This is a genomic window from Hassallia byssoidea VB512170 (genome assembly GCF_000817785.2).
Lineage (GTDB): Bacteria > Cyanobacteriota > Cyanobacteriia > Cyanobacteriales > Nostocaceae > Hassallia > Hassallia carrinoi.
In genome coordinates this window covers 1-56,466 of sequence record NZ_JTCM02000036.1, presented here as the reverse complement: position 1 = coordinate 56,466, position 56,466 = coordinate 1, and the positions used below count along the sequence as shown (strand labels likewise).

The 56,466-nt window shown below is 42.0% G+C and carries 49 protein-coding genes; 26 read left to right on the top strand and 23 right to left on the bottom strand.

Annotation, left to right across the window (positions count from 1 at the left end; all coding sequences use genetic code 11):
• Positions 1-133 precede the first annotated feature (133 nt).
• A complete protein-coding gene (locus tag PI95_RS17020; protein ID WP_039738541.1) occupies positions 134-811 on the bottom strand; it encodes an urease accessory protein UreF in 678 nt (225 codons plus the stop codon).
• Positions 798-1,229 carry an urease accessory protein UreE gene (ureE, locus tag PI95_RS17015; RefSeq protein ID WP_039738539.1) on the bottom strand — a complete coding sequence of 144 codons (432 nt, stop codon included), beginning with the start codon at positions 1,227-1,229 and terminating at the stop codon, positions 798-800. Before ureE ends, PI95_RS17020 begins: the two co-directional genes overlap by 14 nt.
• Before the next feature lie 211 nt (positions 1,230-1,440).
• Here ureE and PI95_RS17010 point away from each other — a divergent pair, with 211 nt between their 5' ends.
• The 3 genes from PI95_RS17010 (at position 1,441) to PI95_RS17000 (ending at position 5,409) form a co-directional block, all read left to right on the top strand.
• Positions 1,441-3,561, top strand: a complete 2,121-nt coding sequence (locus PI95_RS17010; protein WP_039738538.1) for an ATP-binding protein — start codon at positions 1,441-1,443, stop codon at positions 3,559-3,561.
• Positions 3,562-3,864: 303 nt separating this feature from the next.
• Positions 3,865-5,148, top strand: coding sequence for a serine hydrolase (locus PI95_RS17005; protein ID WP_039738550.1), 1,284 nt, complete (start codon positions 3,865-3,867; stop codon positions 5,146-5,148).
• 6 nt (positions 5,149-5,154) lie between these two features.
• Positions 5,155-5,409, top strand: coding sequence for a hypothetical protein (locus PI95_RS17000; RefSeq protein WP_039738537.1), 255 nt, complete (start codon positions 5,155-5,157; stop codon positions 5,407-5,409).
• 79 nt (positions 5,410-5,488) lie between these two features.
• On the opposite strand, the gene PI95_RS16995 is transcribed toward PI95_RS17000, so the two are convergent.
• The 11 genes from PI95_RS16995 to PI95_RS16945 all read right to left on the bottom strand — a co-directional run bounded on the left by PI95_RS16995 (position 5,489) and on the right by PI95_RS16945 (position 16,962).
• On the bottom strand, positions 5,489-6,403 hold the full coding sequence (locus PI95_RS16995; RefSeq protein WP_039738536.1) for a manganese catalase: 915 nt from the start codon (positions 6,401-6,403) through the stop codon (positions 5,489-5,491).
• 351 nt (positions 6,404-6,754) lie between these two features.
• Positions 6,755-8,923: a catalase gene (locus tag PI95_RS16990; RefSeq protein ID WP_039738534.1), complete on the bottom strand. Its 2,169-nt coding sequence runs from the start codon at positions 8,921-8,923 to the stop codon at positions 6,755-6,757.
• A 160-nt stretch (positions 8,924-9,083) separates the two neighbouring features.
• Positions 9,084-9,425: a cupin domain-containing protein gene (locus PI95_RS16985; protein ID WP_039738533.1), complete on the bottom strand. Its 342-nt coding sequence runs from the start codon at positions 9,423-9,425 to the stop codon at positions 9,084-9,086.
• Between the two features lie 76 nt (positions 9,426-9,501).
• On the bottom strand, positions 9,502-10,665 hold the full coding sequence (locus PI95_RS16980) for a Gfo/Idh/MocA family protein (protein ID WP_039738532.1): 1,164 nt from the start codon (positions 10,663-10,665) through the stop codon (positions 9,502-9,504).
• A gap of 96 nt (positions 10,666-10,761) precedes the next feature.
• Positions 10,762-11,931, bottom strand: coding sequence for a zinc-dependent alcohol dehydrogenase (locus PI95_RS16975; protein ID WP_039738530.1), 1,170 nt, complete (start codon positions 11,929-11,931; stop codon positions 10,762-10,764).
• A 192-nt stretch (positions 11,932-12,123) separates the two neighbouring features.
• Positions 12,124-12,447: a hypothetical protein gene (locus PI95_RS16970; protein WP_052324708.1), complete on the bottom strand. Its 324-nt coding sequence runs from the start codon at positions 12,445-12,447 to the stop codon at positions 12,124-12,126.
• A 97-nt stretch (positions 12,448-12,544) separates the two neighbouring features.
• Entirely contained in the window at positions 12,545-13,171 is a 627-nt protein-coding gene (locus PI95_RS16965; protein WP_052324707.1) for a hypothetical protein, read from the bottom strand.
• Positions 13,172-13,235: 64 nt separating this feature from the next.
• The gene (locus PI95_RS16960; protein WP_039738528.1) at positions 13,236-14,405 is read right to left on the bottom strand and encodes a zinc-dependent alcohol dehydrogenase; all 1,170 of its coding nucleotides are present in this window, start codon (positions 14,403-14,405) and stop codon (positions 13,236-13,238) included.
• A 163-nt stretch (positions 14,406-14,568) separates the two neighbouring features.
• Positions 14,569-15,267 carry an SRPBCC family protein gene (locus PI95_RS16955; protein ID WP_039738526.1) on the bottom strand — a complete coding sequence of 233 codons (699 nt, stop codon included), beginning with the start codon at positions 15,265-15,267 and terminating at the stop codon, positions 14,569-14,571.
• Positions 15,268-15,396: 129 nt separating this feature from the next.
• Positions 15,397-16,488 carry a DJ-1/PfpI/YhbO family deglycase/protease gene (locus tag PI95_RS16950; protein ID WP_039738525.1) on the bottom strand — a complete coding sequence of 364 codons (1,092 nt, stop codon included), beginning with the start codon at positions 16,486-16,488 and terminating at the stop codon, positions 15,397-15,399.
• 75 nt (positions 16,489-16,563) lie between these two features.
• Positions 16,564-16,962 (bottom strand): DUF2267 domain-containing protein, encoded by a 399-nt coding sequence (locus PI95_RS16945; protein ID WP_039738523.1) that lies wholly within the window; start codon positions 16,960-16,962, stop codon positions 16,564-16,566.
• A gap of 323 nt (positions 16,963-17,285) precedes the next feature.
• Here PI95_RS16945 and PI95_RS16940 point away from each other — a divergent pair, with 323 nt between their 5' ends.
• Both PI95_RS16940 and PI95_RS16935 read left to right on the top strand, forming a co-directional pair.
• Positions 17,286-17,747 (top strand): DUF6335 family protein, encoded by a 462-nt coding sequence (locus PI95_RS16940; RefSeq protein ID WP_039738521.1) that lies wholly within the window; start codon positions 17,286-17,288, stop codon positions 17,745-17,747.
• Positions 17,728-17,934, top strand: coding sequence for a hypothetical protein (locus tag PI95_RS16935; RefSeq protein WP_163518953.1), 207 nt, complete (start codon positions 17,728-17,730; stop codon positions 17,932-17,934). Before PI95_RS16940 ends, PI95_RS16935 begins: the two co-directional genes overlap by 20 nt.
• Here the strand turns inward: PI95_RS16935 and PI95_RS16930 are convergent.
• Entirely contained in the window at positions 17,927-19,009 is a 1,083-nt protein-coding gene (locus PI95_RS16930) for an SDR family NAD(P)-dependent oxidoreductase (protein ID WP_236117084.1), read from the bottom strand. The genes PI95_RS16935 and PI95_RS16930 overlap by 8 nt on opposite strands.
• A 121-nt stretch (positions 19,010-19,130) precedes the next feature.
• Here PI95_RS16930 and PI95_RS16925 point away from each other — a divergent pair, with 121 nt between their 5' ends.
• The 10 genes from PI95_RS16925 to PI95_RS16880 all read left to right on the top strand — a co-directional run bounded on the left by PI95_RS16925 (position 19,131) and on the right by PI95_RS16880 (position 30,131).
• Positions 19,131-19,622 carry an orange carotenoid protein N-terminal domain-containing protein gene (locus PI95_RS16925; RefSeq protein WP_039738517.1) on the top strand — a complete coding sequence of 164 codons (492 nt, stop codon included), beginning with the start codon at positions 19,131-19,133 and terminating at the stop codon, positions 19,620-19,622.
• 646 nt (positions 19,623-20,268) lie between these two features.
• The gene (locus PI95_RS16920) at positions 20,269-20,778 is read left to right on the top strand and encodes an orange carotenoid protein N-terminal domain-containing protein (protein WP_039738516.1); all 510 of its coding nucleotides are present in this window, start codon (positions 20,269-20,271) and stop codon (positions 20,776-20,778) included.
• A gap of 109 nt (positions 20,779-20,887) precedes the next feature.
• A complete protein-coding gene (locus PI95_RS16915; protein WP_039738513.1) occupies positions 20,888-21,337 on the top strand; it encodes an orange carotenoid protein N-terminal domain-containing protein in 450 nt (149 codons plus the stop codon).
• A gap of 85 nt (positions 21,338-21,422) precedes the next feature.
• Positions 21,423-21,647 (top strand): hypothetical protein, encoded by a 225-nt coding sequence (locus PI95_RS16910; protein WP_039738512.1) that lies wholly within the window; start codon positions 21,423-21,425, stop codon positions 21,645-21,647.
• Between the two features lie 12 nt (positions 21,648-21,659).
• A complete protein-coding gene (locus PI95_RS16905; protein WP_201280489.1) occupies positions 21,660-23,717 on the top strand; it encodes a di-heme oxidoredictase family protein in 2,058 nt (685 codons plus the stop codon).
• Between the two features lie 279 nt (positions 23,718-23,996).
• Complete coding sequence (locus tag PI95_RS16900; protein ID WP_039738511.1) at positions 23,997-24,650, top strand: hypothetical protein; 654 nt, start codon at positions 23,997-23,999, stop codon at positions 24,648-24,650.
• 86 nt (positions 24,651-24,736) lie between these two features.
• Positions 24,737-24,898: a hypothetical protein gene (locus PI95_RS16895; RefSeq protein ID WP_163518952.1), complete on the top strand. Its 162-nt coding sequence runs from the start codon at positions 24,737-24,739 to the stop codon at positions 24,896-24,898.
• An 81-nt stretch (positions 24,899-24,979) separates the two neighbouring features.
• Positions 24,980-27,136 carry an OmpA family protein gene (locus PI95_RS16890; protein ID WP_052324706.1) on the top strand — a complete coding sequence of 719 codons (2,157 nt, stop codon included), beginning with the start codon at positions 24,980-24,982 and terminating at the stop codon, positions 27,134-27,136.
• Between the two features lie 81 nt (positions 27,137-27,217).
• Positions 27,218-27,751, top strand: a complete 534-nt coding sequence (locus tag PI95_RS16885; RefSeq protein WP_039738510.1) for a Rab family GTPase — start codon at positions 27,218-27,220, stop codon at positions 27,749-27,751.
• Between the two features lie 28 nt (positions 27,752-27,779).
• On the top strand, positions 27,780-30,131 hold the full coding sequence (locus PI95_RS16880) for an ATP-binding protein (RefSeq protein WP_039738509.1): 2,352 nt from the start codon (positions 27,780-27,782) through the stop codon (positions 30,129-30,131).
• Positions 30,132-30,236: 105 nt separating this feature from the next.
• Here PI95_RS16880 and PI95_RS16875 read toward each other — a convergent pair whose 3' ends face one another.
• Both PI95_RS16875 and ybiA read right to left on the bottom strand, forming a co-directional pair.
• Positions 30,237-33,008, bottom strand: coding sequence for a GAF domain-containing sensor histidine kinase (locus tag PI95_RS16875; RefSeq protein WP_039738507.1), 2,772 nt, complete (start codon positions 33,006-33,008; stop codon positions 30,237-30,239).
• A 270-nt stretch (positions 33,009-33,278) separates the two neighbouring features.
• Positions 33,279-33,740 (bottom strand): riboflavin biosynthesis intermediates N-glycosidase, encoded by a 462-nt coding sequence (gene ybiA / locus PI95_RS16870; RefSeq protein WP_039738505.1) that lies wholly within the window; start codon positions 33,738-33,740, stop codon positions 33,279-33,281.
• Between the two features lie 162 nt (positions 33,741-33,902).
• Between ybiA and PI95_RS16865 the strand changes: the two genes are divergently transcribed.
• The 6 genes from PI95_RS16865 (at position 33,903) to PI95_RS16840 (ending at position 39,853) form a co-directional block, all read left to right on the top strand.
• Entirely contained in the window at positions 33,903-34,379 is a 477-nt protein-coding gene (locus PI95_RS16865) for a DUF2243 domain-containing protein (protein ID WP_039738504.1), read from the top strand.
• A gap of 190 nt (positions 34,380-34,569) precedes the next feature.
• Positions 34,570-35,181, top strand: coding sequence for a DUF4129 domain-containing protein (locus PI95_RS16860; protein WP_039738502.1), 612 nt, complete (start codon positions 34,570-34,572; stop codon positions 35,179-35,181).
• 163 nt (positions 35,182-35,344) lie between these two features.
• The gene (locus tag PI95_RS16855) at positions 35,345-36,430 is read left to right on the top strand and encodes a DUF4350 domain-containing protein (RefSeq protein ID WP_039738500.1); all 1,086 of its coding nucleotides are present in this window, start codon (positions 35,345-35,347) and stop codon (positions 36,428-36,430) included.
• A 122-nt stretch (positions 36,431-36,552) separates the two neighbouring features.
• Complete coding sequence (locus PI95_RS16850) at positions 36,553-37,500, top strand: AAA family ATPase (RefSeq protein WP_039738499.1); 948 nt, start codon at positions 36,553-36,555, stop codon at positions 37,498-37,500.
• Positions 37,501-37,649: 149 nt separating this feature from the next.
• Complete coding sequence (locus tag PI95_RS16845; RefSeq protein ID WP_039738497.1) at positions 37,650-38,378, top strand: AIM24 family protein; 729 nt, start codon at positions 37,650-37,652, stop codon at positions 38,376-38,378.
• Positions 38,379-38,533: 155 nt separating this feature from the next.
• The gene (locus PI95_RS16840) at positions 38,534-39,853 is read left to right on the top strand and encodes a DUF58 domain-containing protein (protein ID WP_039738496.1); all 1,320 of its coding nucleotides are present in this window, start codon (positions 38,534-38,536) and stop codon (positions 39,851-39,853) included.
• Positions 39,854-39,960: 107 nt separating this feature from the next.
• Here PI95_RS16840 and PI95_RS16835 read toward each other — a convergent pair whose 3' ends face one another.
• The 6 genes from PI95_RS16835 to PI95_RS16810 form a co-directional block, all read right to left on the bottom strand.
• A complete protein-coding gene (locus PI95_RS16835) occupies positions 39,961-41,259 on the bottom strand; it encodes a hypothetical protein (RefSeq protein ID WP_039738494.1) in 1,299 nt (432 codons plus the stop codon).
• 3 nt (positions 41,260-41,262) lie between these two features.
• The gene (locus tag PI95_RS16830; RefSeq protein ID WP_039738493.1) at positions 41,263-41,967 is read right to left on the bottom strand and encodes a flagellar hook assembly protein FlgD; all 705 of its coding nucleotides are present in this window, start codon (positions 41,965-41,967) and stop codon (positions 41,263-41,265) included.
• A 248-nt stretch (positions 41,968-42,215) separates the two neighbouring features.
• Positions 42,216-42,575: a hypothetical protein gene (locus PI95_RS16825; RefSeq protein WP_039738492.1), complete on the bottom strand. Its 360-nt coding sequence runs from the start codon at positions 42,573-42,575 to the stop codon at positions 42,216-42,218.
• Positions 42,572-44,197, bottom strand: a complete 1,626-nt coding sequence (locus PI95_RS16820; RefSeq protein WP_052324704.1) for a tetratricopeptide repeat protein — start codon at positions 44,195-44,197, stop codon at positions 42,572-42,574. Before PI95_RS16820 ends, PI95_RS16825 begins: the two co-directional genes overlap by 4 nt.
• A gap of 427 nt (positions 44,198-44,624) precedes the next feature.
• The gene (locus tag PI95_RS16815) at positions 44,625-45,446 is read right to left on the bottom strand and encodes a DUF4114 domain-containing protein (RefSeq protein ID WP_039738491.1); all 822 of its coding nucleotides are present in this window, start codon (positions 45,444-45,446) and stop codon (positions 44,625-44,627) included.
• 124 nt (positions 45,447-45,570) lie between these two features.
• Positions 45,571-46,524, bottom strand: a complete 954-nt coding sequence (locus PI95_RS16810) for a stage II sporulation protein M (RefSeq protein ID WP_039738490.1) — start codon at positions 46,522-46,524, stop codon at positions 45,571-45,573.
• A 79-nt stretch (positions 46,525-46,603) separates the two neighbouring features.
• On the opposite strand from PI95_RS16810, the gene PI95_RS16805 reads away from it, so the two are divergent.
• A complete protein-coding gene (locus tag PI95_RS16805; RefSeq protein ID WP_039738489.1) occupies positions 46,604-47,452 on the top strand; it encodes a DUF7847 domain-containing protein in 849 nt (282 codons plus the stop codon).
• Positions 47,453-47,472: 20 nt separating this feature from the next.
• On the top strand, positions 47,473-48,273 hold the full coding sequence (locus PI95_RS16800) for an RDD family protein (protein WP_039738486.1): 801 nt from the start codon (positions 47,473-47,475) through the stop codon (positions 48,271-48,273).
• Between the two features lie 212 nt (positions 48,274-48,485).
• Here the strand turns inward: PI95_RS16800 and PI95_RS16795 are convergent, their stop codons facing one another.
• Positions 48,486-52,070, bottom strand: a complete 3,585-nt coding sequence (locus PI95_RS16795; RefSeq protein ID WP_039738484.1) for a tetratricopeptide repeat protein — start codon at positions 52,068-52,070, stop codon at positions 48,486-48,488.
• A gap of 384 nt (positions 52,071-52,454) precedes the next feature.
• On the opposite strand from PI95_RS16795, the gene PI95_RS16790 reads away from it, so the two are divergent.
• The 3 genes from PI95_RS16790 (at position 52,455) to PI95_RS16780 (ending at position 56,317) form a co-directional block, all read left to right on the top strand.
• Positions 52,455-53,621, top strand: coding sequence for a pyridoxal phosphate-dependent aminotransferase (locus PI95_RS16790; protein WP_039738482.1), 1,167 nt, complete (start codon positions 52,455-52,457; stop codon positions 53,619-53,621).
• Between the two features lie 477 nt (positions 53,622-54,098).
• The gene (locus tag PI95_RS16785; RefSeq protein ID WP_039738478.1) at positions 54,099-54,713 is read left to right on the top strand and encodes a class I SAM-dependent methyltransferase; all 615 of its coding nucleotides are present in this window, start codon (positions 54,099-54,101) and stop codon (positions 54,711-54,713) included.
• A 59-nt stretch (positions 54,714-54,772) separates the two neighbouring features.
• Positions 54,773-56,317 carry an FGGY-family carbohydrate kinase gene (locus tag PI95_RS16780; protein WP_039738476.1) on the top strand — a complete coding sequence of 515 codons (1,545 nt, stop codon included), beginning with the start codon at positions 54,773-54,775 and terminating at the stop codon, positions 56,315-56,317.
• Positions 56,318-56,466 lie beyond the last annotated feature (149 nt).

The following is a 56,466-nucleotide window of genomic DNA, read 5'->3' as shown; positions in this document are numbered from 1 at the left end:
AAAATATCTAATGAGTTATTTAAATAACTCTTTATTTCCATACCTTTACCCTTTCCCCTTTAACCTTTTCCCCTCATAAAATTCCCCATTCCCCATTCCCCATTACCCATTACCCATTACCCATTACCCAATCCTAACTGCGAAATAATCTTGTATACTGGGTTTCATGCGCCATGCTTGCTAAAGATAGACCCCAACTACAACAACTGAGGTTATCATCTTCTAAGGCGAGAATGGACGCTGTTGCATCGTTAATTAGTGGTTGTAAGTTTAGTAATAACTGCTGTCCTGCTGTTTGTCCTAAAGGTATAAGTTTCACGCCAGCAGTGATTAAATTACTTACCCAGCTATGCAGATATCCTAAGATTGCTGCTTGTATATTTATATTCCAGTAAGCAGCCGCAATGCCGAAAGCGATCGCATAATTGCAATTACCCACAGCATCGGCAATCGGCTTGATTTGTGGTTGTAGTTTAGCAAATAATTGGATAAGCGATCGCCCCATCTGTAAACTAGAATTGCGTAATTCCTCAGTTTCGCGAACCGCAGATAACCACATATTCCAACGAGATAGCGCCTCTAAATCATTCATTTTCGCACAATTGTACGCTCTTACCATCACTGCCGCTTCTAACCGAATCGCTCCATAACGCAATTCTGCTTTCAACCAATGCTGTAAACTTTCTTGATTATTAATAACGTTATTTTCTACCAGCGTTTCCAATCCTTCAGAATAACTATATGCTCCCACAGGTAAAGCCGGACTCGCTAACTGTAAAAGACATAAAAGATGACTATCAGTGATGTCCATAAGCACCGATTTCGGGCTGAAACGGTAAAATTTCCTCTTTGATTTCTAGCCCTAGTTGTTCCAACATAGAGCGTAAAACTGAATCTGGTAATAATCGTAAATAAGTCGTTGTAATTTCTACAGGTACATGGCGATTTCCTAAATGATATGCCGCTTGTAGTAGTAATATCGGTGTTTGTGCCGTTACAGTTAAAACTGCTTCTGGTTTGGCAGCAATTCTAATTAAATTGCTATTTGTTTCATCTTGGAGAATATCGCCATCATGTAACACCGTTCCTCTCGGTAAACGCAAAAATACCGCTTGTCCATCTATTTCAAAGCGATGACGACTGCGAGTGCGTTCTTCTGCGGTGAGTGCAAGAGTTAAGGTGACTGCTGCATTACTGTTTGGCGGTTTACGTTGCGTACAAGTGAGCATAAGGAATTAAAAATTTCAAATCTAAAATACAAAATCGCAATCTCCATATTATCACTCATCAGCGCATAAACTCTCTCAAACTCTCCCAAACCTTGGCGTACTTGGCGTACTTGGCGGTTCGTTAATTAGTCTTAAATTTCGTTAATTAGTCTTAAATATGTAATAAAGTATTGCTATATTTATCCACATAAAGATAAATTTAATATAACTCATGTCAAACAAACGTGTATGGCATCGTTTAACTTCATTGCGGCATCAGCGTTTTGTCGGACGTAGCGATGAAATTTCGCTATTTAAATCGATATTATCAGAAAAATTCCTACAAATTCAGATTTTATATATTTATGGCGCTGGTGGTGTGGGCAAAACTACATTGTTGCAAGAATTTTCTCACATCTGCACTCAAGAGAACACACCCGTTATTTATATTGATGCGCGTAACATTGAACCTACTCCCGACTCATTTTTAAATGCGATCAAACTTAACGCCAACCTTTCATTAACAGATAATTTACTTGATGCGATCGCTCAGTGCAACAGTCATTATGTAATTCTCATTGATACCTACGAAACGCTACAACCCTTAGAAGACTGGCTTTTACAAATATTCTTGCCTCAGTTGCCAGAAAATGCTCTCATCGTGCTTGCTGGCAGAATAGGGCAGAATAAAGTTTGGCGAACTGACCCTGGTTGGCAAGCTTTAAGTCGCACAATAGAATTACGTAATTTTACTAAGTCAGAAACTCGCAATTATTTAACTAAATGCCAAATTGCTTCTTTGCATCATGAGAGCATTTTAAACTTTACTCACGGACATCCTTTGGCACTGTCTTTAGTTGCAGATGTATTTGTTCAACATGATACCCAAGACTATACCCAAGACTATAAATTTGATTTGCAATCTTTAGCTGCCACTGATGTAGTTAAAACATTATTATCACAATTTGTGCAAGAAGTACCAAGCGCTTTGCATCGTGCAGCGTTAGAAGTTTGTGCGTTGGTGCGTCTAACTACGGAAACATTGCTAGCGGAAGTTTTGGGTTTAGAAGATGGTTATGAATTGTTTGATTGGTTGCGCGGACTATCTTTTATTGAATCAGCTTCGCTGTGGATTTTTCCGCATGATATCACGCGAGAAGCGATCGCCGCTGATTTGCGTTGGCGAAATCCAGAACGTTATGCTGAAATATTCAGCCGCGCTCGTATTTATTACATCAAGCGCATCCAGCAGACTAACAATGAGGAACTAGAACGCGCTTTATTTGATTATCTCTTCAAAAGTCAGCATGTACGCCATTTTTTTGTTTGGCAAGATAAAAGTAACCTGGTAACTGACAGCTTGCGGGAAACTGATAAATCAGTGCTGTTAAAAATGGTAGCAGTTCATGAGGGGAAAGATTCTGCTAAAATTGCCGCACACTGGTTGACAAAGCAACCAAATTCTGTATTAGTCTTCCGAGAAAATCAGGATGGAACACCTTTAGGATTTATGATGTTATTGGCTTTGCATTCGGCAAGCGTTGAGGATTTACAGTTAGATCCGGCAACACAAGCTGTATGGAATTATATCCAGCATCAAACGCCACTGCAACCACAAGAAAAAGTAAGTTTCTGCCGTTTTTGGATGGCTTTTGATAGTTATCAAGCGGTATCGAGAATTCAAACTCTGGTCTATATTAAACTTTTTCGTCACACTATCACGACTGCGAATTTAGCTTTTTTATTTATTGCGATCGCTAACCCCAATTTTTGGGAATATTTATGTACGGCTGCGGAAACACCTTTGTTAAAACAAGCTTATTTTACAGTAGGAGGACGACAATATGGTGTTTCTGGATGCGATTATCGAGTGATATCGTCAATTAACTCGATGATGCAATTACCAGAATGGATATTGGCGATGAATCCTAATTTAAGTAATGTTAATTACACAACATCTATTGAATCATCGGTAGTAATAAACCAGTCTGATTTTACCGAGGCTGTAAAGCAAGCTTTGCGAGATTTTATATTTGCAGATGCACTCTCAAACAATGTACTTTTGAATTCGCGTATTGTGATTAACCGCATCGGCATTAATTCTCAAACATCCGAGCGCATTGCTACTTTACAACTAATATTGCAAGAGGCGATGGAATCGTTGCAAAAATCGCCCCGCGAAGCCAAATTTTATCGCGCTTTGTATCACTCTTACTTGCATCCCGCAGGCACGCAAGAAAAAGCCGCAGAAATATTAGATGTTTCGATTGCTACCTTTCATCGCCATTTAAAAGCCGGGATTACACGAGTAACCGAGATTTTATGGCATCAGGAAACGCAATGTGAGGAGTGAGGAGTTGGAGCGTTGGAGCGTTGGAGCGTTGGTAGTTGTTGGTTGCTAGTTGATAGTTGTTGGTTGTTAGTTGATAGTTGTTCGTTGCTAGTTGAGAGTTGCTAGTTGTTAGTTGATTCCACTATCGACTATCCACTAACCACGCTCCCACTAACCACGCTCCCACCATCCACTATCCACTATCCACTATCCACGCTCCTCCTAACTTGAGAAGAAATTGAGAGCTTTTTGATAGATTTTTGCTCTGGAATGCGATCGCTATTTTCGCCAAACTGAAACTAACTTATTTTCATAATGATGAATATGCGCTATTTATATCAAACAGCTGCATCGCTAACTATTGCTACAACTGTTCTTCTTGGCACAGCAGAAAGCGCAACAGCAGCATCGTTAGTTTCCACCCCATCGATAAATTCTCCGGCTTCATCAACAAATGACAAATTAGCCCGTAAACTGCAACAAACGCTAGATAAGACTGTCAAAGATAATCGCATTACTGGTGCAACAGTAGGTATAATCGGGACACAAAAAACATGGTTTGGTGCTAGCGGTGTTTCTAGCTTAGAAACCAAAACGGCAATGCGTCCTCAAGATAGATTTCCCATTGGTAGCACCACGAAACCTTTTACAGCAGTCACTGTATTGAAACTGGCAGAAGAAGGAAAACTAAGTCTAGAAGATACTTTAGATAAATGGCTGCCAGCGTCGATTTTAGATAATATCCCTGACAGCAAAAGTATCACAATTCGCCAACTGTTGAACGGTACGAGCGGCATCTACGATATTTTATATGGGGATGACTCTCCGCTTCAGCAGGAAATTCCCAAAAATCCTACCAAACAGTGGACTCCAGAAGAACTTGTTGCCTATGCTTACGGCAAACCGCGATTTGCTGAAGAACTACAAGGAATTACTTGTACGCCGAAATATTGTTATCCGAACACGGGTATGATTTTAGCTGGGATGATTATCGAAAAAGCCACAGGTTCAACCTTTGCTGATGTCCTTCGCAGTCGAATTCTTAATCCTTTGGGGATGAATAATACCTTTTTTGCTGCACAAGAGCAAATTCCCGATGGATATGTTAACGGCTACTTAGATTATGACAACAATGGCACCTTGGATAATGTTACTGGTGTGAATCTCTCATTTGCCTCGACTGCTGGCGGTATAGTTTCAAACACGCAAGATTTAACACGTTTTGCAACTGCGCTGTTTGGGGGTGAGTTGCTTTCAGCCGACAGTCTCAACCAAATGCTTGATTTTCAGGATATAGGAGTTGGGGATAGCTTGAAGTACGGGTTAGGCTTGGTTAGTACTGAGTTTGAGGGCATCGGTAAAGCGTGGGGACACAATGGCAGTGTTACTGGATATGGCTCTCAATGGTGGTACTTTCCCGACTTGGGTATTACTTATGTGGATTTGCAAAACCAGCAGCCCGCAAGCGATATCCTCTCTGGGATACTCAAGAGTTTGCTTAAAGAACAGTCTAAGCCTGTACCAGAACCAAGTGCGATCGCAGGCTTAATAATGTTGGGTGCAGCAGGAATTGTACTGAAGCGCAAACGTATATTTACTCAAAAATGAGAAGTTATGAACGAACAATCAATTAAAAAATCAGGTAAGAGAGAATTGCTGACTCGCTTTGTTGTTGGTGCAATCATCGGAGGAGCGATCGCACTCGTTTATTGGTTATACATTACCAGCTTTACTCTTGGATGGACAAAAACAGCAACAGAATTCAGCATTGCTTGGATTCTATTATTTACAGTTGGTTGTGGTTTCATGGCGGTTAAGGGGAAAAAATTGCTTTGGACATTTTTAGATTCTCTTCCCCCAATGCCGTAGATAAGAAAACTGGCAGGTACTATCAGTACCTGCCAGCTAATTAGCTGTCATTTGCTGTTGGGGATTAGGGGTATTGATATTAGCCGCCAATTTCTCTGCGCTCAATTACACTACCATTACCCGTACCTTGCATCTGTTGGGTTTTCGGTGTACCGTGCAGTCGGGGATCGGGTTGTGGTGGTGTGGGTTCGGGTCCTAGCGGCTGGGGATTTGCCACATACTCGAATTCGCCTTTGCCGTCCATTGAAGGACCTTTTGCCCAGCGTCCTTCAGCGCTATCGGTGCCTTCAGAGTGATTCCAGAACTGATACGCATACTCGCGCTTCTCCAAATCCAGCGGGAAGGAACTAGGAACAGGAGTACTTTCCAGTCCATCTGCTTTTAATTCTTCAATCGCTGCTTCCCACTGATTTTGGTGCATCGTATCACGAGCGATCATAAACGAAAGAGTATCTTTCACGCCAGGATCGTCAGACATCTCGTACATCCGTACTGCTTGCAAGCGTCCTTGAGATTCAGCGTGGAGATTTGAACGGAAATCTGCCATTAAGTTACCGCTGGCAACGATGAAGCGACCGTTCCAGGGAAAGCCTACGCTGTCGGCTGGCATGGCACCCAAACCTGAGACAATGGCGTGTTGGGGGTTCATCGCTGCCGCCATAATTACATCTCGTGGGTTACTACCACCCATCACCGCACCCACTACTTGGTCTAAAGCACCTTCTTCTTGCATTTTCACCGGTGCTTTATCCAGCAGATGGGCAATCATCGTTGCCAACATCTCGATATGACCGATTTCTTCAGTACCGATATCTAGCAACATATCGCGGTATTTCGCAGGTCCGCGACAATTCCAGCCCTGGAACAGGTACTGCATCATCACAGTCATTTCCCCAAAGGTGCCACCGATGAGTTCTTGAATTTTCTTCGCGTACACTGCATCGGGTTTTTCTGGCGGTTTGAAGTACTGTAGTTGTTTTTTATGGTAAAACATAAGTGTTCCTCATTTATTGCATGTGGAGCAGGCGATACAAATTCAAATTTTTCTGAGATTTGGAGCGTGCAGCCGCTTCGGCTGGTACCCGGTGGCTGCTCGTCGCCTATACTTCTAGGAAACCTATTTAATCTGTTGTGTACATCATTCTCAGGTCACATAAAAAATACTTAAAAAATAAGTATATTGACTGTGGTTGTTTAATTCTTCCGACTGAGATTGTTAGTGCATTCTGATAATCAGAATCAAGGGTACAAAAATCGTAGAGACGTTCCGGCGGAACGTCTCTACAATAATTGTGGATTTGGCGACATGATATTAGTTATCATGCCGTCTTTAGCCTGTATAAATTTAGTTAGCCATAGTTAGGCGATCGCCAATCGGTTCTTGTACTGGTGGTTTGATTTCGTTGATTGTTCTAGTCCAATGACGATGTTGAGCGATCGCCTTGACGAATTCTTGAGCAACGTTTTTGATGTTGTCAGCATTACGGCTAGCGATAACACCGTTATCAGATGTTACATGTCCATTTGACTGTGATTTCTCCAACGCCATCGCTTTGCTTTCAGGTGCCATCATTAGTAGATCGACTGCCTCACCGGTTGCAGCGATCGCCTTATAATGCTTGAGAGTGTCATTGATAAACTCAACCACATCTCCTTCTTTCTTCAGCGTTTCGATGCTTTCTTTGCCACCAGGAATGTAAACAGCATCATACATCACCGATGCAGCAGTGAGGAAAGTCTTATTTACCTCAACTTCTTTACCATCAGCACTCTTAATCATCCCCTTAAACTTTGATACAACCTCAGCTTGCGCTCCACCACTCTTCAACGCTTGCTTGATTTCCATCAATTGGGAACCGTCGAACCCATCAGCCGCTAAGATAGCGATGCGCCGCCCCTTGATTGTCTTTTCCGGCTGATTAGGGTTATTTTCCATACTCAAAGCTGGGGAGGTGCGTCCGTGGTTTTGCGTAACTGCCTTTGGAGCCGCAACACCGATGCCCATTGCCACAAGCTTTGCTAGTTCGTTATCAACTTGGTTGAAAAGTTCAACCATGCGTTGCCGAACTTCTTTAGTTTCCACCTTACCTAACTCGAAGTGAGCAGCTTTAACTAAGTGTTCCTTCTCAGGCTTAGATAGACTATTCCAGAACAGAGTCGCTTGGCTGAAGTGGTCGCTGAAGCTATCGCTACGTTCGCGGATTTTATGCCCTTCAACTTTTTCCATGTAGTGGGCATATCCACCCATCGACTCTGGAGACATCATCGGACAGCCACCACCAAGGGAATTGGGGAAGTAGTTAGTTTTACCCTTGTTGATTTTCATTTGCATAATACCATCGCGATCGTTATTATGCACCGGGCATACCGCACGATTGATTGGCAGTGACTCGAAGTTGGCGCTACCGAGTCGATGAATCTGTGTATCGTGATATGAAAGCAACCGCGCTTGCAGCAGTGGATCGTTACTGTAGTCAATACCAGAAACAACGTGTGATGGTTGGAAAGCAACTTGCTCGGTTTCCGCAAAGAAGTTGTCTGGGTTGCGGTTCAAGACCATTTTTCCAATCGGTCGCACGGGAACAAGTTCTTCTGGGATAATCTTTGTGGAGTCGAGAATATCGAAATCAAACTTAAATTCGTCTTCTTCCTCAATAATTTGTACACCCAACTCGTACTCTGGAAAGTCCCCCATCTCAATTGCTTCCCAAATGTCGCGTCGATGGAAATCAGGGTCTTTACCTGCGATTTTCTGTGCTTCATCCCACACCAAAGAGTAAACACCGAGTAACGGCTTCCAGTGGAACTTGACAAAACGTGCTTTACCCTGCTCGTTGACAAAGCGGAAGGTGTGGACACCAAAGCCCTGCATCATTCGGTAGCTTCTGGGGATAGCGCGATCGGAAAGCACCCACATAATCATGTGCATCGATTCGGGCATCAGCGAGATGAAGTCCCAGAAATTGTCGTGTGCTGCTGCGGCTTGCGGCATTTCGTTATCGGGTTCCGGCTTGATCGCGTGGACAAGATCCGGGAACTTAATTCCATCTTGAATAAAGAAGACAGGAATATTATTACCTACGAAATCATAATTACCATCTTCGGTGTAAAACTTAACCGAGAACCCGCGTACATCCCGTACAGTATCTGCTGAACCACGAAACCCCGTCACAGTCGAGAAGCGGGCAAATACTGGCGTTTTTACAGAAGGGTCTTGTAAGAATTTTGCCTTCGTATATTCAGCCAGCGATTCGTAAACCTGGAAATACCCGTGCGCTCCAGATCCACGCGCATGAACGACTCGCTCCGGAATGCGTTCCCGGTCGAAGTGCGTCATCTTTTCACGCAGGTGGAAGTCCTCCATTAAAGTGGGTCCGCGCTGCCCAGCATGAAGCGAATTGTCGGTATTGTTTACACGTATCCCTTGGTTCGTCGTCATGTACTCACCAGGTTCTTCGCGAAACTGTTCTAAACTTTCGTTTTTGCTTTGCTCGTTGATGTTGGGTTCGCTCATGGTGGGTGTTACTTGAGGAGTAGTTCTCTATATGAAAATAGACTCAAAAAAAACTATAAAACCTCAACCCTGAGTCATATCTTTTTTGCTGTGAAAAAAGTTATGGGGTTGAGGCATGAAGAGGTTTACGGATTCTCAGGGTGGTAAGATTAAGGAAAAACTAATCTTCATCGCGTCCGTGGACTTGAGCCGGCGGACTGGTTGCTTCAACTGCGGTGAATGATTCCAAGATTTTGTAAGTGTGGGATGCGCCTTTTGGCACTACCCAAGAGTTTCCCGGTTCAAGCACAACTACTTGACCTTCAAGATGTAACTCAGCACGACCGTTGATTACATAACCGACAGTTTCATATTCTCGTGCTGCTGGTTCTTTGGGTTCACCTGGTTCTTCATTTTCCCACAGACGCATAGAAACAGTTTTGCCAGAAGCAAGATATTTCTGACCGAGTTGACCTTTGGGAGAATTGGCAGAGTCTATTTTTTGAACGCTAGTATCAGTCATATTTTCTTTCCTTTTTTTACTGTAGTAAGCGCTAAAGCGCTTAATTAAGCGCTTCAGCGCTTACTACGAAACACTTTTAAACCTTAATAGTTCTACCTGTGCGAGCGGCTTCATAAATCAGCTGCATCAGTTTGACATCTTGCAAACCTTCTTCACCTGGGGTTTTCGGCTGTTTGTTATTCATGATGGACTCAGAAAGGTGATCCATCTCCAAAGCGAATTGATTCTGTTCTTGAATATTGCGTTCCTCGTTACCGTTCTTGCTTTTAACAGTCAAGCGGTGTTTGTAGTAATCGGTAGCTGGGTCTAACTCCAAGGTAGCGTCACTTCCAAAAACTTGGATGCGTTTGGTGTCTGAGTAGCCGTAGCTGGATGTACAATTGGCAAGCACGCCGCTAGGAAAACGCAAAGTGAAGTTGACATTTTCCTCAACTTCCCGAAAGCGGGGGTCGTTGGGGGTGCTGTACATCATGGCGCTGATTTCTGTGGGTTCCTCACCCGTGATGTATCTTGTGGCTTGCAAGCTGTAAATACCGATGTCATAAAGAGAACCGCCACCAGCGAGTTTTTTATTGGCACGCCAGCGGTCTGCGGGGTCTTTGGGGTCGAGGTTGCGTCCGTGGTCAGAGACGATGGATTTCAACTTGCCAAGTTTACCACTTTGTGCTAATTGAATCGCGGCGAGGTTGAATGGTTCATATTGAGCGCGGTAGGCAATCATCAATTTGCGCCCTGCTTTTTTCGCAGCATCAATCATCGCTTGACATTCGGCGACGGTGATTGCCATCGGCTTTTCACACATGATGTGCTTGGCAGCTTGTGCGCCGCGAATGGTGTATTCTGCGTGTAAGGCGTTGGGTAAGATGATATAAATAACATCTACCTCTGGGTTATTGCGGATGGTGTCGTAATTTTGGTAGTTGTAAATATTTTTCGGGTTAACGCCGTATTGCCGTGCATACTGTTCGGCTTTAGGGCGATCGCCACTCACCAATGCTACCAACTTTGAACGCTTACACTCAGCAAACGAAGGAATAATTTGTTGGGTAGCAAACTTTCCCAAACCCACAACTGCCCATCCTAACTTTTTTTCTGGCGGCATCGGTGGCTCTTTTGCGGCTTGAGCTAAACTACGGCTGGGTTTAAAAATCGCTGGGACGATACCAAGTGTAATTAACCCAAAACCAGCTTTATATAAAAGAGTACGACGGCTAAGTTCTGATTTTAGTAAGTCAAACATGAAAGGTTAGTAAGAGTTAGGAGTTAGGAGTTAGAAGTTAGGAGTTTAGATTTTTAATTCAAAACTCCTCACTCTTAACTTTTAACTCCTAACTTTTTAAGGTTTGAGTACAACTTTGATGCAATTGTCTTTTTTATGTTTGAAAATCTCGTAGGCGTGGGGTGCTTGTTCTAGCGGTAGGCGGTGGGTGATAATAAACGATGGATCGATTTCGCCGTTTTGGATGCGCTCAAGTAAAGGACGCAAGTATCTGTGGACGTGAGTTTGTCCCATCTTGAAGGTTAAGGCTTTGTTCATGGCTGCACCCATCGGGAATTTGTCGAGGAAGCCACCGTAAGCACCTGCAACTGATACGTGACCACCTTTGCCACAAGCAACGATCGCGTTTCTTAATGCGGTGGGTCTGTCTGGTTCTAGACGCAACTCTTGTTTTACTCTGTCGTATAAGCCCATCAAGTCATTGCCGTGTGCTTCGAGTCCGACTGCATCAATCACAGCGTCGGGACCGCGACCGCCGGTCATTTCTTTGAGGACTTCCCCAACATCAACTTCTTCGTAGTTAAGGACTTCTGCCCTACCATATTCTTTCGCCATTTGCAAGCGTTCGGGAACGCGATCGATGGCAATGACACGTTCTGCACCGAACATAAAAGCGCTTCTGATGGCGAATTGTCCAACTGGTCCGCAACCCCAAACGGCGACGATATCACCGGGTTTAATGTGGCAGTTCTCCGCTGCCATGTAACCGGTGGGAAAGATGTCAGTTAAAAATAATACTTGGTCATCTGTTAAGCCATCGGGAATTTTGAATAAACCCACATCGGCAAATGGTACGCGGGCATATTCTGCCTGACCGCCTGCGTAACCTCCGAAGATATGAGAGTAGCCAAATAGACCTGAGGGAGAATGACCCATGATTTTTTCTGCTAGCCAACCGTTGGGGTTGGAGTTGTCGCACAGCGACCATAAATCAGTATTGCAGAAATAGCAGTTACCACAGGCTATTGTAAAGGGAACAACGACGCGATCGCCTACTTTGACATTATTAACTGCGCTACCAAGTTCGACGACTTCCCCCATGAATTCATGACCAAGGATATCCCCTTTTTCCATCGTCGGGATGTAGCCATTGAAAAGATGCAAATCAGAACCGCAAATTGCCGTTGATGTAATTTTGACAATCGCATCACGCGGGTTAAGAATTTTTGGGTCTGGCACTGTATCAACTCTTACATCAGTGGCGCCGTGCCAGCATACTGCTTTCATAATAGTTGTTAGTTGTTGGTTGTTAGTTGGAGCGTTGTTAGTAGGTAGTGAGCGGTTTACCGCTCATATCTTCGGTATTAAAGCGGGTTTACAGCACATTGCAAGTAACTGAAGTAGAATGCTGAAGTCTAAAAGCTAGACATAAAACCTTTTTTACTTCTGACTTCTCAATTCTGCTGTATCTATATCCATTTACTTAATTGGTTCAGCTTTTTCTTTAATTGAGTCCAAAAACTCTTTGGTACTTTCAGGTAAAGGTTCATCAAGATTAAGTTTTTCCCGAACATTCTCACCAATGTCTTTCAAGTTATTTTTGGCATTGTCAACCAACTGTTTATCTTTCTCAGTCGGTTGTGCGTTGTAATATTTAGCTTCTGGTGTTTTCGCGGTATCAGCCTGCGCTGGCAATACATTTATGTCACCAAAACATTGCATAAACAAGACTGCAAATACTACCAAAATAGCTTTAAAAATCTGATTTAATCGTAAATTTATCTGCAAAAAAATTACTTTCATAAAATACCTTATTATCCAATTTTTGAGTTAGAGTTATGAGTTTTAATTTAACTCATAACTCTTTTTTAATCAGAAAGGATAAATCCTCTCAAACTGATTATTTGACTTGGTGATAACCTTCTTTAGTTCCAGTTATTGGTTCAACAGCCTTTTCAACTCTCTTCTCTGTTTCACCCAAAAACTCTTTTGTGCTTTCCGGAAGTGGTTCATCAAGATTGAGTTTTTCGCGAACATTATCAGCGATACTTTGCAAAGGATTTTTCGTATCAACAGACTTTGTGTCTGTTTCTAATGGTAAAGATGCGTGCGGTGTACCTTTATAATAAGTGCCGAGTGGTGATTTGACAGTTTCACCTGTTGATTTCGCAGCGTCATCAATTCCTTTCTTGGTTGAATTCACAGCATCTTTGGCAGTTCCTTTGATATTATCAGCAGTTTGCTTCAGCTTATTTTTAGCACTATCAGCTGAATTCACAGCATCTTTAGCAGTTCCGCGAAGATTATCAAAAGTACTTTTTAGCTTACTTTTACCACCTTCTACCGCTGTGTTGGTTTGGTTGGGCGCCGATTCATCTGGGGTTCCTTTGTAATAAATACCGATTGGTGATTCGACGGTATCATTAGCAAACGCTTGCAATGCATTGCCGTAACCAAAAGCTTGAGCACCAATAAATATAAATGCAGCAAAAACAACTGTCAAAACTCTGTGCAAAAATTGTTTCACGAAAGCCTCCGATTGAATTATTTAATTGAACAATATGGGTAGGGAAACCCCATCCCTACCGATTTCATGGTTTGAGAACAACTTTGATGCAGTTATCCTCTTTTTGTTGAAAAATGTGGTAGCCGTGAGGTGCTTGTTCCAGGGGTAATTGATGGCTAACAACCACAGATGGATCTAATTTTCCATCTAAAACTAGCTCTAGCAACTTGTGCATGTATTTTTGACCATGCATTTGTCCCATCCGGAAAGTCAAGCCTTTGTTAAAGGCTGCACCAAAGGGAATTTTATCAACAAAACCACCGTAAACACCCATAATTGAAAGGGTGCCTCCTTTACGACAAGCAAGCATCATTTGCCGCAGTACGTGGGGACGGTCTGTTTCTAACCGCAGCTTTTGCTTTGTCTGGTCGTAAAAGTCTTCAAAACCGACACCGTGCGCTTCTAATCCCACAGCGTCGATACAAGCATCGGGACCGCGACCGCCGGTCATTTCTTTTAAAGCTTCGCCGGCATCAACTTCTTCATAGTTGATAATTTCGGCTTTGGCGAAATTTTTAGCCATTTCTAAGCGTTCCGGAAAGCGGTCAATGCCGATAACTTTTTCAGCACCCATCATGTAAGCGCTAATCATGGCGAATTGTCCGACAGCACCGCAACCCCAAACGGCTACAGTATCACCAGGTTGAATATCGCATAATTCTGCACCCATATAACCGGTAGGGATGGCATCGGAGATAAAAAGTAACTTTTCATCGGGTATATCTTTGGGGACTTTCACCACACCGACATCGGCAAAAGGTACGCGGACATATTCTGCTTGTCCGCCGGCATAACCACCGAAGGTGTGCGAGTAGCCGTAAATTGCTGAAGTGATACTGCCAAACAACTTTTCTTCCATCCAACCGTTTTGGTTGGAGTTGTCGCACAGCGACCACATATCACGCTGGCAATAATGACAGTTACCGCAACCGATCATCGAAGGAACGACAACGCGATCGCCTATTTTTAAATTACTTACTGCATTACCAACATCAACCACTTCCCCCATGAATTCGTGACCGATAATGTCACCTGATTGCACAGTGGGAATATAGCCACCATAAATATGCAAATCCGATCCGCAAATTGCCGTTGAAGTAATTTTGACAATAGCATCACGCGGGTTGATAATTTTCGGGTCTGGCACCGTTTCCACCCGCACATCATTAGCACCATGCCAGCAGACTGCTTTCATATATATATTTTGGAGTAGGGAGTAGGGAATAGGGAGTGGGGAGTGGGGAATGGGGAATGGGGAAGAGAAGGTAGAAGGAAAAAGGTAGAAGGCAAAAAATATGAATTCTTATTTTTACCTTCCCCCTACTCCCTACTCCCTACTCCCTACTCCCTACTCCCAATTACCCACCTTTTGGTTGTCCTTCAGTTGTGGCAATTTCGCCAGCTTCCATTAGCATTTTGAAACGGCGTAAATCATCACCAATTTGTTGTTCTGGTTCTTCACCAAAAAGTTTGGCAAATACAGATGCGATCGCTCCACCTGGCGGGCTATATTCAAGAACAACCTTTACTTCAGTACCGCGATCGCCTGGTGCTTTCTTAAAGCGAATAAAACCAGAATTCTCCACATCAGCACCTTCCACCGAAGCCCAAGAAATAAACTCATTTTCTCGGTCTTCCAATATATCTGCATCCCATTCCACACTACTATCCAAAGGTGCATTCGCAATCCAATGCGACCTTTTATCATTTTGCACAGTCACAGATTTGAGATGCTTCATAAACCTCGGCAGATTCTCAAAATCGTGCCAAAAGCGATAAAGTTCATCCGCAGGCTTATTTATCGTTACCGTCTTTTCAACCTTAATAGATTTACTTATACCAATCGCCTCCTGTGCTTGCTGAATCGTGCTTTGCTTAGTTACACCTTGATACACCAAACCGCCCCCAGCTACAGCCATCAGCACCCCGCGCAAAGAACGCTGACTTAAACCCATCAGCACCATCGCCCCACCACCCAAAAGAGACGCCCAACGCTCAGTTTCACCAGCCTGGGCGCCTTCACCCTTACTCAACTCATTTCCCGAACTCGAAGCCATATTTTTATCCCCTTCTCTCCGTAAAAATAACCACCAAAACCCAAAGACCCTCTTTTTATCTCTTTCTTGGTGCCCTTGGCGTCTTCTCCCGAAGGGAGAGGCTAGCGCCAAGGCGGTTCGTTAAAAACACTACATCGACATAGCCGCACCCGTCGTCGGCTTCGCAGGCTTCACATCCAGCCCCATCCGCGTTTGATACAACTCTACCAATCGCTGTTCAGAAGTCACCAAATCATTGTAAATATCCGTAAACAGCGCAGTAGCTACCGGGTCAGTATACATAGCACACAAATTGCCAATATCACCGATACCCGTTTGCACATCACCCAAAGCCGATCGCAATTGAAAAATATCATCACTTCCGGTCATAGCCGTTTTCACCTTCGCGTATTGATTCGCGATATTAGCGGCTAAAGAAGGTTTCTCACCCAACCTGTCAAGATAAGTTTCCAGCTTAAGAATGTGACGTTGTTTATTAGTAATTATCTCTTGAAACAACGCCTTAACTTGAGCATCTGACTCTTTCTCAAAATACTTCTCCAAAGCTTCCAACGAATAACGCTCACCAGCAAGAGCAGTATTTACACCCTTGACAATATCACCCTTAGTTGAACCACCCCAAGCATCAGCCAGCTTCCACCATTCCGCGCTTGTATCATTCTCTTGAGGTAACGCAGCATCCTTGCCACCGTAACCCAAACGACTCAAGATAGCTGTGGTGAAAATTGCCAAATCTCCAGGTTGACGCGAGGTAATCAAATTTCCGTCAACAACCAAAGGTTCATCAACATACTTTGCACCCGCATTAATCATATCCTTGCGGATAGCGCTAAAACCAGTGGCTTGTTTACCTTTGAGCAAATCACCTTCAATCAAAACTTGCGGTCCGTGACAAACTGCCGCTATCAATTTACCTTGCTGCATCGCTTGTTGAACAAAGCGGACAGTGTTGGGGTTGCGTCGCATGTGGTCGGGTGCCATTCCACCGGGAATTACCACCGCATCAAATTCCGAGGCGATCGCTTCCGTAGTAGTTCCATCAGCTTGCTGAGAAACTTTCCCTTGTTTGCCCTTATACTTTTCATTCATCCGGGCACCGAGGACAACAACCTCCATCCCCGCTTGTTTTAGCCCATTATAAGGAACTTGAAATTCCGCATCCTCCACCCCATTCTCAATCAGGATAGCGACTTTTTTCTTACCATTATTAAAATTTGCCATTGAATCACCTCTTAAATTTTTTATTACCGTAGTGAGCGCTTCAGCGCTCAAATCTTCTCAAACCTTCTCAAATCTTCACTGCGAAACCACAGTTGAACCCGCTGCAAATATCTCCGCATAATCTGGTGAAAAATTAGCTTGCAAATCTGCAAACTCACCCGGACTTACAGCACTTTGCAACACAGTAAAAACAGCCCGGACATGCATCGCAGCAGCAGTGGGTTCTACATTTTCCTTCTCACTCACCATCTTGATAAACTCTTCCAAGCCAAAATGCTGACCATTTTCGCCTTCACGACCGCGCAAAAATTCGCCTAATTCCTTTGGCAACTGTGAAGCCAAATCCTTACCTTCATCACCCACAATCCGTTCTCGAATAACTTCCAACGTAGCACGAGTAGCACGTTCTGCCTCTTCACGGGAATCTAATTGAGCAACGCTTTGGACATGTTTAATAAACTGGTCGTATTTCACTTTCTTCCTCCACTTCTAAAAAATAATCAATGCTTTTTGGAATTTTTAATTATTCAAAATATGATATCTACTACTTGCTTACCATTCGCAATTTTCAGCTAATCAGCTCGGTTTTATTTTGTCAAAAAATCTAATTTTCCTTAATAATTCTTTAATTTTCAATGACTTGAGCAGGAATTCACATTTTTAATAGTATGCAGCAACAGTTATCTTCACTTCACTCCAAAGGGATAGATTTTTTTCCATCTCAAGTAATACATCCCTAGGGAGACAAGCCAGATGAGGGAAAGCGTTATTTTGGAGATGCAGAAATATTTATAATTATGGCGGATCAACAACAAGTAGATTTAGAAGCTCAACTCAACCGTGTAGATCCAGATAAGGAACTTGAATCCGAAGATAATTTACCAGAAGAAATTTCCGACCTACCACAGGAAATTACCGAATCCTATGGTACTGGTGTCAAAGAATCACCAGGGTATAATGTCGGCGGACGAGAAATGGAAGAGGAGTTGGATGAGTATGCTACATATGCCAGTCCAGAATTAACTGGAGGTGATGTTGATGCCGGTTGGCAACAAGCAGCAATGGTAGGTGATGAAGCTGTTGGTGGTACTGCTTCCACTCCCGATCAAGATATTGTAGACGAAATTGGTGCAGCTGTAGGAATAGAAATGGATGATGCCGCGTTTCTACGGACAAGCGAAATCTTAGAACAGCGCGACGATAGTCGCTGGGAGTTAGATCCCACATCTTCTGAAGATTATGGAGACAGGAGGGAGTAGGGGGACAGGGGAGACAGGGAGACAGGGGGACAAGGGGACAAGGGCACTCTTTGGAGACAAGGGGACAAGGGGACAAGGGGACTCTTTGGAGACAATTCTTTCTCCCCCTCTCCCCATCTCCCCATCTCCCCCTCTCCCCACTCCCCACTCCCCACTCCCCACTCCCCACTCCCCACTCCCTACTTAAGTGTCTGAGTATCTTTATTCTCTAATCCTTCTTTAGAGTGATCGAGGCGTAATTCACCTTTGGGTGCAAAGCGCATCCACAATGGAGTTTCTGAACCGGCAGATCCTTTGGCGACGGTGACGCCACCATCAGCTAGCCAGAGTGCGCCGGTGACGTAGCTGGCTTCGTCGGAAGCGATGAAGGCGTACACATTTGCCATTTCTTCTGGTGTACCGCGTCGCGCTAGTGGTGTACCTTCAATCAGGGATTTTTCCATCTTCGCGTCCATTGGACCGGTTTCTTTGTGCGTCCATGCAGTATCAATTGCACCGGGACAGACACAATTAGCACGGATACCGTGTTTGGCTTGTTCGACGGCTACACCTTGCATGAATGAATGCATCCAACCTTTGGTACCGCCGTATGTTGTGTTGTATGGTAAGCCGTTGAAGCCGGCTTCGGAACCCGCTGAGACGATGTTTCCCCGCGTTTTTTGAAGGTGGGGAAGTGAGAATTTTGTCATCAAAAACGCTGAACGAAGATTCATGCGAATTGTGTCATCAAATACATCGATGGGGTAATCTTCTGTTTGAGCCGTAGCCAGAAAAACTCCAGCGTTGTTGATTAAGATATCTAACTTGCCGTAAGCATTGATTGCAGTTTGCACGCAGTTTTTAGCGTGAAACTCTTGGGAAACGTCTCCCGCGTAGGCGATCGCTTTACCGCCATAATGTTTAATCGACTGCACTACATCTTCAATCGGATCGCTTGGTAATCCGTTGACAACCACCGATGCACCTTCTTTTGCAAATTTGTGAGCGATCGCTTCTCCAATACCAGCACCAGCACCAGTTACTATCGCAACCTTACCCTCTAAACGTCTATCCATCGATATATCTCCTAAAACTAGGGCATGGGGAGTGGGGAATGGTGAGTGGGGAGTGGGGAATAGGGAATTGGTAATAGGGAATAGGGAATTGGTAAGAAAGGAGGGGGAAAGGGGAAAGGGGAAAGGGAAAAACTCTTCTTCCTTTACCCTTTTCCGTTTTCCCCTCTTCAAAAACCCATTGCCCATTGCCCATTGCCCATTCCCCATTCCCCATTCCCAATTATTCTTCTCTTTGATTTAGATACATCTGTCTTCAGTAGGGTTAAACCCTCGATGTACCTTTGATAGGGTTGCAATAGCAATCATTTAATCGCAATCGGAGTTTGTTATGACATATACCCAAACCAACGATCCAACAATTCGCGAACATGTCCAAGCATGGCAAGCCTTAGACGTAGACGATCAGCTTGCTTTGTTCTGGTTCGTTTACAAAGAAATGGGTAGCTCAATCACCCCAGCAGCACCCGGAGCAAGCACCGTTTCTACTGAAATTGCCGAAGGTTTGTTTAATCAAGTCAAAGAATTATCCCACGAAGAACAACTACAACTTCAGCGCGATTTGATTAATGGTGTAGATAAGCAATTAACTCGTGAATATGGTTCTTTGGGTGAAACCACCAAGCTGTTATTTTGGTATCGGTTAGCTCAAGGCATGGAAAACGCTACTATCATTCCTATGCCTGCTAGCTATCAGCTTTCTTCTGCACCCCAAGAACTGTTGAATAAAATTAAGCAACTTGGTTTTGAGCAGCAAATCACTCTCTTCCGTGATTACGTTGCCCCATTCGGTGCAGAAGCCAAAGGTGGCGCAGAAGTCTAAAGCTTTGAGATTTTCGATAAGTAGCCCAAGCCGCGCTACCTAACAAGTTTCAGACAAGGTTTAATTCCCCCCTAGTTTCGAGCGGCAACTTAAGCCGCTCGGACTTTTCCTTTGAGGCAACATACCTAATTCTCCGAGCTCATAAGTAGACCAAATTAAACGTCAAACCACAGATAATAAACACTCGATGTTTATCTATGATTTTCAGTTTCGTATTCGCATTTGATATCATGTCCGCATAATTAGTTATGATTCCCAGAGTCATTGCACCCCACCCCGATCAGCCCCTCCCCGCTTGCGGGGAGGGGAGACAAAGCTACGATGAGAGCGGGGTGGGGTTCTTCTGGTTTAATAAGTAATCAACCGGACATGATATGACAGCCGGATTACCCTTTAGTTAATGTTCAATATTATCGGTGAGGTTTGACAAAAAGTTACCTCTCTCTTATGGCTGGATTATAAATAATAATCTTTAATTACGTTTCTACCTTTTAATAGGGAAATAACTAGGAATTAATTTTTAACCTGTATAGAAGCATAACTGAGAAGTTGCAAATATACGTTGTAGATTTGTTAAAGTTTTTTTCCAAACACACAACCAAATTACAACAACCACAGATGCATCACTAACAAGCTCGGAGGGTCTATGACTTCTACAAATGTTAATCCATCACAACAAGCTGTATCAGCATTTCAGCGATTGAAGATAGACGATCGCCTAACAGTACTGGGGTTACTTTTAACCTCTTTTGCTGATAAAATACCTGCAAATGTTACAAATTCCTTGCCAACAGAAAAGGCTGCGGAGTTAGTAGCACAAGTTCAAAAACTGTCCTCGGAAGAACAGCTATTCGCTTTGCGTGACTTGCTACCAGCAAACAGACGCGACCAGGACGAAGTAATGCTCGATCCAAATCCCAGCAAAGCGATGGCTGAACTCGCTCATGGTGGAAATAAAATTTCTACTGGTGAATATGGTAACATGCAACCTGAAGCTAAATTAGCTTTCTGGTATCTACTAGCAGAAAGATTAAGAACCGCAATCATGGGTTTATCAAGTCAATCTCAACCTTCTCAACAAGCAACAGAAGTGTTGAACTCTCTGAAGTCATTAAATACTGACGATTTAGTATCTTTCCTGACAAAAGTGCTGTAATCCGAAGTTTTAACTGAAGTGTAGGGTGGGTATTGCCCACCTCTACAAATCAAAATATAATACTTTTTTGAAGACCATTTTTCTAAATTCTAGTTAATTTGAGGTGTTTATGACTTCTACGAATACCAATTTTATCGAAGTAGCTGTATCAAAATTTAAAAATTTAAATGCAGACGATCGCCTAGCTGTACTAGCATTGCTTTTTACTCAAGTTTCTGAAGAAGTTCCCGCCAGCGCTCTCAATTGTATGCCGAGTGACGGAACCGCAGATTTGGTAGCAGAAATTCAAAAAGTATCCCACCCAGAACAAATAGTAGCTTTGCGTCAGTTACAAAATCAAGAAGGCGGAGAAACAGCAATTTCTACTGATAGTTATACCTCAATGGATGCTGAATGTAAATTGGCTTTTTGGTATCACTTAGCCCAAAATTTAGGCGGTTCAGTTGTGGGTATACCACTTGATTATATACCTTCAGAACCAGCAGCAGAAGTGTTGGATTTATTGCAAATGGCTAGTACCGAAGAAATAATGTCTTTTATGCAGCAAGTACTTTCATAAGCTGAAGTTATCATATCCTCGTTCCCGGTCACTGACTGGGAATGCACTCAAGAAAATAATTTAATTAAATACACAGTAAAAGATTATGGTGCAAACAAAAACTGTTGAACGAGAAAATATTAAAAGAAAGCATTTAGTTTCCAGTCTGATAACTGGTTTAGTAATCGGTACAATCTTAGGTACACCTATCGGCTGGTTTGCTCATCGATTTTATTATCAGCAAAATTTAGCTCGGACATTGATTTGTCGAGAACAAAATAGCAATAAACCAGCAGCAATTGTTGATGAAATTTGCGGTTCCAGATTCTAACGAAAGTGAATTATGGTATATTCTCCCGAACAGACGAAAAGCGCAGATGAAAACCTCAAAGCGCAAAGGGAAAATTTAGGGTTACGTCGGGTTAGTATACTGCTAGCTTTGATTGTCTTTATTAGTTTCTTGGCATATCAAATTGATATCGCTATTCCCGGAACACCAAGTATTAACAATACATATACACCAATTACCCAACCGACAGCACAAGAAATAAATTCTTATGATGTGTTGGGTAAAGTTGTCAGTAAAAATGAAGCTGCAAGTTTACTGAAAACAGATGAAGGCAAACAGCAACTATCAGCAGATAATGGTGCTGTAGCTATCACTGAAGATTTGATTAAACTTGGTCGCAAAGCTTTTTATACGGAAACCTTTGGAAATGAGGTTTTCTTTACTGATGTAACTGGTGTTTTGAATGGACCGTTGAATGTTGGGAATTTAGCTTATGCGATCGCCTCTCTTGGTGGCAAGTCTACCACAAATCTGCAAGTGACGATGGATCGAGATATGCAAGTAGGCGATCGCACTTTCAAAAAAGGTGATATCCTCAACACCGGACTTGACGTACCCGCAAATTCTCTCTTCCCCTTGGGAATTGTTACTCATATCAATCAAGGTAAAATTCGCGTTGGTGTTACTTGTGCTGCGTGTCATGCGGCTGTCGATCAAGTCACCGGACGCATCTTAGAAGGCGCACCAAATAACGACTTAGATACCGGTTTAATTATCGCATTAGCCAGTAATTCAGCCGCTTGGTTTCGGCAAACTGGTGTAAATCCGCAAACAATGCGCCGTGGTGAAACTACTTATATGAAAGCGGATGGTAGGCGATACCGTCTACCGGATATCAAAGCCTTAGAAAATGCCGTTGATGCAGAATTATTAACTTGGTCTCCCGGCAACTTTGACTCAACCGGCGACAATGTTAACAATCCTTCGCAAAATCCATCTTCCTATACTTTTGCCGCATATCCTTACGGCTGGAGTGGTAACGCGGCAATTGGTTGGTTTCACGGACTCACCACACTTAACAGCAACGTTCACGCCACAAACTCAGATTTGACAACCGGTGCTGATGCTAGTCAAAAGTTATTAGGTATTGACAAAGAAACCTACTTAGGCATCATTTTGCAAAACTCCGCCAATCCAGCCTTCAGATTACCACAAAACGCCAAACCATCAGAATTCTTTGAGAAAATCGATCCGACTCCTGGCACACCTGCAATGAACGAAGTAATTAAAATGCCAGGATTTCCCAAAGGTTCACCATTCATGCTTGATGGATTGATGGCAAGTTCACCTGGTTTGCCAGTTGCAGCACAACTTAACGGCATGTCAGCGTTTCAAAACTCCCTCGCACCACCGCCAAATCATTCTACCAACTCAGAAGCAGTCAAGCGAGGGGCAGCGATTTTCACAAAAGCGGGGTGCGTTGAGTGTCACAGCGGCAGGTATTTCACCAACAATCACGTAATTGCCGAATCAGAAATCAAATCTCAACCTTCACGCGCTAAAGCACAAGCAGCTTTCGCCGGCAACTTCACAGAACCGCAGACTTACCCCAGCAACGTGCGGGTTCCCTTGCCAGAAAATCCCTTAGTGCTGAATGTTCCCAATATCATATCCGAAGAAGACTTCAAACTAGCATTTGCCATTGGTAACGCCGGCGGTTACAAAGTTCCTAGTTTGATAGGATTAGCCGTCACCGCACCATATTTGCATGATGGTGGTGTTGCAGCCACAAAAGAAGCAGTCCTAGTAGATAAAAACGGCTTAAAAATCGTTAATTCCGAGCAATTGGGACTTACAGGGACTTCCTTAAAAAACATTGCCCCAGATCCAAGTGCAAGTTTGCGCGTGCTTGTAGATCGTAACTTGCGTAGGCAGGTAGTTTTAGCCAATCATGCTAATTCCAACTTGCAAAAGTCCAACGCAGACGGTAGCGGACATAATTACTGGGTTGATAAACAGGCTGGTTTTGATATTCAAGACCAAACCGACTTGATAGAATTTCTTCTTTCATTAGACGACAATCCCGAAATTATTCCACCTCAAAGTCGCTAGACAAACAAAATACCTCTGCAAGCAGCCCACAGCCTAAAAACCTGTGGGTTTCTCGTATAACCGTAGTAAGCGATTTATCGCTTATTTGAGGCACTAAAGTGCCCACTACGAAAAAAACTACTCCAGAATCTGATAGAAACCTGACAAAGCTGGGAATAATAAATCTGTCTTAAAAAACTAGGCTGGGTGCGTTTGTAGCGTCTGAGATTTGGAAATCTCCAAACATCAGTAAAACAAATCACTTTTTTAGTTAATATTACAGAGATTGAGGTATTCCCGATGAGTCAGATGAGTAGAGACGATGTGCGTGAAAGACTTGGAAACGTCGATCAGATCCGCGACATTATTTTTGGAGCGCAAATCAGAGACTACGACAATCGATTTAGCAAGATGGAGTCAGACATACAGTTGTTTCAAAAAGAGATGCGTAGCCATGTCGAACAACTGAAAGCTCATTTTACAGCAGAGTTAAAAGCGGCAGTTGAGTCACTAGATAAAAAGCACAAGTCACTTAGTCTTACCACCCAAGAAGAAGCTGCTGACTTGCGACAATTAATAGATCGCTTAAACAAAAAATTTTCCGGTAGCGTTCAATCTCTTGACGAAACGCTAGATAGCCAAACTACCTCAATTCGAGAAGAACTGTCTCAAGCCAAAGACTTACTTCAAGATGATATCTCAGCTTTGCGAGATTTAATTTTAGAAGAACTAGAACGACGCTTTTCAGATTTGAGAGACAACAAAGTTTCCCGTGATGATATGGCAGAAACTTTGTTTGCTTTGGGAATGCGATTGAAGGGAACAGAATTTATTCCCAAGCTACAAGAAGCAGTGGAAGAAAAGAGCGAGTATCCCTCAATTCCACTATTAGAAACTACAAAACTTTCAAAGGTGTTAACTCACTCCAACGGTAATGTGGAAATACATTCCTAATTTAAACCTGAAATCAAGCTATAGCTTGATGCAAAATCTGTGTTATTTCAAATTGCTTAAATAATATCATGTCCGCATAATTAGTTATGATTCCCACAGTCATTGCACCCCACACGCCAGGTGCTTCAAGTCGGCAGAGCCGACGGCAGGTGCTTCAACGGAGGGAACCTCCGCAACGCACTGCCTCCCCAACGCACTGGCTCCCCTTTATCCCCTCCCCGCAAGCGGGGAGGGGAGACGAAGCGTAGCTTTGACGGGGTGGGGTTCTTCTGGTTTAATAAGTAATCAACCGGACATGATATAACACACAGAAGGCAAAATTTACAAACATGACTCAGGTGGAATCGATGACTCAAGATGAAGCTGTACAGCTTGATAACTTTCTGAATTTGCTTGTTGAGCTTAATATCATCGATCCACATGAGTCAAGTTATTCTATACTACCCGAAACTGTTGAAGAGGATTTTTATCCAGACAAACTCGAATCAGAATCTTCTGTTATTTATTTAGAAGCAACTCTTGAGCATCCTAATTCATTCGAGCAACCACATTTGGATAATGAATTGGAAAAAAATACTCCACTAATTGCAAATTGGGAGCCACATTTAGACGAAACGAATCAAAATAGCTCCCAAAACACAATTGATGCTTGGCAAAAATTACAAGAGCTTTTAGTCGGGACAGAATTAACAGATTTAAACAATATTGCGGCAAGCATTCAGCAAAACTTAACTAAGCTGGAACATCAAATTTATGACCCCAAAGAGTTAATTAATCTACTGCTTCCATCGATTTCTGAGCTTTTGAGGCTGAAAATTAGCGAATCAAAAGAGGAAATAGCACAAATAATTGCCCCAATCGTCGATCAAGCTATTCGCAGTCGGAGTGAGGAGGATAAAAATAGTATGGGTTCAGCTTTAGCTTCGGCTGTTCCTATCGCTATTACCCAGCAGATTATGATTGCACCAGAGGAAGTTTCAGACGCATTTGCTCCGACAATTGGACGAGCGATAAAGAAGCAAATCGAAATTGAGGAAAATATCGTTGTCGATGCACTTTACCCAATTATTGGTAGTACCATATCTAAATATATGGCGGAGACAATTCACGCCATTAATCAACAAGTTGAAGAAACTCTTAGCGTTGAAGGAATAAAACGTAAAATTCGCGCCAAGTTACAGGGAGTTTCTGAAGCAGAATTAATCCTCAAAGAAGCGCTACCGTTTACTGTTCAAGCCATTTTTTTGATTCATAAAGAATCCGGTTTGGTTATCTCAGATATTCAACCTGAAGATGGACAAAGGTTAGAGTCAGAGATGGTAGCAGGAATGCTGACAGCGATTCGCACCTTTGCCAATGATTGTATCACTCAATCTGGAAGCGTTTCCGAACTAGATGCAATTAACTACGGTACATCGAAGATTATTTTAGAAGTTGCTGGATATTGTTATTTGGCAATTGTTATACAGGGAGAAGCAACTCAAGAATTTATCTGGAAAATGCGAGAAACTCTCGCTAAACTAGTTAAAAATTACGGAAAATTAATAGAACAATTTGACGGCGATTCAGATACAATTCCTAGCCAGATTCATACAACTTTGTCAACGCTAAAAGATGATTATCAAGGTAAAAATAAAAAAAATAAACCATCGTCTCTACTTATATTAAGCTTAACAATTATTAGCGCCATTTTCATTCCTTGGGGCATTTGGCGATACAATAATCAAGTAATTCGTTCTATTGAAAATAAAGCTTCCTTGGCTTTAGCTTCGACACCAGAATTAGCCGTCTATCGTTTAACAGTAAAGGAGAATCACGGTAAACTAAAGCTGACTGGAAGATTACCCAATCAAGTTTTGCGGAGTAAAGCCGAACAAATTACTAAAGCAACTGCTCCCAAATGGTCGATTGACAATCAAATTATCTCAGTAAAAGTACCACCAGACCCTGTATTAGCTGCTGCTGAGGTGAAACGAGTCACCGCAGTTTTAAATCAAATAGACGGTACAACAATTTCTGCTCAATACCTCGCTGGTAAAGTTTATGTTCAGGGTACTGTCAACCAAATTGCAGATGCAAAAATCATTACTCAGGCATTTGAGCAAATCCCTGGTATCAATTTTGTATCTAGTGCAGTGCAAATAGAAAAAGTGGGGGTTGCAGTTCGATTTTATTTTCAACCAAATTCAGCAACTGTAATATCTGCGGATTTAGAAAACAAGGTTAAGCAAGTCAAATTTTTCTTAGAACAACATCCGATGAAGCATTTAAAAATTATCGGTTATAGTTATTCAGTTACTAATACTATTCTAGCCCAACAATTAGCACTAGCACGAGCAAAAGCTGTACAACAAGCATTAATTAATCAAGGTGTTGAACCATCTCGTTTACAAGTGGTGGCAACCACAAATTTACCACCAGGAATTGATATGACTCAACCTTCTTGGCTAAATCGCTGTGTTGTTTTAGAACCGATAGACAAGTAACTTGAGATTTAAAATTGAAGATTTGATTTATAGTAGTTTTTATTCCTGTAAGATATATTCTATTTTTGGTTTGGTAAAAATATGTCCACAATAGCTAAAAAAATCTGTCTAATAGGTGATTATGGTGTAGGCAAAACTAGCCTGATTCGCCGATTTGTAGAAGGACAGTTCAGCGATAAGTATCTTTCGACTGTCGGAGTCAAAATATCTCGTAAATTAATTGATTTTTCCGACAAAGACGCAGAAAATACGCAAAACTTACAACTGATTATCTGGGATATTGAAGGTAATAATAAATTTAAGTCAATTGCTCCAAGTTATTTTCAAGGAGCTAAAGGAGCGGTGATAGTTGGTGATGCAACAGTACAAGAAACGCTCAATCATCTCTCTGAACATATTAAAAACTTTTTAGCTGTAAATCCGAAAAGCTATATTATCATTGCCTTGAATAAATCAGATTTAATTGAAACCGAGTATCTAGAAACTCTCCGACAACTATATCAATTTAGCGAACAAAATTATGTAATAGCCACCTATTTAACTTCTGCTAAAACTGGCAATAATGTTGAGGAACTTTTTCAAGTTTTGGCTCAAGCTTTAATGCAAGTAAATTGAAATAACTTAATGCTCCCGCGAGGTATTTATGAATTCATTGTTGACAAATCTGCTGTCTTTGCGTCGTATTGAATATTTGGTTATTGACCAGAACTTAAAGATTTTGGAGATGTCTTTGGGAGTAAATCGTTTTGTTGATATTTACGATGAAGTGCAGTTAGGTAAGGATATTCGGCTTGTTTTTTCGGAATTAGAGGGACTTGAAGATGTTTTTGAAGCGATTCTACAAGGAAAGCAAGATAATTTTGAATTAAAAGGAATCATGCGATCGCTACAGCATGACCATCCTTTATATATTAATATTTGTATTATGAATATACAAGAATATTCTGAGAATAAGTTAATGATTATTGTCGAAGATGTCACAGAACGAATGGTTCTGGAACAATCTTTAATACAAGGAACAAATGAGGCAAATCTTTTATTACGTACCTTAAAAGCTTCTAAGCAATATATTGACCAAATTGTTACATCAATGGCAGATGCTTTGTTAGTAACAACACTATCAGGCAACATCAAAAAAATTAATCTTGCCGCACAAGCTTTATTGGAATATTCCGAAGCTGAACTTATCGGTCAACCTATCTTCAATGTGATTAAATTAGTTAATGATTTTAATTTTAAAATAGAGGAAGAATCAAATATTTGTAATGCCGTACTACCTATTCCCTTAATGAAAGAGGTAGAAACTGTTTGTCAAACCAAGAGTGGAAAAACAATTCCTGTTGCCTTTTCTTACTCAATAGTTCAAACAGAAGTTGAGCATTTCCAGGGTTACGTTTATATTATTCGAGACATGACCGAACGCAAGCAAGCAGAACTTGCTAAACAGGAATTCTTAGCCATGATTAGCCATGAAATTCGCACTCCCATTACATCAGTTACTGGGATGGCTAGTTTACTATTAAATAGTGAATTAACAACACAACAGCAAGAGTTTGTTAAAACTATTTACAGTAGTGGTGAGGCTTTACTTAAAATTATTAACGATATCCTTGATTTTTCTAAAATTGAATCAGGCAAACTAGAACTAGAGGAGCAACCTTTCAATCTGCGAAGTTGCATTAATGAGGCTGTTTCTTTACTTTGGTATAAAGCTCAAGAAAAAGGCTTAAAACTCATTTTTATAGATAATCCTGAGCTTCCTCAAATAATTGTCGGAGACATTACGAGACTGCGGCAAATATTGATTAATTTACTTAATAATGCGATTAAATTTACCGAAACTGGGAGCGTAAAAATATCAGTAATAACTCGGAAATTAATTACTAAAAATACTTATGAAATTCAGTTTGCTGTCACAGATACAGGAATGGGGATACAGCGCGATCGCCTTGAGCGTTTGTTTCAAGCATTCAGTCAAGTTAATGCTTCAATCACCCGTCAGTACGGTGGTACCGGTTTGGGACTTGCGGTTTGCAAACAACTTTGTGAGTTAATGGGTGGCAGAATTTGGGTAGAAAGTGAGCAAAACTTAGGTAGTAAATTTTACTTTACGATTATTGCTGCTGCTGTTGAAGAAAAAGTGGAAAATAACAAAAATGTAGCAAATGATGCCCTAATTAATACTCACATGGCAGAGGAACATCCTTTGAGAATACTGTTAGTAGAAGACCACGTTATTAATCAAAGGATGATAAAGATGATGTTGCAAAAAATGGGCTATCAGCCAGATGTTGCAAACAATGGTAAGACAGCACTTTCTGCGCTGCGTCATCAACTTTATGACGTGGTATTAATGGATGTGCAAATGCCAGAGATGGATGGTTTAACAGCTACTGAAATTATATACCAGGAGTGGACACCGGATACCCGTCCTCGAATTATCGCACTCACAGCAAGTGCAATGTCGGGAGAACGCGATCGCTGTTTGGCATCTGGTATGGATGATTATCTTACCAAACCAATCCGCATTCAAGAACTGATGCAGGTACTAAAAAAATGTCAGCCACTGATTTCTGAGAAAAAGATAATGAAAGAACTAGAGAACCAAGAAACAATCAACAATCCGATTCATCCTGCTGCTTTATATGAAATTTTACAAATAGCAAGTTTCAATTCATCTATTGATGGGCTGGAATTTCTCTTTGAAACTATTGATTGTTATCTCGAAGATACCACTAGACTTTTGCTAGATATTCATCTTTATTTAGATCAAGCTAATTATAAAGCACTTCGGCGAGCTGCTCATACACTTTCTTCTACTAGCGCTACATTAGGTGCAGTTAATTTAGCAACATTATGTACAAAATTAGAAATAATGATGGTAAATGAAGAATTCATAAAAGCAGCAGCGCAAATTTACCTGATTGAAGAAGAATATCAACAAGTTAAAATTGCTTTAGAGAACGAGCGGCAAAAATATCAAAATCGAAGATAATTGGCAGCATCCCAAATGTGCGTTTTTTAACGTAGTAACGGCTGAAGCCGTTAAAATTTTTGTTTTGAGCGGTAAACCGCTCACTACAAACAAAGGAGTATTTCATCAAGTTTGTTGAAGGGGAATTTCAATCCAGAATTCTGTGCCTTTGCCTGGTTCTGAAATACACTTCATCACACCACCATGCTTTTCAACAACAATCTGGTAACTGATTGCTAGTCCTAATCCCGTACCTTTACCTACAGGCTTGGTTGTGAAAAATGGGTCAAAAATCCGCTTTTTTACATCTTCACTCATTCCTAAACCATTGTCGCCAATGCAAATTACTACATGAGATAACTCTTTTAAAAGTTTAGTAGAAATCCGAATCGTGTTACTTGGAATTGGTGAATTATTTTTATGTTCTATTTCCCCTAACTTCAAAGCGGAGATTTCTTCTACTTGCATTTCTCTTGATTCTCTATTCTTGTCTGCTAAAGCATCAATGGCATTGCTGATAATATTCATGAAGACTTGATTCATCTGTCCGGCATAGCATTCTACTAGTGGCAATTCCTGATAATTTTTGATGACCTCAATCCCCGAAAAGTCAGCATTTGCTTTCAATCTATGTTGCAAAATTAATAAAGTACTATCTATGCCTTCATGCAAATTAACCGGCTTCATTTCCGAATGGTCTAGGCGCGAAAAATTGCGTAAAGACAGCACTATTGAGCGGATGCGTTCTGCGCCTACTTGCATTGATGACATAATTTTCGGTAGGTCTTCTGCCATAAATTCTAAATCCATCTCTTCGGCTTTAGAATCAATTTCTTTGTTAATTTGAGGATAGTGCAACTGATACAAACTTATCAGTTCGAGCAAGTCTGTAGTATATTCGGTGGCATGAGCAAGATTGCCAAAGATAAAGTTAACAGGGTTGTTAATTTCGTGTGCTACACCCGCTACTAATTGCCCTAAACTAGACATTTTTTCGGTTTGAATTAGTTGTGTCTGGGTATGTTTCAGTTCATCCAATGTCTGCTCTAACTCTACAGCTTTAGCTCTGGCTTTAGCTTCGGCGCGACGGCTTTGTTCATAAAGTTGTGCTTGCCCGATCGCGATCGCTGCTTGATCTGCCAGTTGTTGCAATAGTTCTATTTCTGCATCCTGCCAATTTCTCGGAGTATTACACTGATGGGCAACGAGTAAACCCCAAAGTTGCGTACCCATCTTAATTGGTACAATTAAGTTTGCTTGCACTTGCATACATTGCAAAAAGTCTTGATGGCAAGCACTCAAGGAAGCTGTTGAGACATTGTTAATTGCTCTTACCCTTCCGCGCAAGTAAAGACGGGCATACTCATCAGGAAAGCATTCTGATGGCATTTCTACATTCAAAACAGACTGCCAAATATCGTTGACATCTTCTACAATTATCGTACCGCTATTATTATCTAAAAGCTGATAAATCAGCACCCGGTCTGTAACTAGCAGCTTGCGGACTTCCCGGACGATGGTTTGCAGAATTGTCTTGAAGTCGAGTGTGGCACGGATTTGGTCTGTAATCTGCTTGAGTGCTTTGGCAAGTTGCAATGATTTTTGCAATTCAGCAGTTTGTTCTTGCACTTTTTGTTTCAAGTTAATATTCAGCGACTGCACTTGTTGGTAGGTTTGCTGCTGCTGAATTGCCATTGAAAAGTGATGAGATAAAGCTTGCGCTAATTCGATTTCTTCATCTTTCCACTCAGGTGCTTGCCCTTTTTTTTGCTCTCGCCAAACATCAAAGGAAATCTGAGGTAGCAATTGTTGCTGGTTTTGGTCGCGGTGTCCTGCCCAGAGAATTTCTGTGTCAATTTCATTGCGGAAAATACTTAAGACGCCAATAAAGTTTTGCCGATAACGCAGGGGAATTACTAAGAGTCCGCGAATCTGGGTAGAGCGAAAGGCAGCAGATAAAACTCGCAAACCCGATACTTTGTAAATATCGGTAATTGCCAATATTTCGCCGTTTTTGGATTTACTTAGCCAATTTTGCCAGACGGGATGCTGTTCGAGCAAGCTGTTTTCTAAGTTAAACAGTTGTGGCTGGTCGCCCCAAGTGTATAATTCTTCACTCTGCTCAATGTAAAGTCTGCCACCTGCCCCATCAAAGGTAGTAATGACGGCTTCTAGCGCTGCTTGCACTTGGATGGTGGGTAGTGTATGCAACAAGGTGGTAACTTGATTTACCATCGCTTCTCGCTGTTGTTTGGCACGAGTCTGGGTGAGTAAGTTACTTTGGGCGATCGCGATCGCAACTTGATCGGCAACTTGTTGTAAAACTTTCAGTTCCCGCTTCAAAATTGTTCGCGGTGTACTGTGGTGCGATACCAACAAGCCCCACAGTTGCGGCTTTGCTAATTGTGTTAAGTCTTCATGTATGATTGGTAGTACCAGCGAAGACTGCACGCCCATTGCCGTTAAGTATTGAATATGGCAGGGATCTACCCGTCGATAGTAGATATTCTCGCTTTCGGGGGATTTGCCAGTTATGGATGATTGTAGCGACGATAGCCCAATCCTGCCGCTTGGCACATCGACAATCGAACGTTGTCGCGCCGAAAGAAACAACTCCCTCGCTTCTGGTGGAATATCACTTGCGGGAAAGTGTAAACCCAATAGCGACGGCAAGCGCTGCTGGTGTATCGATTCGGCAATAACTTCACCATTGCCATCAGCATCAAATTGATACACCTTTACTCGGTCTGTTCCTAAAAATGAACGAACTTCTTCAACCGCAGTCGCTAGTACCTCTTGCAGGTCGAGCGATCGCCTAATCCGGTTTGTCATCCGGTGCAGTAAATTTTCTTGGTCAAAATTTTGCTGTAAATTAGTCGATTTATCCGTATATGACATTGCTTATATACACCCATTCTAAAATATAAAAATATTTTTAATTGTATTGTGTCAAAGGAAAATGTAGTCCATAATACTATTATTTTTTCTTATTCTTCTTTAAAAAATTACATTTGTATAAAGATTTACTTAATTTACATTTTTTTAGAAGCAAAAAAGCCGTAAATATAACTAATATACTCAAATCTTAACAGGGGAAAGTTACCATTCCCCTCTAACAATTAAGTTACTTATATTTTTGTGAAAAAGTATGATTTAGCTAATCGGAAATTACTGATAACGACACAATAAATTGCGGATTTCTTCACGCACATTCATGAGGATTTTACCAAGACAGTTTTCACCAGTTTTATCTGCACCACAGCCCCAAAAATAATCGTTAGGGGAGTTTTCTACAAGTAAATTATCGCCTGTAGCCAGCAGAGTATCTCTAATTTCGGCATGAGTGAGAAACTTTTTGAGTACAGCTTCTTTCATAACTTGAGTTTTGACTGCATCCCAATCAGAACGAAGTTGACGCGTGCTACACCGTCCCAAGGCAGCAGCTTGTTCTGGCGTTTCGGCGGCATAAATTGAAGGTATAATCGCTGCATCCACGCTACCAACAAACTTTTGCGCTTGATAATAATGCTCCACCGTTGACCAGTAAGTACCCCGGATTTCGATTCCGTGGGGAGAAAAGTTAGAAAAGCAGCCGTAAGGCTCCCAAACCTTGTAAAAGTAAATAGTCATTTCAAAATTGCTATGATTATGTATCAATTTCCATCATGCCTGTAGATGCAGAGTTTCAGGTACTTAATTTAAATTAAAGAGCAGTACTTGCCTCTGGGCAGAGGAAATCTATCTAAAGACAGTTATATTGTGTAACCAAGTCTGTCTATAAGGTTTGATATTGTGCAAAGTAGTGAGACAAGCAACCGACAATCACCTGTCATTACAGCCGGGATTGTCCTTGGTATTGGTCTGGGAGGATTTTTTGATGGCATCGTCCTACATCAGATTCTTCAGTGGCATCACATGCTCAGTAATGTTCGACCGCTGACAACAACCTCCAATATAGATTTAAACATGGTTTGGGACGGATTGTTTCACGCATTCGACTGGGTGATGACCGTCATTGGAATAGTATTGCTATGGCGTGCTGGAGGACGCGATGATGTTCGTTGGTCATCAAAAACCTTTTTCGCATCTTTGCTCATCGGTTTTGGGTTATTCGACGTTGTTGAAGGATTAATCGATCATCAAATTCTCGGTATCCATCATGTTAAACCAGGTCCGAATCAGTTAGCCTGGGATTTGGGATTTCTTGCCCTTGGTGCGCTTCTTGTTGCCATCGGCTGGATAATGATACAACAAAATAAGCAAGAGTAATTGGGCATTGGGCATTGGGCATGGGGCATGGGGCAATGGGTATTGGTAATTGGGCATTGGTAATTGCTAATTGGTAATTGGTAATTGGTAATTGGTAATTGGTAAGGTGTTCTTTCTCACTCCCCACTCCCCACTCCCCACTCCCCACTCCCCACTCCCCATTCCCCACTCCCCATTCCCCATTCCCCCTATGTCTACAGAATCGTTTGAAAAAACAAGTTGGAGTTGGCAGTTGTCTGTGTTGCGGCAACAGGTAGGAGAATGGGTGGAGTACCAATTGTCTCGCTTGAAGCTGGATTTTCCACAATTGCCCTACGGATGGTCGATTGATAATTCTTGGCTGGGTAAGTTGCTGAACTTTGTTTTTTGGCTTTTGCTAGCTTTGTTTTTAATTTGGTTAGGTTGGCGATTGTGGCGAGTATTTAGCCCTTATTTGTATGCGAGGCTTAGAGCTAGAAATAGTGCTAATTCTCAAGTAAAAATCGGCGACAGTGATTTGTCAGTGTCTGGGTGGTTGGCGCGATCGCAAGAACTCTATCATCAAAATAATTACCGTGAAGCTATTCGTTGTCTTTATTTGGCGATGTTGCAACACTTGCATGATACTACCATCGCGCCTCACAAATTCAGCCGCACTGATGGAGAATATCTGCAATTGCTACAATATAAAGTTACTCCGATGCAGCCTTATGAAACTTTGATTACCACCCATGAGCAATTATGCTTTGGTAATACTGAGATATCCTTAGAAAATTATCAGCAGTGTCGGGAAGCATATCGGGAAATTGCGAGTGGGGAGTAGGGAGTGGGGGAGTGGGGAATGGGGAATGGGGAATGGGGAGTAGGGAGTGGGGAATGGGGAATGGGTAATTGCTAACCACTAACATTTAACCACTAACACCTAACCACTAACATTTAACCACTAACCACTAACCACTAACCACTAACCACTAACACCTATAAATATGAAACGCTCAAATCGCGTTGTTTGGTTTGGAGCGATCGCCGCTTCGGTCATAATTTTAATTAGTTTAATCGCTGCTCCCAGCAATAGCAAAATTAATATTGGTTCTACTTATAACCGCGCTCCTGATGGCTATGGGGCGTGGTATGCTTTTATGCAACAGCGGCATTCTATCCAACGCTGGCAAAAGCCTTTTAAAGAATTAGAGACACAAACACGTCCTGTCACTCTTTTACAGGTAAACAGCTACCTAGAAACACCAATTATTTCGCCTCAAGAGCGAAAATGGTTAGAAAAAGGCAATAATTTGGTAATTTTAGGTGTGCGTTCAGATGTTACAACAGCCAAATTTAGCACGATGCAAAAATCACCGTTTGGCGATGTCAAGATTGATACCGGACGGCGGCAGCAATTGTCAGCAGGGGAAGAAGTTGATTTAGGCGATCGCTTTGGTGCTGTAGTCTGGGAAAAGCAATATGGTAAAGGAAAAGCGATTTTTGCGACTACTCCTTATTTAGCAGCTAATGCTTATCAAGATAACTTAAGTAATTTCCAGTATTTAGCTGATTTGGTAAGCAGTAAAGGTAACATATTATTTGTAGATGAATATATCCACGGCTACAAAGATGCCAGCGTGAGAAAAAGTGAAGGAGAAGGAGACTTATTTAGTTATTTGGCGAAAACTCCTTTATTACCGATGTTAGTGCAAGCGATCGCCTTTCTTGGGGTGTTAATTTGGGCACAAAATCGCCGCTTTGGTAAACGAGAAACTGACGATACACCAGAGATTAACAATAGCCAAGCATACATCCAAGCTTTAGCAGGAGTCTTGCAAAAAGCCGATAAAAACGACTTTGTTGTTGAAATGGTAGGCAAACAAGAACAACTGCAACTGCAAAAAGCCTTAGGATTAGGGCAAGTACCTATCGAACATCAAACTTTGATAGACGCTTGGGTGGAAAAAACAGGTGCGACTGCGGCAGAACTACAAGCAGTTTTGAAGGTACAATCTCGACAACAACCCATGAGTGAGCGAGACTTGATAAGCTGGTTGAGGAAATGGCAAAGCCTTCGGATTAAAAATTAAGGCGTTGCATATTGGGGGATGATTTGACAATACATGTTGATAAATTTTACACATTGTAGAGACGTTCCAGCAAAACGTCTCTACGATTCATCGCAAGATTATGCAACGCCAAAATTAACAATATGAATAATCATCCTGCCTTAACTCGCCTCGAACAAGGATTAAATCGTATAATTGTCGGACAATCCACCCTAATACAGCAGATATTAATAGCACTGCTGGCAGGTGGACACATAATTTTAGAAGGAGTACCGGGAACAGGTAAAACACTTTTGGTGAAAGTGCTGGCACAATTGATTCAAGCCGACTTTCGCCGAATTCAACTAACCCCCGATGTCTTACCATCAGATATTACTGGTACAAATATTTTTGACTTGAATAGTCGCAATTTTACCCTGAAAAAGGGACCAGTATTTACAGAGGTGCTATTAGCCGACGAAATCAACCGCACTCCCCCGAAAACACAAGCAGCGTTACTCGAAGCAATGGAAGAAATGCAGGTAACGCTAGATGGTGAAAGTTTGCCTTTGCCTGAGTTATTTTGGGTGATTGCAACCCAAAATCCCCTAGAATTTGAGGGAACTTATCCTTTGCCAGAAGCGCAATTAGACAGGTTTTTGTTTAAGTTGGTGGTAGATTACCCGGATCAAGCTGCGGAAAAGCAAATGTTGCTGAATCGTCAAGCGGGTTTTACAGCGCGACGCTTGGATATTGCACGTTTGAAATCAGTCGCAACGGTAGGCGAAATATTAGAGGCGCGACAAGCGGTAAAAGAAGTTAAAGTATCGGAAGCGATCGTTGATTATCTTTTGGCATTAGTTAAAGCATCGCGTCAACATCCCGATTTAGCTTTGGGTGCATCTCCTCGCGCTACCGGCGCTTGGTTGCAGACATCTCAAGCAGCAGCATGGTTGAGTGGAAGAGATTTTGTTACCCCAGATGATGTTAAAGCAGTTGCAGCACCTTTGCTGCGTCATCGCCTCATTTTGAAACCAGAAGCAATGCTGGATAATTTGCACATTGATGCAGCGATCGCCTCAATTATTAATAAAGTATCAGTACCAAGGTGAAAAAAGTAGAGACGTTCCAGTGGAACGTCTGTACTAGAAAAGCAATGTTGTGAAGAAGTGTTTAATTTAAAAAACAAAACTTCAAACTCATAATTATCAATTAATTTATAATTTATACTCAATTGATTTAAGTAAACGAGATAAAATTTATGCGACACGAAGTAAAAATTCTAGAACCAACTGATTTATGGTATCTACAAAACAACATCAATAAAGAAACTAACAAATATTACCATCCCACCAAAGATATTCCATTTGTTCAGCAAGTGGAAATTAAACTAGAAAATTCCGGAGTCGTCATTCAAAAAGGTTCGTTGCACAGGTGTGTGGGAAAATTAAATTATGGTGTTTATAAAACTGATAGTCGTCTCAAAGATATATGGATATCTTTGACAACAGAAGTTGATTACAACGCTCCTGTTTATAAAGGTACTGGTATGGTGTATCTTGAACCTCAACAAAAAGGATATTTTTTACATTACACATCTATTGATTTGTCAGAACAAGAACAATGGGAATTTGATGATGGGATATTTCAATTTTGTTCTGACAATGTAGTTATCGGTACCAAACGATTAAAATTTCGCCAAATGTCTGGTTCTACTGATGGCAGATGGAGAATTGCTATTAGAGCTTTATCTGGGCAAGAAGCTAAAGTTATTACAGGTACAATTGCACCAACTAAAGTTATTGAACTAAAAAGAGGTGAAACTTTAATTGCTGATTATGACATGGTTAAAGGATTTACAAACGGAATTGAAGAAGATTACCGAAAATTAGGTCATTTTGGTAAAGGAGGTGGAGAAGGTTTTGTTTGGATTTATAGCGGTGAAGGTAAAATATTAGTCTCGGAAACTGATGGAATGAATCTCGGATAAATGAATGTCGTTTTTCGTCAGAAAAATTTACTCTTATTTCTCATATCCCCGACTTCGCGAAGTTGGGGATATTGATTTAGGACTGTTATACTTACTCTTAATTTTAGATTTGATTTGAAGCTGTCAAGCCGAAAATTTCAATCATCAATAAATTTATGGTTCCTGCAAGAAGAGTTTATTTTTTATTACTTTCGGGAATTGCGATCGCACCCATTATCGCAATGTTTCTTAATATATCAAGTAGCATCGCCATAACTTTACTATTTGATGTCATAATTTTGGCGTTAATGATTGTCGATGGTAGGCGATCGCGTCGTCACCGTGTAGAAATAAAACGCGACTTACCACCAAGACTATCAATAGGACGCGATAACCCGGTGGTGTTAACGGTAAAAAGTCACACAAACGGCGTAATTCTTATCCGCGATTATTACCCATCCGGGTTTGGTGTATCTACACCAACAATCCGCGCTGCTGTGCAAAGTGACAGCACCCAAGAATTAAATTATACCGTTAAGCCAACGCAGCGAGGAGAGTTTTCTTGGGGCGATATTCAGGTGCGACAATTGGGACTTTGGGGTTTAGCGTGGGATGATTGGAAGATTCCGCAAAGTCTGCGGGTGAAGGTTTATCCAGATTTGATTGGATTGCGCGAACTTTCAATTCGTTTGACACTACAATCATCCGGTTCGATGCGTCAGCGTCAAATGGGTATGGGGACAGAGTTTGCTGAACTGCGAAACTATCGCACAGGAGACGATTTGCGGTTTATTGATTGGAAAGCTACTGCACGTCGCGTAGGTGCGTATGGAAATGCATCGCCATTAGTGAGGGTTTTGGAACCAGAACAAGAGCAAACCTTACTGATTTTACTCGATCGCGGGCGGTTGATGACATCAAAAGTACAAGGTTTGCAGCGATTTGATTGGGGTTTGAATGCAACATTGTCCTTAGCTTTGGCGGGTTTACATCGAGGCGATCGCGTCGGAGTGGGTGTATTTGACCGCCAGATACATACGTGGATTCCCCCAGAACGCGGACAACATCATTTAGGTAATCTCATAGATCGCCTGACTCCGATTCAACCGATATTACTAGAATCTGATTATTTAGGTGCAGTCACCAATGTTGTGCGACAACAAACCCGCAGGGCGCTTGTAGTGGTGATTACTGACTTAGTTGATGTCACCGCTTCTGCCGAACTCCTCGCCGCACTTTCCAAACTTGCACCGCGCTATCTGCCGTTTTGCGTCACCTTGCGCGACCCGGAAGTTGATAATTTAGCACACACCTTTACAGAAAATGTTACACATGCTTATGCCCGTGCTGTCGCTTTAGATTTATTAGCCCAACGACGAGTTGCCTTTGCACAGTTGAAGCAAAAAGGTGTATTAGTACTTGATGCACCAGCTAATCAGATTACAGATAAATTAGTTGAGCAATATTTGCGACTAAAAGCGCGAAATCAACTTTAGCAGGACTTACGCAAAAATTCTCTCTCTTCCTCATTCCTCTGCGTCCTCTGCGTCCTCTGCGGTTCGTTTTTCCATGACTTTGCGTAAGTCCTATTTAGAACTGTTAATTATGGCGAATTAGCATTGTTGGAATCTTCTTCATCAGATTTTGCAGCCAGTAACAAGGGTAATAAAGCACCTGCAACACCTCCACAAAAAGAAATTAAGGCAGAGATAGCATCTTTTGTGAGATATTTGGCTAAAAAGCTGGGACGAATGCTATCAACGATAAAATTGGGGTCTAACCCGATTTCTATACCTTCACTTCTTCCTGAGAAACGTACTTGCAAACCTTGAGGTGCTTGCGATCGCACTCGCATCTTAGCCAATAACTCAATTCCTGGCTTGCCTGTGATAAAAAACTGATTGGGTTTCAATTCCAACTCCTGTTCTGCCATGCGGACTTTACCTTCGAGGATGGTGGAAATTTCCAAATCATCTTCCACATTGCCAGTGCGATCGCTGCGGGTAAATCTCACATTTTCTACAGCTAAGTTTCCTCGCAACCATTGGCTGGAAACTTCCGGAGTTACTTTTGGTAAGTTTATATACAATGTTGTCGGTGGAGTTAAATCGAATTCAAACTGAGATGATTGCGGAGTAAAGATAAATTCAATTGGGTTGGGATTTTCGGGAGTATCTTTTTTACCTAACTCCGCAATACTGTAACCTTCTAAATTAACTTTTAGGGGTTGACTGCCAATTTCGAGATTTAATTTACCGAGTTTTGTTGCTTTGGTTGGAGAAGATTTAGCAGCATCTATAGAGTTTGTATCTGTTTGCAAACATAATTTTTCGGGATTATTACCTTTGTCTAAACAAAAAGATAAAATATCTCCATAGGAATTATAAGTGAGTTGATTAATTTCTGTATTTGGTTGTATTCTGATTTCAGTCAGTTCTATTTCACTCGGCTTTTTGGGTTCGGATGGTTCGAGAAGTAATTTACTTTTGGCGTTGGTTAATTTTACTGTGATTTGCTGTAGCTGGTTTAATTTTGCGTCAGATGTGCTACTAAATTTACCTTTCAAAGTTAAAGTTTGCTGGCTTTGTAGTTCAATTTTTTTAATTTCCCGAATCGAGTTAAGAAATAGCTTATTATCTTGATTGCCTGCATAAATAAAGCTGATTTTCTCGGTAGTGAAGTTACCTTCAAAGACGTGAATACCGCGCCAAAATAATGATGTGAAAATCAAGGAAATACAAATTAGCAGGATAACCAGACCCAAAATAAATGTAGTTTTTTGGGTTAAATAGTCTTTGATTTTTTGGAATTGATTATTTTTCGGAAACTTCTTAATTTTATTTAACTGTTGTTTCAGCTTGGTAAAATCGATTTTTCGCCGTGGTTTTTGCCTGCGTACCATGATTTATCTCAGCCAATTTGGGTTGTGTTCAAAGGCAATTTGTTTAGTGATTTTCTCCGGTGATCTGCCGATTTGCTCTTGTTCAGCAATTACATAAAGCTCGTAGCGACCAGCAGGAATATTTCTGCCATCCCAATTAAAAACCACTTCCCCACCCTGGAAATTATTGCGAGGGGTGGTGTGAATAACTTTACCATTACGCCGGATTTGAACAGTAGTAAATTTTGCCCGACCGGGAGTATAAAACACAAATTGATATTGTCCTGAGGTTCGTTCTAAAATTACTGGAACATACACCACTTGGGAATCCAGATTCACATCAGCTAAGGCACGCAGACTAGTTGGGAGAATTTGCGCTTGATTTAAAATAAAAGGATTCCAGGAAAAAACAAATAGAGAATTATTTGAGGTGAGAGACACGTTATCCAAAATATAGTTTTTGCCCAGAGATTGCACCCTAACATCTGGCTTCGCGTTGGCAATACTGGGAATTTTTAATGTGAGAGTATTGGGATAGCTATTGATGCCAATAGTCGCAAAAGAAATCAAGCGCAAACCCCTATCGCTATTTCGCTGTTTAATTCCCTCACAACGATTGTCATCTCGGCGAATATATACGGTAGATTTCGGGTCTCCTGACGGACAAGCTTGGGCTGGAATGCTAAGACCGAAAATAAATAGGCTGGTAAAGAAGGCAGTGTATTTCATATTGTTCGTGTTTTTTATATTATTAAGAAACGAAATTAAGAATCTGGTAGGGTGCGTTATGGACGGAACGTCCTAACGCACCGAAAGTCTCGGATGGTGCCGTACCCTCAGCAATAACACACCCTACTGGCGTGGCAAGACTAAAATGTTGCAATAGATTTTTGATAAAATTGAGATAAATCAATGTTTTCTGCTTTTTTGTTAATGCACTATTTTAGCCTTGCCACGCTACTACTAGCGTGACAAGCCTAAAATGTTGCAAAAAAAATTTGTAGGTTGAGGGTAAGTAACTGTAACTTAATATCTAACCAAATCTCCCATTTATCCTTATATTTGGGTAATCCAACACCAAGAACCTGTCGTTTATTGAATTCGGGCAGTCGTTTATCGAATTCGGGCAGTCGTTTATCGAATTCGGGCAGTCGTTTATCGAATTCGGGCAGTCGTTTATCGAATTCGGGCAGTCGTTTATTGAATTCGGGCAGTCGTTTATTGAATTCGGGCAGTCGTTTATTGAATTCGGGCAGTCGTTTATTGAATTCGGGCAAGCACGGATAATGCACGCATTTAGCCAAGCCACACCCTACAAAGCTAAAAGCTAATTTCATTGATTTAACGAAATCCCCCAACTACGCAATTGTTCGACCACAATATCCATGCTGTAAGCAAAACCAAATCCCCCTGTCGCGGAAATTTGCGGTTGGTTCGTACTGACTGGTTCCTTAAAATTTTGACTGGGGTCGCTAATTTGAGTCATCAAACCGACAACAACCTGCTTTTGCGGGTCGATTACAGGTCCACCCGAATTACCTTGTGCGAGGGTTGCTTGTATTTGCAACTTTTGGTCTTGGGAGAGGAAATTGCTAACTTCCCCAGAAACAACAGTCCAGTCAGCACCATTGCTGGGATGACCAATGACGCGCACCTGGGTAGTACGGGGAACTCGACCAGAAGCAATTGGCAAGTGTTTGATATCATCCGGGATGCCAGTAACTTCGAGTAAGGCTAAATCTAAGGGGTTGGTGGTATCGGTGATATTAACAATTTTGGCTGCGTAACGAGGTTTAAATTTACCCTTAGGAGGTTCGCTATAAAATTCCAACTCGATTTTTTCGCTTTGTCGTCCGCTTCTTTCAAAATCTGTCACCACATGACGGTTTGTGACTATCCAGGCTTTATTTCCCTCGCGTTTGACTACCCAGCCAGCACCAACACTATTACCAGTGGGGATTTGGGCAATAACCCGCACCACAGAACGTAATACACCAACTAATGGTTCGTCTTGGGGAGTGGGCAACCATTGGCGATCGCTTTCCACTTTGGGTGGGGGAGGGCTTTTTCGCAATGCTAAAAGTCGCTGTGCTTCCTTGAGATTGTTTTGGGCAGTTGCATATTTGGGGTCTAGTTTAATTGCTTGCTGATATTCCTGGATTGCTTCTTCTAACTTGCCTTGTTGTTCTAATACTAACCCTAAACCATTGTGAGCTAAAGTATGAACGCTTGCAGGACTACCAGAATTATTTTCCGGCAATTGTAGGGCTTTGCGGTATGCTGCGATCGCTGAGTCTAATTTCTTCTGCTGGGAGAGCGCAGTACCCAAATTGTAGTAAGCACCGGCATAGTTGGGGTTGAGTTGGATGGCTTTGCGGTATGCTGCGATCGCTGAGTCTAATTTCTTCTGGTCAGAGAGCGCGTTACCCAAACCGTTGTAAGCTAAAGTATGAGCGCTTGCAAAAGTAATAGATGTATCTTCCGGCAATTGTAGGGCTTTGCGGTATGCTGCGATCGCTGAGTCTAATTTATTCTGGTCAGAGAGCGCAACACCCAAATTGTAGTAAGCTTTGGCATAGTTGGGGTTGAGTTGGATGGCTTTGCGGTATGCTGCGATCGCTGAGTCTAATTTCTTCTGCTCAGAGAGCGTATTACCCAAACCGTTGTAAGCATAAGCATAGTTGGGGTTGAGTTGGATGGCTTTCCGCAATGCTGCGATCGCTTGCTCTAATTTCTTCTGGTAATAGAGCGCCTTACCCAAATTGTAGTAAGCATTGGCATTGTTGGGGTATTGTTGAATTATCCTGCGCCAGATATTTTCAGCCTGGGTGTAGTTTCCAGCTTCTTGGGCTGCATTACCCTGTTGAAATAACTGTTCGACACTTTGGGCAACTGCCACCAAAGGTGTTGCTGCCAGAGATAGACTTAAAAATAAAGCAACAATTTTTAAACACCGCATGTCTCTTATAAAAATGGGGAGCTGGGAATGGAAAGACCTCAGAACCCCAACTTTTTAAAAAAGTCGGGGATATTGTTCTTTAAATCTCTAACTTTTGATAGATGCGGAGAATATAAATTAAGTAATTTTTCATAAAACTCAGATTTAAAACTCTTTGTCAGTTAAAAGAAAGAAGGCTTTCTGCTCTTTTGTGGTTGCAGGATAGAAGTTGGTTTTGAAAGCATTAGTAAAAGGCAATAATTTTGACGATTATGCTGAAAAATAGTTCTTTCTGAATACACATATTCTACAAATATAAGTAGCCAACAAGTTCCTGCATACAGCAGAGTTTATTAGACACAGGCGTAAAAAAGAATGTAGAGACGTAGCACTGCTACGTCTCTACAAGGGTTATGGATAATGTATATTTAAATTGAGTCGATGTCTCTTACCGAACAGCTTGACGCCGACGAGTTTTCATTAAGCCGAATGCAGCGATCGCAAACATTGCCGCAGTCGCAGAAGGTTCTGGTATCTTAGCAGCTCCACGAGCATTTGCTTTACCAATATCAATCGCAAACACTGTATCGTTATAATCTTGATCGCCACCACCCCATATATCCTCGAAACCTAGCACCAGATAGTCTTTATAGTAGTAAGCTATAGCGTGTTGCAAATTATCTGGGTTGAGAGCTTGATCTAAACCAAAGATAGCTTTAACTCCATTTTCGTAGATGCCGCCGTTAATATCGTTAGCAACTAACTGGAAATCCAATTTTGTACCAGCTTGAAACGAGCCTAAATTCACCCAGTCACCTACATTCAAGGGTTTATAGGGTGCAACTTTGCCTGGTAGCGCGTCGTTCGGGTTTGGGCAAAACTGGCTAAAATTAGGGAAACTGCGATCGCCAGTATTACAAGAGGTATCGCCGAAAATTATTTGACCTGTCTCGACTTGAGAGCCGGTAGTAGCTTTGAAATCTAAGCGATCGCGATATATGTCAGCCGTTTCGCCGATAAAGAATACTTTGGGATCGTAGTCAAATTTCAACGTTAGGTCAGACAAATTAACCTGTTTTGCCTGAATGGTATCAGGAGACAAATAGCGACGTTCTTCGCCAACAAAAGCTCTAAAGTCTTGAAGAATATTTTTGAAATCAGCTGGAGCTTCATCTCGGCTTTTGATTTCAAAAGCGCTTGCAGGTGCAGCGGATAATAAACCAGTTCCTAACGCAGCAGCGAGTAAGCTATAAAAAAATTTCTTTTTCATAATTGCCTTTATTTCAATACCAAATCGATTTTGTTTGCTAAATACATTTATATGTAACAATCTAATTTTTTATGCATAGTCAAAAGACATGAAAGTGGATATGGCTGTTTTCCGGTGTGAATACTTAGCCCCGCTTGCGATTAGAATACACTACCAAAACCACAAACAAACTCATCCCCAGGAGATATTTAAAAGGACTTGCTACACTAGGATTGGGAGAAAAAAATCCTTCGATAGTACCAGCAATTATCAACATTGGGATAATGCCAAATAGTAACTGCACTGCCAGAGAACCGTAAAATTTCAGTGCGTCACGACGGTTATATTTACCGGGAAATAAAATTGCCCTGGCGAGTAAAAAACCTGCACCACCAGCAAAAAAGATGGCGGGTAATTCTAAAGAACCGTGGGGAAATACAAACGCCCAAAACGGATAAGCAAGATTATTTTGACTGACTAGGGTGGCAAGGGCACCAATTAATAAACCATTGAACCATAACAAAAATGTGGTGTAAATTCCTCCTGTCATGCCACCTGCGATCGCTCCAAACGACACTGATAAATTATTAATCGTAATATTGCTCGATGCTAAAGGTTCAATTCCAACTATTGACCCCATCCACAATTTATGCTCATCTCGCACCTGGGTAATTAAGCTTTCCGGGACGAGAAGTGATATGAAGGTGGGATCTTGCCACGCATACCACCAAGCGATTAGCGCTCCTAGCAGAAAAATAGTAGTGGCTGTGGCAATATATGGAAATGTTTGCTGCACCACTGCTGGTAATCCCCAACTATAGAATTCTACCACTGCTTGCCATTCTTGTCGCCGGGAACCCTGATAAATCTGCGTATAAGCGCGAGTTGTCAATAATTGTAAACTTTGCGTCAAAGTATTGCCTACTTTCTGAGTCTGAGCGCGGGCTAAATCTGCTGCCACCGAACGGTATAAACTCGCTAGCTCTCTAATTTCCGTTGCTTGCAGTGACTTGATTCCTTTTTTTTCTACTTGTCTTAATAAAGCATCTAGACGCTGCCAGTTTGGTTCTCGTCGAGAAATCCAACGTTGAATATTCATAAACTTTGGGAATACTTTATTGAAGTTATCTTAAGATAGCCTCAAATTCCAAACTTACTTTACAACAGAATTTGGCATCATGTCTCCTAATCACGGTTCTCCCGGAACAATACAACCACTTAGCCTCGGTAATGTCGTCAGTGCCGGAATCCGATTATATCGTTCTCACCTCAAGTCTTATCTTAAACTGGCATTTAATGCTTATTTGTGGATATTTGTACCAATTTATGGTTGGGCGAAATGTGGAGCAATTTTAGCTTTAATATCCCGGTTAGCCTTTGGTGAATTGGTGGATCAACCGGAATCTGTAGAAGGAGGTCGCAGAATCGTAAATTCGCGCATGTGGCAGTTTTTCATTATGGGTTTGTTAATGTTTGGAATTGGTCTGGCTTTAATCATTCCCTTTTCTATTTTTATCGGGATTGTTACCGCTTTTTTTGTTGGCAGTATTGCCGCAGGTGTTACCCCAAATGCAACTATTCTTTTGGTTGTTTCTCTGTTAACACTCATTTTGATACCAGTTTTATTCGTTGTTTTTCTGTGGGTACAAGCTCGCTTTTTTGTAGTTGAAGTTCCACTTGCTATTGAAGACAATATTGATGGAACCTCAACAATTGGTCGCAGTTGGGAATTAACAAAAGGACATGCTTGGCGAATTGTCGCGATTTTATTAGTCGGTTATTTAATTACAATACCGATACAAATTCCTTTTACTATTCTTAGCAGTATCATTCAGGCAATTTTAGCATCTTTAGCTCAAGAAAATCGAGGTTACGCCGTTCTTTCACAACTGGTAAGCCTAATTATTGGTTTAATAAGTGCCGCGTTGATTGTACCGTTTTGGCAGTCAATCAAAGCAGTAGTTTATTATGACTTGCGGAGTCGTCGGGAAGGGATGGGATTGAAGTTACGAGACCGGGATATTTAAACATTAGTACAAAAACTGCTATGCACTTATTCAACAAAATTAAATTCCGCACACCAGAAAGTGTAGAACTAGAATTTACTCTTGCCGGCATCGGTAATCGCGCTTGGGCACTGCTAATTGATTATCACGTTTTGGCTGCTTTTATGACGGTGTTTGTTGTTGTCTGGGTGACAGTTGCAGTGCAGTTGGCGGATTTGTGGACAATAATTTTTGGCAAGCAGGTGAGTTTGTGGTTAATAGCGATCGCCTTGATCACCGGCTTTGCTATTTACACAGGTTACTTTGTCTTCTTTGAAACTTTATGGCATGGTCAAACCCCCGGCAAACGCTTTGCGAAAATTCGCGTTGTTCGAGATGATGGTAGACCTGTTGGTTTGCAACAAACAACATTACGCGCTTTACTTAGACCGATTGATGAGTTTTTCTATCTTGGCAGTTTATTTATCATCTTTAGCGATCGCGAAAAGCGTCTAGGTGATTTAGCCGCCGGCACAATTGTCATTCAAGCTCAAAGACCGCTTGCATCAACGACTTTGACAATTTGCGAACAAGCAAAGCCGATATATGAGCATTTGCTGCAAGTCGCCGATTTATCAGCATTATTGCCCGATGACTTTGCCGTTATTCGCGAATATTTACTCAGACGCACGCAGATGTCAACAAAAGCAAGAATGAAGCTGGCTTTAGAGTTGACTCAGCAAGTTCAAGACATTATCGATTTAGAAAAGTTACCAGAAGCCGTTGTTCCGGATGTCTTTTTGGAAGCTGTTTATTTGGGTTATAAACAAATTGGGGAGTGGGGAGTGGGGAGTGGGGAGTAGGGAGAGGGGGGGAGGGGGAGAGGGGGGGAGGGGGAGAGGGTTTTGAATAATTTTACTTTTCTTTACATATAGGACTTACGCAGAATGATGATGAAACGAACCGCAGAGGCGCAGAGAACGCAGAGGTTGAGAGTTTGGGAGAGTTTTTGCGCTCATTATTGACATATTTCAGTTTTTTTGTGCCTACTTAATTACAAATTCTTTTTCCCCCTCTATCTCCAATCACCTTGCAATGTGAAAGCTGCCCAATAGTAAGGATTTTGCCACTGCTTCTGCTGCCACAGTTGCAGTTGTGCATCCCGCAAAGCAGATGTGGGAGATTCTCCTTGCAAAATCGCTTTATAAAATAACGGCATCAATTGCGATGTGCCTTCGTCGTCAACCTGCCACAAAGACACCACAGCCCGCTTTGAACCAGCAGACATCAATCCTCTTGTCAACCCCATCAACCCTTCACCTTTGACATTTTTACCCAAACCGGTTTCGCAGGCACTCAAAACGACTAACTCGGCGCCCAAATCTAAGTTGAAAATGTCACCCAAACGCAGATAACCTTTTTCAACTTGCTTACCTTGTTTATCGATTTGCGAGAGGACAATTCCCGATAACTCAGGGTTGGTAGTATCGACAATACCGTGGGTAGCGAATTGCAAGAACCGATATTGTTTGAGTTCTGGGTTGGTTGCGAAGTTGTAATTGGCATCAAAATCATAGGCATGTATGCTTTGGGAAGGTGATACAAGTTTGAGGATTTTTTCGGCTTCTGTGCGTGTACCTGGTAGGGACATTAATCCGTTACGCTTGAGGTTTTTCATCGCACGTTGCAAACTCGAACGGTCAAAGTTGGAGTCGGGTACTATGGCAGGTTCTTTGCCTGTGACTCGCTTATCGTCAGCGGCAAATACGGGGTCAGCAAGGATTGCCAGGGTTTTGGGTGCGGGTTGACGTTTGTTTAGTTGTTGTCGCTGGGTAGCGATCGCTGTCACGGATGGTAGATTGACGATTTGGTGGTTGACTAAAAGAGGCTGATATGTTGTAGTTAATTTAGCGGATGGGTCTGCTAATGCTGCAAAGGGAATGTTTTGCAAAACTCCATCAGCGACAATTACTAATCGCTTTTTCCCTAACTTGTTAGCGACGGGTGCGAGAATTATTTGGGTGAGTTGGGAAGCTGGCTTATTTATTGCATTAGGATTATTTCTGTTGATTAGCTTACGACCGAGAACTATAACTTCTCGGAAATTATTTGCAGCATCCTCGATTTGTTTCTGTCCGGGGAGTTCGTAGGAGTCGAGAGAATCGGGTGTGACTGCCCAAAGATAGCTGCGGTCTTTTCCTAATGAATATTGCAACAGCACGGTGTCTTTATCGAGTTGTTGCTGAATTTGCGACAGTTTTAAAGGTTGTGGATATCTGATTGCAGCATATTCTGGGTTGGTGGTGCGGATTTTGGTTTGCAGTTCGCGGTATTGGTCGAGGAGATTTTCGCGTTCTTTCTTGCGTTGTTCGATAGAATTTTTCAGGATAAGGTCTTTCTGGCTTTGTGATTCTAAGTTGTTTAGTAGTTTCTCTGTGGCTTCAATTCGTTGTAATAAGCTAGTTTCCTGTTCTAGTAGTTGGGGGTTTGCACCTTTGCGGATCTTGGCATTTGCTTCGGTTAACAGTTCGATTAGTACCCTAGCACGCGATCGCTCGTTGGTATCAACAGCCAAAGCATCGTATCTTTTGGATGGGTCTTTTTTATGCAGTTGCATCAACAGGTCAACTTTGAATTGGTAATAATCCTGCACTGATGCAAAATAGGAAGTGCGTAAATCTTGTCTATCGATTTTAGTGCGTAAATCTTCAATGATAGCGATCGCAGCTTCGATATAAGTGAGTGCTGGTTGTAAGTTGTTTTTGCTGCGTTTTAGGGAAGCTAGATTGAACAGAGTGTTAGCTTCACCACCTTTGTCCCCCACTTGACGACGCAACGGCAGTGCTTGGTCGAAATATGACAGTGCTTTCTGTTTTTCTCCTAAATTAGAGTAAACTTTCCCGATATTATTGAGGGTAGTAGCTTCTCCACCTTTGTCTCCCACTTGACGAAGCAATGGCAGTGCTTGGTCGTAATACGAAAGTGCCTTCTGTTTTTCTCCTAAATTAGAGTAAACTAGCCCGATATTACTGAGAGTATAAGCTTCACCACCTTTGTCCCCTACTTGACGAAGCAATGGCAGTGCTTGGTCGTAATACGAAAGTGCCTTCTGTTTTTCTCCTAAATTAGAGTAAACTGCCCCGATATTAGTGAGGGTTGCAGCTTCAACACGTTTGTCCCCCACTTGACGAAGCAATGGCAGTGCTTGGTCGTAATACGAAAGTGCCTTCTGTTTTTCTCCTAAATTGTCGTAAACTTTCCCGATATTATTGAGGGTAATAGCTTCACCACCTTTGTCCCCTACTTGACGACGCAACGGCAGTGCTTGGTCGTAAGATGTGAGCGCTTTCTGTTTTTGTCCTAAATCATCGTAAACTACCCCGATATTAGTGAGGGTACTAGCTTCACCACTTTTATTCCCCACTTGACGAAGCAACGGCAGTGCTTGGTCGAAATATGACAGTGCTTTCTGTTTTTCTCCTAAATCTGAGAAAACTAGCCCGATATTATTGAGGGTAATAGCTTCACCACCTTTGTCACCCACTTGACGATGCAACGGCAGTGCTTGGTCGAAATATGTGAGTGCTTTCTGTTTTTCTCCTAAATCTGAGTAAACTTGCCCGATATTATTGAGGGTAATAGCTTCACCACCTTTGTTCCCGACTTGACGAGACAACGGCAGTGCTTGGTCGTAATATGACAGCGCTTTCTGTTTTTCTCCTAAAGCATCGTAAACTACCCCGATATTACTGAGGGTTGCAGCTTCACCACTTTTGTTCCCCACTTGACGAACCAACGGCAGTGCTTGGTCGTAATATGACAGCGCTTTCTGTTTTTCTCCTAGATCTGAGTAAACTAGCCCGATATTATTGAGGGTAGTAGCTTCACCATTTTTGTTCCCCACTTGACGAAACAACGGCAGTGCTTGGTTGTAATATGACAATGCTTTCTGTTTTTCTCCTAAATTAGAGTAAACTAGCCCGATATTATTGAGCGTAGTAGCTTCACCACCTTTGTCCCCCACTTGACGACGCAACGGCAGTGCTTGGTCGTAATACGAAAGTGCTTTCTGTTTTTCTCCTAAATCTGAGTAAACTAGCCCGATATTATTGAGGGTATTAGCTTCACCACCTTTGTCCCCCACTTGACGATACAACGGCAGTGCTTGGTCGTAATACGAAAGTGCTTTCTGTTTTTCTCCTAAATTAGAGTAAACTAGCCCGATATTATTGAGGGTATTAGCTTCACCACCTTTGTCCCCCACTTGACGATACAACGGCAGTGCTTGGTCGTAATATGATAGTGCTTTCTGTTTTTCTCCTAAATCGTCGTAAACTTTCCCGATATTATTGAGGGTAATAGCTTCCCACGTCTTATCATTTATCTGTCGATACAGTTTCAGCGCTTCTTCCAATTTGCCAATTGCCTGCCGCAAAGATTCTGCTGTCCCTTGCTGATATAGTTTGAATCCCTCATCTAATGCTCGTTTCGCTGCTGCGCTGGTTTCTTGTTGCGATTGGGGTTGCTGCTGCGCTTTCACTTCGTAGCGTCCAGCAGCTATCCCCACATCAGACAGCAACAGCAGACTGATAAATACAGCAAAGGTTCGATGGGTAAAAACTTGGATATTCCAATGTTGGTTTTTTATTTGTTTACCCATAACTGATTCCCCTCTGTTCGCTGTAATTATTAAAACCTACAATTACACTTATTTCTAACGCTTTCTTGCTTATAAAGGGAGTGGGGAGTGGGGAGTGGGGAGTAGGGGACAAGGGGACTCCTTGGAGAATATAGCGGTTATTGGTTGAGTCCAATACACTCGTAGGGGCACGGCAATGCCGTGCCCCTACACGCGACGATAGAACAATGCAATTGCATCCAACTAAGAGCGGCTATAATTCTTCTTTCCCCCCATCCCCCCCTCTCCCCCACTCCCCACTCCCCACTCCCCACTCCCCATAAAGAAGGAAATCTTAAGAGAAAAATCTCGCGGGGGATTGTGGGATATTCTTATATAGGTGAGAATGTGCCTTTAAGAAGTAAGATGAAGCTGGCAGCAAGAGTAAGTCAAGTGTCCCCTTCGTTAACCTTAGCGATCGCAGCTAAGGCTAAGGCTATGAAGGCTGAAGGTATCGATGTTTGTAGTTTTAGCGCTGGAGAACCGGATTTTGACACGCCGGCTCATATCAAAGCGGCAGCGGTAAAAGCTTTAGATGAAGGCAAAACCAAGTATGGTGCTGCCTCTGGTGAACCAAAGTTAAGAGAAGCGATCGCTCACAAGTTAAAAACTGACAATCATCTCGACTACAAAGCAGAAAATGTCATCGTCACTAACGGCGGTAAGCATTCTCTCTACAACTTAATTGTCGCACTCATCGACCCTGGCGATGAAGTAATTATCCCCGCTCCCTATTGGCTAAGTTATCCAGAAATGGTCACGCTGGCAGGTGGTGTTTCCGTGATTGTGCCTACAGATGCTTCCACGGGCTATAAAATTACACCGCAAAAACTGCGAGAATCAATCACGCCGAAAACAAAGTTATTTGTCCTCAATTCTCCCTCGAATCCCACGGGGATGGTATATACCCCAGAAGAAATCAAAGCTCTAGCAGAGATAATAGTTGAAAAAGATATACTTGTAGTCTCCGACGAGATTTATGAAAAAATACTCTACGACGGTGCAGAACATTTGTGCATCGGTTCGTTAGGAAAGGAGATTTTCGACCGAACTATTGTCAGTAACGGCTTTGCGAAAGCTTACTCGATGACAGGATGGCGGATTGGTTATCTTGCAGGACCCACAGAAATCATTAAAGCGACAATCACCATCCAAAGTCACAGTACATCAAATGTGTGTACCTTTGCTCAATATGGGGCGATCGCTGCATTAGAATCCTCCCAAGATTGTGTAGAAGAAATGCGTCAAGCTTTCGCCAAACGCCGGCAAGTAATGTTAGATAGACTTAACGCTATTCCCGGTTTAAGTTGTGAAAAGCCAGATGGTGCGTTTTACATGTTTCCCGACATCAGCAAACTCGGTGTCAAATCTTTAGAATTTTGTGACGCTTTGCTAGAAAAAGAGCAAGTTGCAGTCATTCCCGGAGTCGCTTTTGGCGCCGATGACAATATTCGTCTTTCTTACGCCACCGATATGGCAACAATAGAGAAAGGAATGGATCGATTAGATAAATTTGTGCGATCGCGTATTTAGTCAATAGTCAAGAGTCAATAGTCAAAAGTCAACAGTCAAGAGTCAAACTCGAAGTTTCGAGTTCCAAAGCTGAAGTTTCGTGTTCTGAACTCGAAGTTTCGTGTTCTGAACTCGAAGTTTCACCTTCAGAAGCTCAAGTTTCACCTTCAGAAGCTCAAGTTTCACCTTCAGAAGCTCAAGTTTCACCTTCAGAAGCTCAAGTTTCACCTTCCGAAGCTCAAGTTTCACCTTCAGAAGCTCAAGTTTCACCTTCCGAAGCTGAAGTTTCGAGTTCGGAAGCTGAAGTTTCGAGTTCGGAAGCTGAAGTTTCACCTTCAGAAGCTCAAGTTTCGTGTTCCAAACAAAACTTTACACCGTCTGTTTATAAACATACGCCTAATTAGCCCACGAAGGTGGGCTTTGTTCGTATAGCCCCACCCTTCTAGGGTGAGGGCGATAAAATAAAATTGATATTAGAATCCATCACACCTTGCCAAGATGAATTTGTACTCTCAATTTATCATGCCTCGCTTGCTCGACTGGAGCATGAGTGATGCGAGTCTATCTAATTATCGTCAGCAAGTATTGGCACAGGTGAGCGGCGAAACTTTAGAAATCGGCTTTGGCACAGGATTAAATTTACCCTACTATCCCAAACACATTAAAAAGCTGATAACAGTTGATGCCAATCCTGGGATGAATGCACTTGCCTTGAAACGCATTCAAGCTTCAGATATTGTTGTCGAGCATAACGTACTCAGTGGCGAAAATCTACCCTTCGCTTCGCAAAGCTTCGATAGTGTGGTTACTACTTGGACATTATGCAGCATTGCCAACGTCGAGCAAGCTTTAAAAGAAATTTACCGCGTCCTAAAACCGCAAGGAAGATACTTTTTTATCGAACATGGATTGAGTAACGATGCGAAAGTGCAAGTTTGGCAAAATCGTCTCACCCCGATTCAAAAAGTCATTGCTGATGGTTGTCATTTAAATCGCGACATCAAGCATCTGGTTGAAAATCACTTCAGCCACTTGACAATCGAACAGTTTTATAGTGAGAATTTGCCCAAAATACTTGGCTATCTCTACAAAGGTGTAGCACTCAAACAGTAGTAAAAGTTCGTAGTAACCACTTTAGTGGTTAAATTAACGACTAGTAAAGTCTCAGTGCAATGATTAATCACAACAAATTGGTAATCGGAATCGACTGTAGTACCACTGCCTGTAAAGCGATCGCTTGGAACAAACAAGGAAAATCTGTAGCCGAAGGACGGGCAACTTATCCATTATTACAACCACAAGCAGATTGGTATGAGCAAGATGCAAACCAATGGTGGTATAGTACTTGTGATGCTCTCAAGCAATTGCTGACTCAGATAGATACCAAACAAATAGAAGCTATTTGTATCACCCATCAACGCGAAACTTTTGTAGCTGTAGACAGTGAAGGTAAAGCTGTTCGCAATGCCATTGTTTGGATGGACAAACGCAGCCGTCAGCAAGTGAATTTTTTGGCAGAGAAAATTGGCAAAGAAGAACTTAACCAACTGACCGGTAAACCAAATGCCATGACTCCTTCTCTACCCAAAATTATTTGGCTAACTCAGCATGAGATGGAAACTGTTAGCCGCACCCATAAATTCTTAGATGTTCATGGTTATTTAGTCTATCAGTTAACCAAAAATTTCCGCACTAGTTTAGCATCTGCTGACCCAATGGGAGTCATCGATATGCAAGCTAATACTTGGGCAGATGATTTACTTTCTTGTTTAGGACTGCAAACAGAACAATTTGCCGAGTTAGTACAACCAGGTTCGGTAATTGGCTATGTTAATGAAAGTGCAGCAGCAGCCACCGGATTACCAGATAATTTACCGATAATTGCTGGTGCAGGTGATGGTCAGTGTGCAGGTTTGGGTGCAAATGCTGTTGGCAATAACCGCGCTTATCTAAATTTAGGCACTGCGATCGCTAGTGGCATCATCAGCAGAGATTATTTGGTAAATTCAGCCTTTCGTACTGTGTATGCACCTATTGAGAAATCTTATTTTCTGGAAAATGTGTTACAGGGTGGTGTATTCACGATCAATTGGTTTGTAGAAAAATTTGCCAATGACTTGCGCTATAACAATTTAAACCTCAGTCCAGAAGAAATTCTGGAAACGGCAGCCGCAAAACTACCTCCTGGGGCAGATGGTTTAATATTAGTACCTTACTGGAATCATGTGATGAATCCCTATTGGGATGCGTCAGCCACTGGTATTACTATCGGTTGGACAGGAACACATGGACGGGAACATCTTTATCGAGCAATTTTAGAAGGTATTGCTTTTGAACAAAGGCTTGTAGGGGATGGCGTCATGGCAGCAATGCAGCAAAAGTTCAGCGAGTATGTAGTCATGGGTGGTGGCAGTCAAAGCCCTCTTTGGTGCCAAATTATTGCTGACATTACAGGTGTGCCAGTGGTGCGTGCTACAACTACCGAAGCCACTTGTTTAGGAGCAGGAATTCTCTGTGCTGTTGCAGTGGGGTGGTATCCTGATATTAATATTGCTGCTGAATCGATGACGACGGGTACTGGATCGCGTTTTACACCAGATTCTCAAACCCAAGCTATTTATGAAAAACTTTACACTGAAGTCTACAAACCATTATTTCCTACCTTACAGTCATTAGTGCAGCGATTAACAGATTTAACACAAGTTCAAAAAAACTAGTTGGGGTTATATCATGTCCGGGTAATTAGTTATGATTCCTATAGTCAAGAAGCACCCCTCCCCTTAATCCCCTCCCCGCAAGCGGGGAGGGGAGACAAAGCTACGCTTTGGCGGGGTGGGGTTCTTTGGGCGATCATAAGTAATCAAAC

Excerpts from the sequence above, each read along its gene's own strand:
- PI95_RS17020 (WP_039738541.1), bottom strand. The coding sequence starts at position 811 with ATGGACATCACTGATAGTCATCTTTTATGTCTTTTACAGTTAGCGAGT.
- ureE (WP_039738539.1), bottom strand. The coding sequence starts at position 1,229 with ATGCTCACTTGTACGCAACGTAAACCGCCAAACAGTAATGCAGCAGTC.
- PI95_RS17010 (WP_039738538.1), top strand. The coding sequence starts at position 1,441 with ATGTCAAACAAACGTGTATGGCATCGTTTAACTTCATTGCGGCATCAG.
- PI95_RS17005 (WP_039738550.1), top strand. The coding sequence starts at position 3,865 with ATGCGCTATTTATATCAAACAGCTGCATCGCTAACTATTGCTACAACT.
- PI95_RS17000 (WP_039738537.1), top strand. The coding sequence starts at position 5,155 with ATGAACGAACAATCAATTAAAAAATCAGGTAAGAGAGAATTGCTGACT.
- PI95_RS16995 (WP_039738536.1), bottom strand. The coding sequence starts at position 6,403 with ATGTTTTACCATAAAAAACAACTACAGTACTTCAAACCGCCAGAAAAA.
- PI95_RS16990 (WP_039738534.1), bottom strand. The coding sequence starts at position 8,923 with ATGAGCGAACCCAACATCAACGAGCAAAGCAAAAACGAAAGTTTAGAA.
- PI95_RS16985 (WP_039738533.1), bottom strand. The coding sequence starts at position 9,425 with ATGACTGATACTAGCGTTCAAAAAATAGACTCTGCCAATTCTCCCAAA.
- PI95_RS16980 (WP_039738532.1), bottom strand. The coding sequence starts at position 10,665 with ATGTTTGACTTACTAAAATCAGAACTTAGCCGTCGTACTCTTTTATAT.
- PI95_RS16975 (WP_039738530.1), bottom strand. The coding sequence starts at position 11,931 with ATGAAAGCAGTATGCTGGCACGGCGCCACTGATGTAAGAGTTGATACA.
- PI95_RS16970 (WP_052324708.1), bottom strand. The coding sequence starts at position 12,447 with ATGAAAGTAATTTTTTTGCAGATAAATTTACGATTAAATCAGATTTTT.
- PI95_RS16960 (WP_039738528.1), bottom strand. The coding sequence starts at position 14,405 with ATGAAAGCAGTCTGCTGGCATGGTGCTAATGATGTGCGGGTGGAAACG.
- PI95_RS16955 (WP_039738526.1), bottom strand. The coding sequence starts at position 15,267 with ATGGCTTCGAGTTCGGGAAATGAGTTGAGTAAGGGTGAAGGCGCCCAG.
- PI95_RS16950 (WP_039738525.1), bottom strand. The coding sequence starts at position 16,488 with ATGGCAAATTTTAATAATGGTAAGAAAAAAGTCGCTATCCTGATTGAG.
- PI95_RS16940 (WP_039738521.1), top strand. The coding sequence starts at position 17,286 with ATGGCGGATCAACAACAAGTAGATTTAGAAGCTCAACTCAACCGTGTA.
- PI95_RS16935 (WP_163518953.1), top strand. The coding sequence starts at position 17,728 with ATGGAGACAGGAGGGAGTAGGGGGACAGGGGAGACAGGGAGACAGGGG.
- PI95_RS16930 (WP_236117084.1), bottom strand. The coding sequence starts at position 19,009 with ATGGGGAATGGGCAATGGGCAATGGGCAATGGGTTTTTGAAGAGGGGA.
- PI95_RS16925 (WP_039738517.1), top strand. The coding sequence starts at position 19,131 with ATGACATATACCCAAACCAACGATCCAACAATTCGCGAACATGTCCAA.
- PI95_RS16920 (WP_039738516.1), top strand. The coding sequence starts at position 20,269 with ATGACTTCTACAAATGTTAATCCATCACAACAAGCTGTATCAGCATTT.
- PI95_RS16915 (WP_039738513.1), top strand. The coding sequence starts at position 20,888 with ATGACTTCTACGAATACCAATTTTATCGAAGTAGCTGTATCAAAATTT.
- PI95_RS16910 (WP_039738512.1), top strand. The coding sequence starts at position 21,423 with ATGGTGCAAACAAAAACTGTTGAACGAGAAAATATTAAAAGAAAGCAT.
- PI95_RS16905 (WP_201280489.1), top strand. The coding sequence starts at position 21,660 with ATGGTATATTCTCCCGAACAGACGAAAAGCGCAGATGAAAACCTCAAA.
- PI95_RS16900 (WP_039738511.1), top strand. The coding sequence starts at position 23,997 with ATGAGTCAGATGAGTAGAGACGATGTGCGTGAAAGACTTGGAAACGTC.
- PI95_RS16895 (WP_163518952.1), top strand. The coding sequence starts at position 24,737 with ATGATTCCCACAGTCATTGCACCCCACACGCCAGGTGCTTCAAGTCGG.
- PI95_RS16890 (WP_052324706.1), top strand. The coding sequence starts at position 24,980 with ATGACTCAGGTGGAATCGATGACTCAAGATGAAGCTGTACAGCTTGAT.
- PI95_RS16885 (WP_039738510.1), top strand. The coding sequence starts at position 27,218 with ATGTCCACAATAGCTAAAAAAATCTGTCTAATAGGTGATTATGGTGTA.
- PI95_RS16880 (WP_039738509.1), top strand. The coding sequence starts at position 27,780 with ATGAATTCATTGTTGACAAATCTGCTGTCTTTGCGTCGTATTGAATAT.
- PI95_RS16875 (WP_039738507.1), bottom strand. The coding sequence starts at position 33,008 with ATGTCATATACGGATAAATCGACTAATTTACAGCAAAATTTTGACCAA.
- ybiA (WP_039738505.1), bottom strand. The coding sequence starts at position 33,740 with ATGACTATTTACTTTTACAAGGTTTGGGAGCCTTACGGCTGCTTTTCT.
- PI95_RS16860 (WP_039738502.1), top strand. The coding sequence starts at position 34,570 with ATGTCTACAGAATCGTTTGAAAAAACAAGTTGGAGTTGGCAGTTGTCT.
- PI95_RS16855 (WP_039738500.1), top strand. The coding sequence starts at position 35,345 with ATGAAACGCTCAAATCGCGTTGTTTGGTTTGGAGCGATCGCCGCTTCG.
- PI95_RS16850 (WP_039738499.1), top strand. The coding sequence starts at position 36,553 with ATGAATAATCATCCTGCCTTAACTCGCCTCGAACAAGGATTAAATCGT.
- PI95_RS16845 (WP_039738497.1), top strand. The coding sequence starts at position 37,650 with ATGCGACACGAAGTAAAAATTCTAGAACCAACTGATTTATGGTATCTA.
- PI95_RS16840 (WP_039738496.1), top strand. The coding sequence starts at position 38,534 with ATGGTTCCTGCAAGAAGAGTTTATTTTTTATTACTTTCGGGAATTGCG.
- PI95_RS16835 (WP_039738494.1), bottom strand. The coding sequence starts at position 41,259 with ATGGTACGCAGGCAAAAACCACGGCGAAAAATCGATTTTACCAAGCTG.
- PI95_RS16830 (WP_039738493.1), bottom strand. The coding sequence starts at position 41,967 with ATGAAATACACTGCCTTCTTTACCAGCCTATTTATTTTCGGTCTTAGC.
- PI95_RS16825 (WP_039738492.1), bottom strand. The coding sequence starts at position 42,575 with ATGAAATTAGCTTTTAGCTTTGTAGGGTGTGGCTTGGCTAAATGCGTG.
- PI95_RS16820 (WP_052324704.1), bottom strand. The coding sequence starts at position 44,197 with ATGCGGTGTTTAAAAATTGTTGCTTTATTTTTAAGTCTATCTCTGGCA.
- PI95_RS16815 (WP_039738491.1), bottom strand. The coding sequence starts at position 45,446 with ATGAAAAAGAAATTTTTTTATAGCTTACTCGCTGCTGCGTTAGGAACT.
- PI95_RS16810 (WP_039738490.1), bottom strand. The coding sequence starts at position 46,524 with ATGAATATTCAACGTTGGATTTCTCGACGAGAACCAAACTGGCAGCGT.
- PI95_RS16805 (WP_039738489.1), top strand. The coding sequence starts at position 46,604 with ATGTCTCCTAATCACGGTTCTCCCGGAACAATACAACCACTTAGCCTC.
- PI95_RS16800 (WP_039738486.1), top strand. The coding sequence starts at position 47,473 with ATGCACTTATTCAACAAAATTAAATTCCGCACACCAGAAAGTGTAGAA.
- PI95_RS16795 (WP_039738484.1), bottom strand. The coding sequence starts at position 52,070 with ATGGGTAAACAAATAAAAAACCAACATTGGAATATCCAAGTTTTTACC.
- PI95_RS16790 (WP_039738482.1), top strand. The coding sequence starts at position 52,455 with ATGAAGCTGGCAGCAAGAGTAAGTCAAGTGTCCCCTTCGTTAACCTTA.
- PI95_RS16785 (WP_039738478.1), top strand. The coding sequence starts at position 54,099 with ATGAATTTGTACTCTCAATTTATCATGCCTCGCTTGCTCGACTGGAGC.
- PI95_RS16780 (WP_039738476.1), top strand. The coding sequence starts at position 54,773 with ATGATTAATCACAACAAATTGGTAATCGGAATCGACTGTAGTACCACT.